The organism is Stenotrophomonas sp. FSL W7-1447, from assembly GCF_037966425.1.
Taxonomy (GTDB): domain Bacteria; phylum Pseudomonadota; class Gammaproteobacteria; order Xanthomonadales; family Xanthomonadaceae; genus Stenotrophomonas; species Stenotrophomonas pavanii.
Window position 1 is genome coordinate 4,086,341 of sequence record NZ_CP150199.1, and the last position, 57,443, is coordinate 4,143,783.

Here is a 57,443-nt window from a genome sequence, read left to right on the forward strand (position 1 = left end):
AAGTGCTGCATCGCCGCCACCACGAAGGCGAACGCGCCGCTGGTGTACGACAGCCAGGGCACCACGATGCCGCCCGGTCGCGCGAACAGCGTCAGCACGCCCACAATGCCGATCACCGTGCGCTGCACCCGGCAGTAGGGGCAGACATAGGCCATCCCGCTCCATTCCACCGCCCAGGCGAGCAGACTGACCAGCACGGCCGCGGCTGCGGCGGTGTACAGGGCCCTGGGCGCGATCGTCATGCCTGCATCATCTGCCATGCCGCGGTTCAGTCCTTCTTGAAGACCGTGCGCTTGCCGATGGGGCTGCTCTTGCGCGCCGTCGGCCGGGCCAGGCCGGGAATGAGGAAGTCGGTGACCTTGTGACCCTTCTGCACCTTGGACGCCAGCCATCGCGGCATGCGGCCACGTCCGGACCAGGTGAGCCGCTTGTACTCCGGATCGCGGTACTTGGCCGCCACCTTGCCGGTCCTGCGCCGCGCGGGCTTGGCGCCGGGTGCGGGCGCGTCGACCGCCTCTGCGCCGAACAGTTCTTCCAGGGTATAGCCGGCTTCGGCAGCGGCGGCCTTCAGCATCCGCCGCACCGCAGCGGCCGGACGGCGACGGGAAACAAGCTGTTTCCGCTGTTCGGCGGCAACCACCAGGGCACCCAGCTCGCGAAGGCTGAGCGATTCGATATCGATCATCATGCAGGAAAGGTCCACCGGGGGTGTGGTGGCTGTCAAGACACGGCGACGGCCCCGCCTGCACACAGGCTTCACCGGACGTGGGCTCCGATCGCCTTCGCCAGCCATCCTCAGAGGACCTCGACGTGAGCCACGCATCGCATTCGCTTGCCTATCTGCTTGCGCGCATCCTGCTGATGGCGCTGTTCCTCGTCTCCGGGCTCGGCAAGCTGGGCGATCTCAGTGGCACCCAGGGCTACATGGAAGCCATGGGTGTGCCCGGCATCCTGCTATGGCCGACCATTGCCTTCGAGATCGGCAGTGGCCTGTGCATCCTGCTCGGCTTCCAGACCCGGCTGGTGTCGATCGTGCTGGCAGGTTTCAGCCTGGTCACCGCCGCCATCTTCCACCACAACCTCGCCGACCCGACCCAGCAGATCATGTTCCTGAAGAACCTGGGCCTGGCCGGTGGATTCCTGCTGCTGGCCTGCACCGGTGCAGGGCGCTACAGCGTGGATGGGCGCGGTCGGCGCGCGCAGCGGTAACAGCAGCGGCACGCCAGGTGTTGCGCACAGGGCGCCGCGCAGCGCTGCCTGCAATGGACTCGGTCGCGGTGATGGCCGCTACGCCGGACGCTCCCAACTCCCAACTCCCAACTCCCAACAGCGAGGAACCTGAAATGGCTACGGTTACCACCCGAGACGGTGTCGAGATCTTCTACAAGGATTGGGGTCCGCGTGACGCCAAGGTCATTCATTTCCATCACGGCTGGCCGCTTACCTCCGACGACTGGGACGCGCAGATGCTGTTCTTCGTCAACAAGGGATACCGCGTGGTCGCGCACGACCGCCGCGGGCATGGGCGCTCCAGCCAGGTGTCGGATGGCCATGACATGGATCACTACGCCGACGATGTTGCGGCCGTGGTCGAGACACTGGGCACCCAGGGAGCGATGCATGTCGGCCATTCCACCGGCGGTGGCCAGGTGGTCCGCTACATCGCACGCCACGGCGAGAAGAATGTGTCCAAGGCCGTGCTGATCAGCTCGGTGCCACCGTTGATGGTCAAGACTGCAGCAAATCCGCAAGGCACGCCCAAGGCCGTCTTCGACGATTTCCAGGCGCAACTGGCGGCCAACCGTGCGCAGTTCTACCACGATGTGCCGGCAGGCCCGTTCTATGGTTACAACCGCCCGGGCGCGAAGCCCTCGGACGCGGTGATCTGGAACTGGTGGCGACAGGGCATGCAGGGCTCGGCGAAGGCGCACTACGACGGCATCGTTGCCTTCTCGCAGACCGATTTCACCGAAGACCTGAAAGGCATTTCCATTCCCGTCCTGGTGATCCATGGCGACGATGACCAGGTGGTGCCATACGCCGACTCCGGCGTTCTTTCCGCAAAGCTGGTAAAGAACGGCAAGCTGATCACCTACGAAGGTGCACCGCACGGCATTCCGACCACGCACGCGGACCGGATCAACGCCGACCTGCTGGCCTTCCTGGAAAGCTGATCGAAGATGTCCGGGAAGGGCGTCGGCCTTTCCCGGACGCCGGCGGCGCGCACCTCTCCGATCTGCGGAGCCTGCAGCAGGATTCTTAATTCTTCAGCATTGGATCGCGCGCGCTTCGTGCCATGCGAGCGGCAAAGCAGCATGATGGGCGGCCATACAAACCCAGGGCGATCGTTCATCTTCATGCGTGACATCGGACAGTTCTACGTAATCAGCGTCGAGGGAGTGACGCGGGCAGACGGCACACTCCTGCAGGTCACCCGGATCGATTGCTCCTGCATCAGGTGTTCCCGGCAGTTCAGGGCCATCCCCAACCATGGTCTTGTCGATCTCGACGGTGCGGCCGCGCTCAGCTGCCCCACCTGCGGCAATCACCAGTCTGTCAGCCGCGCACGGCTCGAAGAACTCAGCCAACGCAACGGCGAATAGCCCGCGCTTCATGCACTCCGCGGCGTCGACACGCCCGATATCCGTTGGACCCGTGCAGGGTTCGCGGGTTCGGCCGCGGCAGATCATCGCCCCATGCAACGGGAATTCACTCGCTTTTTACAACGCGCCGCCTTTTCCTGCGGATCCGCATCCAGAGCGCTCTGCCTGCATCCAGCGACCTCGCCCACGCGTATGTAGGATGCCCGCGCCTTGCGGGCATCCCATAGAGGAACGCGCCGTGAAAGCTCTTCAGCGGATAGCCGCCACCGTAAGCTTCGCCGTACTCGTTTCAGCCACGTCCACGAGCTTCGCCGCCAATACCGTGATGGTCGGCGGCGCCGAGATGTATCCCACCAAGACCATTGTCCAGAACGCCATCAACTCCAAGGACCACACGACCCTGGTCGCTGCGGTCAAGGCGGCCGGCCTGGTCGACACGCTCAATGGAGCCGGCCCCTTCACCGTTTTCGCGCCGACCAATGCAGCCTTCGACAAGCTTCCCGCAGGTACCGTTGATACGCTGGTGAAGCCCGAAAACAAGGCACAACTGACCAAGATCCTGACCTACCATGTTGTACCGGGCAACTACAGCGCTGCGCAGCTGCTGGCCGACGCCCGGAAGCACGGCGGCAAGGCCACGCTGAAGACCGTTGAAGGTGAACCGCTCACGGTCGCCCTGCATGACGGCAAGCTGTGGGTCATCGATGCCAAGGGTGGCAAGGCCGGCATCAGCATTGCCGATGTTGGCCAGTCCAATGGCGTGATCCATGTGATCGATACGGTGTTGATGCCGAAGTAGGTGCAGGCAGCGGGAAGACGGCATGGCGGCAGTCGCGCTGCGGCTGCCGCTGCTGCCGTGCAGGCATGCCGTTGGCCGTCAGAAGAAGAGGCCCGCTTGTTCGACAGTTGCGAGTGGATTGGCCTTCCGCACCGCCTCCAGGAACAACAGGAAATCGCGGTTGAACAGTGTCAGGTTGGTGGTGAAGCGCACACTGCGCCTGCCCGACGCGCTGCTGAAATCCACCTGCCAGACATAGCGTCCGTAGATGACGTCGGAGGTTCGCCTGACCGCAATGATCTGCGTGAGAGGAACCGCCGTGGGCACCGCGCCCCGCTGCAGATAGAACGCCTCTGCATCAAAGAGGTAGTGCTCACGATCCTCTTTCCCGTCGATCATGACCAGGGTCATGGAGCGCTTGGAGATTCGGCGCGGAGCGCTCACCTCCAACCCTGATGCCAATGCGGCACGGGCGTGCCGTGCGCCGCGTCGATGGAGAAACACGATCGCCGCCAGCGGAAGCGCCGCGAGGACACTGAAACCTGCCGTCTTCAGAACAACGTCCAGTGTATGCGGCACATGAACCTCCCGGATGATCTTCGGCGCGCGCGCCCTGGCCGGCGTCGTGCACACGCACCGGCAGCCGCTGCAGGCTGTGGCTGTCACGACGTGCCAGTGAAACCACCATGCAAGCGCTGACGTTTACGGGCGGCGCGAAAAAAGCGCCGGGGTGGAGCCTGAGTGCCAATTTCTTGGTGGCCCACCAGCAACCACATACAAGCTACAACTATTTGTAATGTATGGATTTTCAAGCACAGCGAAGCATCAAAGACTCACTAATTGACTCACTTTCCACTGGCTCGTACCAGACGACTCTGGACAGCGCCAGACAGCGCTCAGCAGAAATGATGGGAGGTAGTAGTATTACTAACAACCATCTGATCAAGACCCAGCCCTCGGCTGCGGCCTACAAAGCTCATGCCTCTCGTCACTCCGATAGTCATATCTCTCCAGAACTCGCTGCCATCCCTGCCATTGCCGGTGCTTGCCTCCACTGCCGCCTGCGGCTTTCCCAGCCCTGCTGAAGACTTCTTCCGAGAAGAGGATCGCCTGGATCTCAATGCCAAGCTGGTACCCAACCCACCAGCAACGTTCCTGGTACAGGCCGACTGCGGCGGATCGATGGCCGATTTCGGGATCCACGACGGCGATCTCTTGGTTGTCGATCGTTCGATCAGCCCACGGCCTGGGCACACTGTCGTGGCTCTGTGGGAGGGCGGCTTCGTCTGCAAGAAGCTCTACATACGTAACAACTGCATGGTCCTGGCCAGCGGTAGCGGATATCCATCCATCGTCGTGCCAGAGGATGTCGAGCTGGAAATCTGGGGGGTGGTGCGCTGTTCCATCACCCAGCACCTCTGATCTCAGCTCCTGATACATGAGCCCCGTACCGTGCCCGCATGCGCTACGGACTTATCGACGGCAACACCTTCTATGTCTCATGCGAGCGGGTCTTCGACCCCAAGCTGCGAGGCAAGCCCACTGTTGTGCTTGGCAATGGCGATGGATGCTGTATCGCCCTGTCGCCAGAGGCCAAGGCCTTGGGATTGAAGATGGGTATGCCCATCTTCCAGGTCCCCAAGGACATCAGAAAACAGGTCCTCGTCAGGTCAGCCAACTTCGCCCTGTACGGGGATCTGTCAGCCAGGATTGTGACGATCCTGCAGGATCTCTTCCCCAGGGTGGAGATCTATTCAATCGATGAAAATTTCGTCGACCTGGAAGGCCTCAAAGACCCTGTTGCGGCCTGCATTGAGGCACGCGAACGTATCCTGCAATGGGTGGGCATTCCCTGCTGCGCTGGCCTGGGTGCCACACGCACCCTGGCCAAGGCAGGCAACAAGCTCGCCAAGGACCAGTCCAAGCGTGCCGTCCATGCGGGCTCCTTGGCCGTCTTCCATGCCACCGCACAGAACGTCAACGCTCTGGCCGTCGAGGATGTGTGGGGAGTGGGCAGGCGCTACGCCGAACGCCTGGCAGCCGAAGGGGTAAGAACTGCTGCAGATTTGGCCGCACTCCCCACCGACCATGTTCGTGCGCACTATGGGGTAGTTCTGGCCCGCACCCAAATGGAGCTGCGGGGAATTCCCTGCAGCGATCTGGAACTAGAAGAACCCGAACGCCAGCAACTGGTGGTCAGCCGTACTTTTGGTCGTGACGTGACCGACCCGATGGAGGCCCTGGCCACGTTCTGCAGCGTGGCCTGCGAGAAGTTACGCAAGCGAGGCCAAGCGGCAGGTGGACCGGCCAGCCTTTCGTAGACATCCGGTTGCCATAATTGATGGCAATGACCGAGGTGTTTATGGGCAACAGCAAGCAGTACACGGATGAGTTCCGGGCAGAGGCGGTGAAGCAGGTGATCGAGCGTGGCTTCACGGTGGTGGACGTCGCCTCCCGGATCGGTATTCCCAAGCACACGCTCTATGGATGGGTGCAGGCCGCCAGGAAGGCGACACCGGCATCCGGTGCTGCAGCAGCGCCGACCGACTCAGCCGAGATCCGCCGGCTCAAGGCCGAGCTGCGGCGGGTGACCGAGGAGCGCGACATCCTAAAAAAAGCCGCGGTGAGTTCAACCCGTCGACGCAACGGCTTGGCTCAGCTTAGCGGCTGGCGTCTGGAAGCCCAAGGTCTTACGAGGTCTTTCGTTGAGACGTCTGGCGATCTTGTTCAAGAATGCCTGCGAATGGCGGGATAGATCCGTGCCGTCGGGGAAGTACTGCCGCAGAAGGCCATTGGTGTTTTCGTTCGAACCGCGCTGCCAAGGGCTTTGCGGATCGCAGAAGTAGACCTGCGTGTCGGTCGCCACGGTGAAGTTCTTGTGGCTGGCCATCTCACCGCCTCGATCCCACGTCAGCGATTTTCGCAGCGCGGTTGGCAGTGTTTTCACTTGCCGGCTCAGCGCCGAGACGACGCTGCTGGTGTCCTTACCCTTCACTTTCACCAGCATCACGAAGCGCGAGTGCCGTTCCACAAGCGTCGCGATGTGGGAATTGTTGCTGCCCGTGATCAGATCACCCTCCCAATGCCCTGGCACGGCGCGATCTTCGACTTCCGCCGGACGCTCCCGAATCGATACCGCGTCGATGATCCCGCCGCGAGGCATCGCGGTGGCCAGCTTTGAGTGGCGCATACGGCGACGCGTGCGCAGGTGCGCCAGGAGTTCCTTCTTGAGCAGGCCGCGCGCCTGGATGAACAAGCTCCGGTAGATCGTTTCGTGCGACACCTGCAGTGCCTGGTTGAGCGGGAACCTCAGCTTAAGCCAGCCGGCGATCTGTTCCGGCGACCACTGCTGGCCCAGCTTGCAAGCCACCAACCAGCGCAGACGAGGGTTATCGGCCAACCGGCAAGACTGTGGCCTCCGGGCTGCCTCCCAAGCGGCCTCATCGGCATGTGCGGCCCGATATCGGTCACGGCCACCATGCCGTGCCACTTCCCGGCTAATCGTCGAGGTAGGCCGCCCTAGGCTGAGCGCAATCTGGCGAAACGACTGGCCAGAAGCTAGGCATCGAGATATCTCTTCGCGATCCATTAAGCTCAGCGACCGGGCGGATCGGCGACGTTCCCTCGGCGCGATCCCGCCTTGCGCGGCCAGAACCCCGAAAATCGAACCCGGATTCTTGTCAAAGAAGCGGGCAATGTCGCTGAGCGACTGGCCGCCCTTCCATCGTCGCCATAGATCTCGCTTCTGGGCTCGAGACATGCCGGGCCGCCCCATCCTTGCCATATCGTTCGCTCCTATCAGTGCAACTGTTGATCATGTTGCATTGACGGGTTGAACTCACCGCGGCTTTTTTTAGGATGTCGCGCTCCTCGGTCACCCGCCGCAGCTCAGCCTTGAGCCGCTTGGCATCGGACACGCTCATGCCGCCGAACTTGCTGCGCCACAGGTAGTACGAGGCTTCGCTGAAGCCATGTCGGCGGCATAAGTCCTTGACCGCCATGCCGGCGTCGGCTTCACGCAGGAAACCGATGATCTGTTCTTCGGAAAAGCGTTTCTTCACGTCCAATCTCCTGGTCAGGTGGGATTGGACTCCAATTCGCCGTGCTACTCAAAACCGGGGGGACGTCGGGTCCAGGCCGCCGCCGCCTCGGCCAACACCACCCGCAGCTATGCCAGTGCCCTGCGCTACTGGGCTGGCTGGTTCCAGGGACGCTACGGGGAGTCGTTGGCACTGCCGGTGCCGGAGGCGGCGGTGATCCAGTTCATCGTCGACCATCTGCCCCGCCGCACTCACACTGGTCAGGCCTGGGAACTGCCAGCGGAGCTGGATGCGCTGCTGGTGACCAGTGGCCTCAAGAAACGTCCGGGACCGTGGTCGCTGGCTACCGTGGTGCACCGCGTCGCCGTGCTATCCACGGCGCACCGGTTGCGTCAGGTCGTCTCCAACCCAGCCGAATCCCCCGCCGTGCGCCACCTTTTGGCTCGTAGCCGGCGCGCGGCGGTCAAACAAGGCGTGCGGCCTCGCAAGAAGACCGCACTGTCCCGCGCCGAGCTCGAGGCCCTGCTCGCGACCTGCGACCAGTCGCTGGAAGGCCTACGCGATCGTGCCCTGCTCTGCTTTGGCTTTGCTTCCGGCGGGCGCCGGCGCAGCGAGATCGCTGCCGCCGACTTGGCTGATCTCAGGGCGCTGCCTGAGGGTGGTTACGTCTACTGGTTGGGCCACAGTAAGACGCAGCAGGCCGGCCCGACCGCCGGCTCGAGCCCGGACAAGCCTGTGCTGGGGGCGGCCGCGCAGGCACTGTCTGCCTGGTTGCATGCCGCGGCCTTTACCGAGGGGCCGATCTTCCGCCGCCTCTGGGGCCCGCGCGTGGGGCCGGGGCTCAGCGACAAGGCCGTGGCGACGATCATTCAGCGGCGTGCACGCATGGCCGGGCTGGAGGGAGATTTCGGCGGCCATAGTCTGCGCTCGGGGTTCGTCACCGAAGGCGCTCGCCAAGGCATTGCCCTGCCCGCTCTGATGGCCATGACTGAACACCGGGCCGTGTCCAGTGTGATCGGGTACTACCAAGCCGGCGAGGCAAGCCAGAATCCCGCCGCCCGGCTATTAGATGTTCTATAGCCTTTGCATCTCTACCCGCACAGTCAGACTGTATGCCCTTGGCTTAACTGCGATCCCGCATGTTGGTAAGAAAGTAGGGTCTTGATCAAAAACTCGACCTGAGTCGTAACGCGCGCATCGACTTTCATCACCGGCATTCGGAACCCACCGGCGTTAAGTGCGTCACGGAATGTAGTGAGTTGGAAGCTTGGCGCCAAATCACTTTTCGTCACGCCCACAACGAAACTCGCCTCCGGGGCGAGCACGCCGAAATCCTTCAACAGCTCTGATGTGCTGTCAACGGCATCACCTTGACATGCATTAACCAGAACGATGATTCCGATTGCACCCGTACAAACCATTGGCCACATAAAATTCAGATACTTCTGACCAGGAACTCCGTAGACATGCAGGAGTTCGCCATCGTCCAAGTCCACGCTGCTGTAGTCCAACGCCACCGTGGTCAAAGACTTCTCTTCTGTGGCATCGATACTTAACGGCATGTCAGTGCTGACCGGTTCAATGTCCGATATCGCACGGATGGCCGTGGTCTTGCCTGCTCCCATGCCGCCAACAAAGACGAGTTTGTTGCCGTAGTTATCCATGAGCTTTCCCAAAAAGTTTCAGACCAAAACGCTTTGCCATTCGCAACAAAGTTTCGGCGTGGCGCGAGGCAACGGCGCGCACACTTGCTCCCGGATCAGATAGAGATGCTTCCAAGCCGCTTAGGCGAACGAGCGCCATGATCCTCTGCACTTCGTCAACGCTCTCGTTCGCCACCGAAGCCAGAGAACCGGCGCGCCAAGATTGGCCATCGAGGTAAGCGAGCGCCAAGGCCCATGAGGCCGGCGTGGCGCCGACGTCCAGGTCTGGCCACGTCCGCAAGCGAAGCTCATCAGTGACGAGAGGCAGGTCTTCGTTTGAAAGATAAGGCAATAGGCGCCACCACAAGGTCTCTGTCTCGTAGCTGCGCGTGACATCAGGCAGGTAGACGGACTTCCATTCGTCTTCTGTTAGTTCCCTCACACGCCAATCGGACTTTACGGCACACCCTAGGAGCTCATTCAACGGCATCCGTCGCAGCATATGCACTTGTCCATTGCGGGTATCGCTGACCAGTCGAAAAAGGCCAAGTTCTAGTAGCGTGCGCTTCTCTCTACGGCGATCAAGACGCATGTGCTCCAGCATAGGCTGAACAAGTGGCACATCCCATGCCGATGGCTGACTCATCGCCCTGGATGGACTGCTCTTAAGACTGGACTTCAGTACATCCACGAACTCTCGAACTGTCGCCAGCCTCGGTAGAGCCTGCGTGGTGCCAGAGGCAACCGGCGCCCCATGCAAGCGAATTGAAGGCACGTTGTCCTGCCTTGCGGATTGGATCGCATGGCGGCCAGCATGGCTTGTCTCGTCTGCTACCAACAGTGCGGCGGGCTCTGCACCCCACTCAACTAGGCGTACGGTGAGGCGCTCGGCCGCGAGCAACGAACACGCCAACTTAAGGCGTGTGGCTGGCAATAACTCCAAACCGGCCATCGCGACGGTGAAATCGTAAGATGTGGGGGAGAACATGGACTTGAAGGTGATGAGGGGTGCCGATCAAGGCGTTGCGCACCACCGGCCGCAAGTTCAGCCGGTGGTGCCTCGGAATCAGCTGAAATCCAGCTTTTTCTCGAAGCTTTTCAGCTCGTGACGCGCCATGGCCAGGTTTGCCCGCGCACGGTCAAGCACCACGTAGAGGAACAATGTCGGATTGCTCTCCAGCGGGCGAATAATGTGGTACTGCTTGCTCAGCGAGATCAGGATATCTTCGATGGTATCGTCCAGTGCCAACTGCTCGGCAACACGACGCTTGCTGCGCACAACATCGCTGTTACCAGCAGCTGCTACTTCCAGATTCAGGTTGCCACCGCCGAGCGTGGCCATCGCCATCCCGCTATCGCTGTCAACAAGGGCAACGCCCACAAAGCCTGTGATCTGGCCGAGACCGTCAAGGTTCAACTTCGACATCTTCTTCTTTCCTTAGGGTTGGTGAATCGACCTCCCTGATGCAGGGAGGAACATGTGAGTGCATCGGGACTACTTCGGCATCAGAGCCGAAATTCGAGTAGCGCATTCGCGAGCGGCAAACAGGAGCACCGCCACATTGATATCGAATGTGCCTAGTGCAGCTAATGTCATAGGCTTGGCGTGATCCATTCGAATCAGCACCATGTTTCCTTGACGTGTCGCGATGGTTGCGTAGTCTGCCGCAGCCAAACCAAGCTCTTTGACTACCGTCTCTCCCAAGGTAAGGAAAGAGTTGGTCATTGCAGCTAGCCGTCGTGGATCACTGCCGTGCTCATCAAGCGCAGCCAAAGCACGCCCGTCTGCAGTGGTTAGCAGCAGCATTGAAACGCCGGGAGTCCGCTGCTTCGCGCGCCGAAACTCCTGCAGCAAAACTTCCTTGTCGACTTGCGGGACTTCATGGCTTTTGTCTCCCATGACGCTAAGAACCTTCTCAATGGTGGCTGTATGCAAGGCGTACTCTCCTGTACGGATCCTGTTGAGCAGGAACCATGCCAAGTAGTGGGTTGTGATAAATGGCACTGCTAGCGGCGCAATCAGTGATACGCGGCGCGCGAGAATGACGCTGTGCGTCACAAATGTTAGTGAAATTCACATTTCACGACAACCACCGTCACATTCATAAATGGTGGAGCGCCTTCCCGTAGGACAAACCAAAGCGGTTGCCAAGCCTCACAAACCATAGCGGAGGCCGAGAGAACTGGAGGGGGTGGGCGCTCTTTACTAGCGAGCGTCTAGTTCTGGACTGGCCATCTTGGCCACATACGCCAATTGGTACCAAATTGGCATCTACCGCTAGAGGTCAGTCAGCGAAGAGGTCAGAGCCGGCAGCTATGAACCTCTCACTGAAGTGCTAAGGGCACTGATACCACTCAGCCCTTTGAGCGAACGTTTGCAAACAGATGCGTTAGTTGATTCGGCTCTAGGGGGCGCGACAATAAGTAACCTTGATACACATCGCAGCCCAGCTGTTTGAGATGTTCGCGCTGCCCTTGGGTTTCTACACCCTCTGCAACAACACGTAGATTCAGCGCTCGCCCCAACGCAACTATTGAGGCAACGATGGCAGCATCTTCAGAGTTCGATTCCAGATCGGTGATGAAGGCGCGATCGATTTTTAGCTCTGTTGCAGGCAATCGCTTCAGATACAGGAGGCTTGAATAGCCGGTACCGAAATCATCGATAGCAATCTGTACACCCATTGCCGTAAGTTCGTCCAAGACCCTCAAAGTTGCGTCGGCATCGCGCATGGCCGTCGTCTCTGTAATCTCGAGCGTAAGCAAACCAGGGCCAAGATTATTGCTTTCTAATGCCATCCTTACCGTATCGATAAGGGCGGCTGAAGAGAACTGAAGCGGCGATAGATTGATCGCCACACTCGGAACCTGGTATCCATCGTTCTTCCATTCCCTTGTTTGCCGACAAGCCTCATTCAGGACCCAGTCGCCCAGTGCCAGAATCAACCCGCTGCGCTCCGCGACTGGAATAAATTCACTTGGCTGCAAGAGACCATGCTCTGGATGACACCAACGGACAAGTGCTTCCAAGCCAACCAACGAGCAATCTGGGCCGGCGAATTTTGGCTGGTAATGTAGAACAAGTTCTTTACGATCTATGGCCCTTCGTAGGTCGCTCAAAAGCTCAAGCTGTTGATGAGCGCTGACGTTCATGGAAGGCGAATAGAACGTATATCCGTTCCTGCCATTGTTCTTAGTGTGGTACATCGCTGCGTCGGCATGTGCCACTAGCTCTCGCTCAGTGGCTCCGTCGGAAGGATACATAGCCACGCCAATGCTAGCTGTGACATGCACTTCAGCAGACTCGATACTAATAGAGAGGGCTACTGTGTCGATTATCCTCTGAGCTACAACAGCAGCATCCTGAGAATCACTGGTGGGCACGATCAAGACGAACTCATCGCCGCCCATGCGCGAAAAAGTGTCTTGGCTTCGAAGCAATTCGCGGATCCGTTCAGCGACGCTCAGGAGAAGGGCATCGCCGGCTTGGTGACCATAGGCGTCGTTTATGCTCTTGAATCCGTCCAAATCAAGAAACATGACAGCAAACTGTTCGCGTTTTCGCTGTGCCTTCTCAATAGACTGTTTAAGTCGATCCTGAAGGAGAACGCGATTGGGAAGCCTTGTCAGCGGATCATGTAGAGCGGCCTGCACGAGTTGATCGTGTGCACGCGCCAACGACCTGGAAAGATGGCGCGTTCTTAGATGCATTTGGCGATCCAGCACCGATACGATCAATGCAACTCCCATAATCGCGACCGTAGTGACAACTACCAAGACTGCCAGCCAATGTGCTGGCACACCACCATCACGCGCTGCACCGCACCAGCTGCCCGGCAAGAACCGCGCAGCAGCCATGCCAGTGTAGTGCATGCCTACGATCGCAAGCCCCATGATCACGGCCGCAACAAAGCGCCAACGGTATTGTCCGCGCGCACCTGCTCTAAGACGAAAGGCAATCCATAGCGCGGTGCCTGACGCTGCGATTGCGATCAAAATGGACAAGACGAACCAAGTGGGGTCGTACTCTATTCCGGGCTGCATCTGAAGCGCAGCCGTGCCCAGGTAGTGCATCATCGCGATGCCGAGCCCCATAAGGATCGCGCCAAGCATCAGCCTGCTAACCGGGAGCTTGGGCCTGGAGACCAGCCAGAGCGCGAAAACCGACGCGCCGATCGCGGCAATCATCGAATAAAGTGTAATGGCAAGGTCGTAACCGAGCGGTATCGGTAAGTCGAACGCCAACATCCCGACGAAATGCATCGACCAAATGCCTAGGCCCATCGCAAGGGAGCCGCCGATCAACCACCAGCGCGACGCGACGCCCTTAGTTGCAGCCACCCGGCCTGCCATGTCCAATGCAGTGTAGGAAGCGAGAATTGCTACAAGAAGCGAAAGTAGAACCAGAATATCATTGTAAGTTCCAGACATAGCGTATCCATACAGTCCAGCGGCATTAGTTCTTAGCGAAGATCAGCGATCTAACTCAGTTACTAAATTTCTAGGCAGCAGAAGAAGCGATGTTAGAAGAGTCACTGTTCGATGCCCCTCCACTGCTCGCGACCATACTGAAAAGCGCCTCAGCCTGCGCCTCTAATGCCCGGGCAGAGCAAGAAATCCCATCGATCAGACGCGTGTCCTGTTGAACGCGCTTGTTGATTGCTTGCAATGCTTGGTTGGCGCTCTGAACGCCTTCACTCTGCTGCTGACTCGCGCCCGCAATCTGTTCGACGGTTGCCGTTACTTTGAGAACAGCGCCGAGAACTTCTTGCATGACATTGCCGGCTTGCATGATCAAGCGCGTTCCATCAGTCACTTGATCTCTAGCGCTTCCAATCAGGTCGCGTATTTCCTTAGCAGAAACGCTGCAGCGTTGCGCCAGGCTTCTGACTTCCTGCGCCACCACGGCAAATCCTCGCCCTTGCTCTCCTGCGCGAGCCGCTTCCACGGCTGCATTTAACGCAAGAATATTGGTTTGGAACGAGATGCCGTCAATGACTCCGATTATTTGCGCCATGCGCTCGTTGGCTGCCCTAATCTCTTCTGAAGTCGTAACGACTTCCGAGATCACTGCGACTCCACGCTTAGCGGCATCCGCAGAGCTCTTGGCTACCTGGCGGGCATCGTCAGCATGTTGGGAGTTGGCGCGCACATTGTGGGCTAATCCTTCAATCGACTCTGAAGTCTGGCGGACAAACTCAGATTGAGACATAGAGCGTCCTGCCAGATCATGGTTGCTAGCAGCGATGCCACGAGCAGCGGTACGCACGTTCTGTGCGATATCCGTGGCTTGAATCACCAGTTGACGCATTTCGTGGGCGGAGCGGACTTGCTCTGTCACGTCCGTTGCATACTTAACTACCTTAAATGGATGTCCGGAAGCGTCAAAAATCGGATTGTAGGAAGCTTGGATCCATATTTCCTGACCGAGCTTTCCGAGGCGCCTGTACCGACCAACATCGTATTCACCACGCCCTAGCTTTCCCCAGAAATTTCGATATTCTTCCGAGCGCCCATAGTCTGCATCCACAAAAATGCTGTGATGCTTTCCGCGAACCTCGTCTAGCCGATAGCCCATCGCAGCCAAGAAGTTCTCGTTGGCATCGAGTATCAGTCCGCTCATCGAGAATTCGATGACTGACATGACTTTTCCGATTGCCTTTATGCGCCCCTCTGCATCCGCAGAGATCGTCACCTGTTCTGTAATGTCGGTAGCGTACTTAATCACCTTGTACGGCAAGCCTGAAGAATCTAGTACAGGATTGTACGAAGCCTGTATCCAGACATCCCGATTCCCTTTTGCCACTCGTTTGTAGCGACCGGCATCAAACCTTCCTTGACTGAGTTTCCGCCAGAATTCAGCGTACCCCTCAGAATTCTTGGTGTTGAGATCGACAAAGATGCTGTGATGCCTGCCCTGGATCTCATCCAATCGATAACCCATCGTATTTAGAAAATTCTGATTGGCGCTCAGGATAGTCCCCTCCAGCGAGAACTCAATTGAAGCCATAACTTTGTCGATAGCATCAATGCGCCCTTCGTACTCACTCGTTCGATGCATCTGATCGGTGATGTCAGTCGCGTACTTGACGACTTTGTATGGCTTTCCAGCTTTGTCCAGAAGCGGGTTATATGAAGCGTTTAACCACACTTCTCGTCCGCCTTTTCCAACGCGGCGAAAACGACGAGCTTCGAAGTTCCCGGCTCGGAGACTGTCCCAGAATGTCCGGTAGTCGCCATCGATACGTTCTGATGGCGGCACAAACATGCTGTGATGCTGTCCTTTGAGCTCATCAAGACTGTAGCCCATGATGTTCAAGAAGTTCTGGTTGGCGTGCAGGACTCTGCCCTCCAGATCAAACTCGATGACGGCCATCACGCGATTGACGGCAGTAATTTGAGAACGCTCATCCTGGCACCCGACAAGAAAACGGCTTCGGGCCCGTGCCTGCTTTAAGAATGAGCGCATCTCGCAATCCTGTAGAATTTTTATCGATATTCCTCCCCTTAGCGGCCCCGCTTGGCTGAACTTTAAGGGTCCGATCCGACAGCAAGTGACCGAAAGTTATCGCGAGGGCCTTTTCTGCCCAACGGGCGCAGCTGCGGATGGACCCAAGCCGTCGTAGAGAGGGTCGGCCTCGGCAATGAACTGCCATCGCCCACTACTGGTATCGCCGCTCTCTAGTGCAAAGATTGGCTTGCCGCGCACACGCGCACCCTATGGCAATACCGTAAGGATGGCGCATGTACCCTATGTTGCATACTAAGATATTCTTAGTTTTCAAGCAACCATCCGGTGAGTTCAACCCGTCGACGCAACGGCTTGGCTCAGCTTAGCGGCTGGCGTCTGGAAGCCCAAGGTCTTACGAGGTCTTTCGTTGAGACGTCTGGCGATCTTGTTCAAGAATGCCTGCGAATGGCGGGATAGATCCGTGCCGTCGGGGAAGTACTGCCGCAGAAGGCCATTGGTGTTTTCGTTCGAACCGCGCTGCCAAGGGCTTTGCGGATCGCAGAAGTAGACCTGCGTGTCGGTCGCCACGGTGAAGTTCTTGTGGCTGGCCATCTCACCGCCTCGATCCCACGTCAGCGATTTTCGCAGCGCGGTTGGCAGTGTTTTCACTTGCCGGCTCAGCGCCGAGACGACGCTGCTGGTGTCCTTACCCTTCACTTTCACCAGCATCACGAAGCGCGAGTGCCGTTCCACAAGCGTCGCGATGTGGGAATTGTTGCTGCCCGTGATCAGATCACCCTCCCAATGCCCTGGCACGGCGCGATCTTCGACTTCCGCCGGACGCTCCCGAATCGATACCGCGTCGATGATCCCGCCGCGAGGCATCGCGGTGGCCAGCTTTGAGTGGCGCATACGGCGACGCGTGCGCAGGTGCGCCAGGAGTTCCTTCTTGAGCAGGCCGCGCGCCTGGATGAACAAGCTCCGGTAGATCGTTTCGTGCGACACCTGCAGTGCCTGGTTGAGCGGGAACCTCAGCTTAAGCCAGCCGGCGATCTGTTCCGGCGACCACTGCTGGCCCAGCTTGCAAGCCACCAACCAGCGCAGACGAGGGTTATCGGCCAACCGGCAAGACTGTGGCCTCCGGGCTGCCTCCCAAGCGGCCTCATCGGCATGTGCGGCCCGATATCGGTCACGGCCACCATGCCGTGCCACTTCCCGGCTAATCGTCGAGGTAGGCCGCCCTAGGCTGAGCGCAATCTGGCGAAACGACTGGCCAGAAGCTAGGCATCGAGATATCTCTTCGCGATCCATTAAGCTCAGCGACCGGGCGGATCGGCGACGTTCCCTCGGCGCGATCCCGCCTTGCGCGGCCAGAACCCCGAAAATCGAACCCGGATTCTTGTCAAAGAAGCGGGCAATGTCGCTGAGCGACTGGCCGCCCTTCCATCGTCGCCATAGATCTCGCTTCTGGGCTCGAGACATGCCGGGCCGCCCCATCCTTGCCATATCGTTCGCTCCTATCAGTGCAACTGTTGATCATGTTGCATTGACGGGTTGAACTCACCGCCGCGTACTTTGCCAAGGGGTAAGGGCGAAGTACGCGTTCATGCGTGCGCACGTCCGCGAGTTCCGTCTGGTGGCGATGTGCCGGGTGCTTGGCGTGCAGCGCAGCGGCTACTACGCCTGGCTGCGCCATGGCGCCAGCGCTCGCGAGCGCGAGGATCAGCGTCTGCTGGGACTGATCAAGCATCACTGGCTGGCCAGCGGCACGGTGTACGGCTACCGCAAGATCACCCTGGACCTGCGCGAGGCCGGCGAGCGCTGCAGCCGGCACCGCGTCCTTAGGCTGATGAAGGCAGAAGGCCTGCGTGCGCAGGTCGGGTATGGCCGCAAGCCGCGCCATCGCGGCGGCCCCGTGGGCCTGGTGACCAATGTGCTCAACCGGGACTTCACGCCAGAGGCCCCGAACAAGGTCTGGGTCACGGACATCACCTACATCCGCACTTACGAAGGTTGGCTGTTCCTGGCGGCAGTGATGGACCTGTATTCGCGCCAGATCGTGGGCTGGGCGACGGCGCCGACGATGACCAGCGATCTGGTGCTGCAGGCGCTGGTGGCGGCGGCTTGGCGGCGCAAGCCGGGCCCAGGCGTGCTGGTGCATTCGGATCAGGGCTGTCAGTTCACCAGCAGCGATTGGCAGTCGTTCCTGAAAGCGCACCGGATGGTGCCGAGCATGAGTCGTCGCGGGAACTGCCACGACAATGCCGTTGCAGAGAGTTTCTTCAGCGTCTTGAAGAAGGAGCGGATCAAGCGACGGATCTACCCGACACGCGCCATGGCAGCATCGGACGTGTTCGACTACATCGAGATGTTCTACAACCCGATCCGCCGGCATGGTTCCGCTGGCGGCGTGTCACCGGTAGAGTTTGAAAGGCGCTACGCGCAGAGCGGCAACTGAGTGTCTACAGAACTCTGGCCGGTCCAAGGTGCACTGTGGGTCTGGCTGGACGGCAACCCCTTCAAGGGCGATTCGTTCCATGCCAGCAGAGCCGCACCTTTCCCCTTTCCTACGCAGGACACAGGGGAAGTCCTACGGACAGTGCGACGCCTGGCCAAGTCGATAATGGATCAGGCAGACCGTGGCCAAGGCATCCAGGCCTATAAACGTGGAGGTGTGGGTCTGACCAACTTGGTACAGGCTGAAGCCCGTCAGGCAGACCTCTTCGTTGGCCCTAACGAGAAAGCCGAACGCACCATGGCCGTGCTGGACCAGATCAATGCGAAGTTCGGCAGAGGCACTGTGGGAGTAGGCAACGTGGGCTGGCGGGTTGGTGGAGCCAGACTTGGAGAGCAGTCCAACGTGACTATCAACGCTCAATGGCGACCCATATTGCATTCGTTGTCGCCCAGCTATACAACGAAGTGGGGCGACCTTCTGCAGGTGCGCTGACAAGGATCGGCGAAATAGCGATCATCAAACACTAGACACAACCAAAAGGATGGTGGTTGAAAATGGAAAACAGCAACATCGAATCAGGGAAGTACAAGCCGCGCTTTGACTTCGAAAAAGATCAAAAAACACATCCGCCTGAGACTGGAAGTATCAGCGAGCTTTTGGAAGAGCTCAACTATGAGATAGCGCATGCATCAGATGGCAGCAAAGCCAAACACTCTAATGCTTCAGGGAAAACAATAACCCGCAAGGAGCTTAAAGGAGTCATTGACTTCATAAACTCCACATTGGGACAAGAGATTCCTACTGGGAACTGTACACTTCCACTCTCCACCCTAAAAACAATCAAGCTCCTCTACAGCAAGAACGACTCCAGCGACACCCAGCTGCTTCAAAGAATCTCGAAACCAGGTACCATTAAGGCCACCTTCGAGCACTGGACAGAACGCAACTCTCCAAGAAACGAAAAAACCATCAAAGCAGCATCGCATCTCATGTCCACACTTGAGCTTGAGATAGACGAGGAAAGACGAAAGCACATACACACCAACAGGCTCACGCCTTCGAAACTTCTTGAATACTACGCCAGGCAAATAAAGGAACTTATTGACCCCATCTACACAGCTTTCGCCGGCGATGATGAAGCCATAGCAAGCGCTTTTATGTTTGGCGCACATCAAATAGAAAGCTATCAACCCTCATCACTCCTGACCAGCAAAGAAGCCGCCCCCATCTACGAAAGACTATACATCTATTTGATAACCCTTCCATTCTTGCACTTCGTTGGCGAGTATCAACGAATTATCGAATCAGAAAACGAAGCGTTAAGTAAATACAAGATAGAGCCACTCTTCGCTCACGCCCTCTCCTCACCGTCAGAGAGCGATGACCTATTGCGACCTGTCACATCACTCGCAACTATTCACTCTTTCCTGAAAACCCATGCAAAGGAGCTGGCACGTCTGGTTCACCAAGCCACTGGTGAAGAATTTAGATCCAGCGAAATCCCAAACATAGCTGACGAAACGCAGAAGGTTCTGCATGCCTATGTCTTCCACGAATGGCACAGAACAGATCCCGAGGCCGTCAATATCTCAATGGCAGACTGCATCGCAGCCATATCAGCCATAAAGATACAAAAGAAGATAAAAACGAAGTACACGCCCTACTGGAAAGGGCAGATCTCTAGTGAAAAAACGGTATCTCGTCTACTGAGCCACCTGGATCCATCAAGAGACATCGGAGAGCTGTATGAAGAGGATTACATTCCGCAAGGCGCAATGATTACTCTCTATCATCGATACTGCATCGTCTTCTCATTACTATTCGGACGCAACAACCGAATGGAAGCATTCATGAAATTTCAGCTCGCCTACCTGAAACACATGACCATAGCTCATTCTCACTTCGATCTCGTAGCAGGCAACGAATACGAGACAAAGATCAACATGTTTTGCGAAGACTTGATTCAGTACATTGAAGATCAAGCCACTTCGCATGCAATGTAATTTTTAACTTGCATCACCCTTATACATATGTAGAAACTCACTCACGTCCTTCGAAGTAACAACACGAAGAACGAAAGGCATCGAAGGGAATAGAATCAAATAGAACTTACGATAGATTACAGGCAGGGTATGGTACGCGCACTTACCCTTTCTATCTAATCACAACAATCTTCGATCATGAGTATCTACCGGTAGCCGACAAGAATCACTCTTGTCGGCTTTTTTATTCTCCTTAGAGAAAGGGTGATACAGCAATGGCAAGCTTCCATTACAGCATCAAAAGTGGAAAGAAAGGCAGCGCACGCAGGCACGCCAACTATATCGATCGTAAAGGATCTCATAGTGACAAGGAGGACCTTATCCAAACAGGACATGGGAACATGCCCGAATGGGCAGGAGATGATCCGAAACGGTTCTGGAGCGTTGCTGACAAGCATGAGCGTGCCAACGGAGCAGTGTACCGAGAACATGAAATCACTCTTCCGAGTGAGCTCAGTACTGAACAGCAGGTCGAACTTGCCGACCGGCTTGCAAAGAATCTCGCAGGGATCAAACCCTACCAATACGCGCTTCATGCTCCTGAAGGAAAACTCGGTGGCGATCCGAACCCGCACATCCATCTGATGTGCTCGGACAGACTGCCTGATGGCATCCCACGTACACCTGAACAGACCTTCGCCCGCTACAACGCCAAGAGTCCTTCCGCAGGCGGATGCCGCAAGGATAGTGGCGGAAAGAGCCCAATGGAGTTGAAGCAGCAGGTGACTGCACAGCGAAAACTTGTAGCGGACACCCAGAATCAGTTCCTTGAAGAAAACGGTTATTCAACCCGCGTAGACCACCGCAGCTTGCGTGATCAAGGCATTGCCAGGTCCCCTGAGCGCCACCTCGGCCAACGCTTCGTCAAGGAGATGGCAGACGCCGAGAAGTCGCAGTATGCTCAATGTCGTAAAGCCGTGAAGGCAGCTTCAGCAGTTAAAAATCTGGGAGAGGTAAGTGCCTAACCCATCGATTCTGCGACAAAGTCGCAGAATCGCAATGGCACCTACTAAACACAGCAGAAAAGCCCCGGCCTATCGCCGGGGCCCTCTTGGCATCAAGGCCGCTTACAGCGTCCTCCGGTCAAAGTAGTGATTCATCAAGCGCAGATACGCCCTCTTGTCCCGGTACCCACTGCAGATCTGGATTGCCCCCTGGGCTTGAAGAAGCGAGATAGCTGCATTCAGCCTTGCTCGGTCACGTACAGGCCCACAGCGCAGAACTTGGTTCTTGGGTGCGCATGTATCGGAATAACGCCCCTGCCACCACCTTGTGGCGAGATAGCTCTCCAATGCTTGAGCATCAATCTGATCTTGAGCCAGCGCAAACGCGGGCGAGAACAGATGCTTGTACTCCTCAACATGCCACCGAACGATGTCGAAGGCACGATTGATCGTATCGAGGGTGATGTCACCACCCTCTCCACTGAAGTACTGCATCGACGCTGCGAGTCGAGCAACGATCTCCATGATCTTTGCCGCGAAGTCATTGATATCACTCAAGTACTCCCCGTCGCGCAGCAAAGACTCAGTTTCTGATGCCAGTGCTACCCAGCGTGCCCTGGCATCGATGGAGAAGGACACCACTTCACGAGTAATGACTCCCGAAGCTGACAGCTCCTTGTACTTGTACAACAGCTCAGAGATCCGATCATGGAATGCCGGCAAATGCTCCCAAACCGGCTCCACGTCTTCGATCCGCCGATAACCCATCATGGAGCGAGGCCACGCAACCAGGTAGCGTGCCCAGTGTCCACTCCCCTTTGCGACAGAGCCTCGCCTATTGAGGAACTGCCTGAGTGGTTCGTACTGGGTCATGATGCTCACCGACACTCGCGGATTCATCGCAATCAGATGCTCGTTATCCGCACGGTCTAACGGCATCATTCCTGGCGAATCCCAGAGACGATTGAGCAGGCCCACATTCGCCATTGCCTCGCTCTTGAACAGCATATGACCTTCGTCAGTCGTGATGGCGATGGACTCACCATCACCCTGAACGGCCTCCATGATGGCCTTGGCCGTGATGTCCTGCCTCAGGAAGCAACGCAGGCGGGGCTGCAGAGGTTTCTTTTCTGAAAACCCCTTCAGCTGTGCCTCGAGTGCTTCGACAGACTTACCAGCAGCAACTGCTTTACTGATCGCGCTCCTCAGCCCCTTCATCTTGGCCGTCCAGAGTCCATAGTCGATCTCATAAGCCTCAGTCTGCTGCTTGAACGCAGCCATCGCCTTCGTGTCTGCATCGCGGAAAGGCGCCTGCAGCAGCTCGAACACCGTGGACTTGCGCTCACCAGACTCAGCCACAAGCATCAAGTTCTGGGTTACAGGCTTGATCTGTCCGGTCGGCAACTTGACATCAATCAGACCTTGGCACGCCATCGAAATGGCATTGATAAGACCCATGCCAACCATGGCGTCGGGAACTTGAACGTTGCGAAGGAGCTCAAGGCCTGCCTCACGAGCAACATGGTGAAAGGTTTCCAGGGGATATTTGGGGGCATAACGCTGCCAATTGGTTGTCATCATGCATCCTCCTCTGTCGAGCCAACCGCGGTCTGTTCTTCAACCTCAACCAACAGATGGCCACAGCTCTGGCACCGAGCAGCATCGCCCTCCGCATGGCGACGAAAACGCTCCTCCTTGAGCAGCTTGCGGAACTGAATCAGGTTCAGATCATGCTTGTACGCAGCATTGAACTGCTCTACCAAGATCTTCTTGCGCATCTTCTTTGCGATGTGCTGTTCCAGGATCGGATAGGCCTGCCTGAAGTCCTGCTCCAGCTTGCCCCTCCCCTTGGTCGACTGTTCACTCAAAGCGTGCGTGAGCGCGTCAAGCGGCGAAGAGTGGACTGCAAAATTAGCCATCATCACTTCTCCTCCTTCGCACGACGGAACTTCACTGCACGGCCTTCTACCCATGCCATTGCCTCATGCGTCCAGTAGAACTTCGGGGACAGTTCGCTGTCATAGAGCGGAATGCCCTTCGGGAAGTCCGGATCGGTCTTCATCAGCTCGTATGCCTTGCTCCTGCTGACGCGGAGCAGCTTGATCAGCTCCTTCAGACGCAGCGTCGGACTATCCGGCCAACCTGCTTTCCCAGCACTGTTGTTCTCTTCGGCCAAAGTCATGCTTTTGTCTACGCCCTGGCGCAGACTGGACGTCATGTGCTTCATTTGTTGATTCCTTCGTTGTGTTGAACGTTTCAGGAAGGAATCCGGCCGGTTTCCTATCGAAGGTGATTGGCCTCCGACGTGATCAGTGTCGATATGCTGCTGTTGGGGGTACAGGGAAAAAAAATCCAGGTTTTTTCCAGGGACGCGCACAACCGACCAGATCAAAGAAAAATCAAACACTTACATACCAGGGAGCTTTCGCTCCCTGGCATGTCTCGTCCTCTGCGCCCACAAACCGGTCCGTTCCATCCGATGTCCGCTCAGGACCTGAACTGCCTCTTGTCCGTACCTGATACAGATCCGTACCGGTACTGCTCCCCTACGACACCAACCGAGACGCTTGCGCTTCCAGCCTATCCTTGAGACTTTCCTTCGCAGGAGCCTGTGCAACCTCGCCATGCCCTGACGGATAAAACTCCTCGACCACAGCCGGCACGTCCTCATCCAAGTCCTCGAAGGCCCCGTTAGCGAAGCCCTGTCTCGCCGCCTCATCCAGGGCCGCTTGGTCGATGCCCGCTGCAGCTCTTGTTGCGTGTCGCTCAACCGCCTCTGCGACAGCCTGTTCGAGCGTCAGCCCGCTCCGAACCACCAGATCGACGTAGTAGATCGCTGATCGGTAGCTCATCGTCGTGGACTTGCCCCGCAGTTTCAGCTCGAGCGGCAGACAAGACAGCCTTCCGCCGGACACTGCACTGAGATAGTGCAGCCGTGCTGCCAGTGTGCGGATGGTGTTGTAGGAGGTGGTGCGCAGAACAAAGCTGCCCATCGCATCCCCCTCCCCGTCCCCAATGACCACATTCAAGCGGGCATAGGCTTTGCAGCCCCCACTGGCAAACTGGCACGCATCCGGACCAGGACAAGGCAACGTCTCCATGCCTTCTGGCCCAGCACGTCGACAGGTGTCTCCGTTGCCTACGCACAGCGGCCTTCCGTTCTCTCGATTGAACAGCGAGTAGTCCGCTCGCAGGTTCAGTGTTGGGTCGTCGAAGAGCAGCCGTACCGGGATGGATCGCAGCTTGTTACCCTCCGATGTCTTCCGTAGCTCCTCATCCAGTGGATGCAGTACCCAGCCCTCCCGGTTCTGCACCTGGCTGGTAAGGGTGAACTGATCGTCCTTTTCGGGTAGTCGCTTGCCATTGCGCTCCACTACCCGGCCAATGGAAATACGCCCAATCACGGGCGGTGTTATAGCCAGTCCCTTCAGCATGATTTGACCTCTTTGATCGTGGTGTTGATCCGGAAACGGCGCGAACCCGGACGGACGACCGTGCAGGCGGCAGCGATCTCCGGGTACTCGGCTGCAAGCCGCTTGGTGTCCAGGGACGTGCCATCCTTGCTGCGGCGGTAAATCACCTCCCCCAGCGAGCCAAACCTGGCAACGGAAGCGTCGCCCATGGCTTGCTGCAGCGTTTGTTTCAGCAGTTCTGCCTGCTGTTCTTGCCCTGCTACTGCCTCGTTGAGAGACACCAGGTTGGAGAACGTCTCGACCAGCGCCTCGTCCTGGCTGAAGTCGACAACCGTGTCTTTGCCCGGATACAGGCTCCGAAGCGCCCGAGCCGCCGATTCCGAGCCATCAGCCGGAGGTTCGATGTCATTGATGACGTGCTCCCAGAACCGGGCCTCCAATACCACCAAGCGGCTGATGATCTCTTCGTCTCGCTCAATACGGTGGATCCTTAGCGCCTGGCCACACAGCAGCACTGCCACATCTGCCGCCTGCTTCCCCGTCACTGCCAACTGATGCTGTACCTGCAGCTGCACGTACTCGGGAACCCCGTCTTTCCACAGCCGAGAGCCGAACTCCCCTGCTGTCTTGCACTCAAGAATTTGGACCGCCGGGGAACCAATTACCTCTCGATCGAGGTTGGCCAGCATGTGCGGAAAGGTCGGGTGCTGCAGAACGGCGTTGACCCGGCGTACCCGGTTCCCCGTGCGCTCCTGGTAGGCCGTGGCCACCATGGGTTCGAGCAGGGTTCCCCAGTAGCGGGGATCCTCTTGTCCAGGGGGGATCTCTTCCATCGGCTTGCGCCCCGTCTTCTCCTGCCACAGCTCCAGCTGGCTCTTGTAGGGGTTCAACCCGACGGCGGTGGCAGCATCCGAACTACCGATGCCGCCATTGCGGACCTCCAGCCACTGCTGGCGATCCAGTGAACGCGTATCAACCAAACGCAACGCGGTGTGCTTGCTCATTGGCAATCTCCGGAATAGAAAAGGCCGCCTTGATGGGCGGCCTTGGTCAGATCTTTCATTTCAAGCTATCGATGTGGGCAAGATGGATGGACGAAGCGACAGCACTGCTCGCTGCAGGTCTGTCAGACCATGCCTTGAGAGGCCATCGAGACCACCTCATGGCTGGTGACAACGAAATGGTCCAACAGCCTCACGTCCACGGTGTCCAAGGCAGCCTTCAGCCGCGCCGTGACTGCCCGATCTGACGCAGAGGGCTGCAAGCTACCGCTTGGATGGTTGTGAGCCATGAGTACCGCCGATGCATTGTGGGCAAGTGCCCTCTGAACCACGATCCGAGGATGGACCTCGGCTGCATCGATCGTCCCTGAGAAAAGCCGCTCAACTGCGATGAGCTGGAACCGCGTGTTGAGAAAGGCAACCTCGAAATGCTCGCGGTCTTCGCCTCCCAGACGTAGCCGGAAGAACAATGCACCCTGGGTTGCTCCTCCCAGCACCTCCCCTGGCAACGATGCCCGTTTCTGCAGGATCTGCAGCGCCCTCGCAATCGTCCTGTCCTCACGTACCCGGATCCTGCTCTCCTCCTCATCGGATCCGGCCCTTGATGTGGTCATGTGATAGGCCTGCGCTTCCATCAGGCCACCAACTTCATCACTTCATCCCACGCGCGCTGCTTGAGCTGAGCTCCAGCACCGAACCATGCCGCATCACGGCGGTGATCATCGCTACGGGCTCGTCGATGGTGGTCAACGTACTCCGTGACGCTGTTGAGTACGCCCCAGGCCGTTGCACGGCTGGAAGGCAAAAACGCGCCTTTACCGCCGCCCTCATACAGGGCACGGACACTGGCCAGCGCCTGTTCGTTGACGACCTCAGCGGTGCTGCCCTGGCCTTGGTAGGTAAGCACCCGTCGCAACAGACCATCGACCGTATCGGGGTCAACTGGACGGTCGCAGAGGGCTTTCATGCGAGCCACGAAGCTGTCCCATGTCGAGACGGTGATCCCCAACTGCCGCTTCACGGCATCCGGGTCGAACTGACTGCGGTGCGGGACCTTGATGGCTCCGCTGCTGTCTCCCAGAGCGATCTGTAAGGTGTTGTTGCACACCACCCGCACCGAGGTGAACTGCGCCGTCGTGGCCAACGTGCCGTCACAAGCGGTGGCCAACAAAAGATAGCCATCCACCCTGTCACGCCCCTTCAGCGAAGTGCTCTGGCCCGTCCGAGCCATGGCCCAGAACTTCTTGCCGCCCTTGAGCACACCCGCCGTCTCCAGTTCAAAGCCACTGTGCTGCGTCAGATCACGGTAGAACTCCAGGATCTCTCCCGGCTGGACCACCTTGAACCGCTTGGAGACGACTGCCAACGGCTCCCTGGTATCGGAGCGATAGAGCACTTTCTGCTCCGGGAAGGAGTGGATGGCACCGATGGCATTGCTACCCGTGATGAAGCGGACCTCGGAGTCCTCGATCTGCCAATCCATGCCTGCCTGACGCTTCCAGACCTCAATGGGCTGTTGCTGTTCAAGCTTATTGCCCAGACCGTGCCACGGCTTAGCACCGGCATAGGCCATTGTTTCAACCAGATGCATCGTATTTTCCTCGCTTCTTACGGCACAAACGCACAAGGCCCGGACGATGCCGGGCCTTGTGCGTATGCCAATGCAGAATCAATTAAAAGGGTCGATGTCTTCACTGCCCGAAGACAGAGCACATCGAGCAACCGCAGCGATGATGGATGCTGCGACGACCAAAACACAGTACAGACAATCGGATCTTTCTTTCATACAGCCATATCCAAAGCAGATGCATCATCGCGGAGCATCTACACGCGAAGCCAGCAACCGCCAGCCTCATCAAAATGATATGTGCTTGAAATTTTTTACAATCATATTAATAAAATTAAACTGAATTTCCTTTATGGAAAATTAGGTTAAATATTTATTCCAGTCCTGAATATATCAACCTTGGTCTCAAGACATTTACGCAAACTGAGATCATTTACGCCTACCTCGAACCACCCTCCGGGCTTTTGGAAGAAGTCCAACCCCCGGCCAATCTTGATCACCCAGCCGTTGTCGATACGAATCTCTCGGTCGTGCATGTTCGGGTTCAACTTCACTTCCAGCTCGACATCCAATTCCAGCAGGCTCTGCTTCAACTCATCGAGCTTCTCAGCGATGTCGGCCAACTGGGTCTTATCGTCGTAGCCGGTGATCAGGCTGATCTTCTTGACGGTTCCAGCCTTCAGCACCGTTTCGCAGAAGCGCACGAAATTCTGAATCTGGTGTTGCAGGCGAATGTACGGATCTTCGATCACGACAGACTTCGCGCCCTGCAGGTAGGGGCCGAGAATCGACTCATAGCTGTACCCGGTGTCGCCATAGAGGATGGTGAAGTGCCGTTCCTTGAGCTCGATCGGTGACGGCCCAACCGCAATCGAAGCGGGGGCCGGTGATACCGGGGTCGGGCCCACTGGAGTCTCCTGTGCAGCAGGTGCCGCTTGTGCGGCGGGTTGCACTTCGACTGCCTCAGTCGGCTGCCCATCCGCCTGATTCAAACGACGGCGCGCAGGCTCTTGAGTTGCGGGCGCATCCTTCGATTCCGGGCAGAAAACCACCACTTCCTCGCCACTGGCCTTGAAGTAGGACAGGTTGATGCGCGCGAACTCGTCGTCCGGCTTGCGCTTGTTCATCTGCTCCTTGACGCGGCGGCGGCACTCGGTGGCATAGGCTACGTATTCCTCAAACTCCTCGTCCGTGGGTGGCCCATTTGGATGCAGCACCTTCAAGAATGCACAGACGGTCTTCTTGATACCTTTCTCGTCGCGCCCCTCGATTGATTTACCGAGCCGAATGCGCTTGCTCACTTCCTCATACCGATTCGTGTGCTTGAACTGGTAGTGGAAGGCCTCGGCCAAATAATCGGTGATGAATCCGTAGTTGCTCGTCAGGAACTCGCTACTGTTCTTCGGCATTTCCCAGCCTGGTATGTACGCGGCGAAGCGGTCCATCACAGCCAAGTCGAGCTCTGGCGGCAACGGCTGGAAAAGATCGTGCTCGTTGGAGTTCACCACCTGCTGCACGGACACGTCGATGTTGCCAACGAAGCTCAAACTGGCATCAGCAATAACCTCAGCCCCGCGCGAAAAGCGCCCGTTGGCCATGAAGTCCTTCATGATCTGGATGGTGTCCGGATCGCGCACTTTGATCCCGCCAACCTCGTCAAAGGCAACCGTGTCCCAGAAGCCAACCAAGCCCACCTTGCGGCGCGCGTTGTTGTAGAACAGCGTTGCCTTGGTCGCTTGGCCGCCCGAGATCAAGGTAGCGTAGGGCGAGAATTCACTGAAGAAATAGGACTTGCCGGTGCCGCGTGGTCCCAGCTCGATGTAGTTGTAGTTGGGCTCAACCAGCGCAGCCAACCTGGCGATGAAGTGCATCTGCACGCGCTTCGAGAGCTTGCTGGGTTCCAGTCCCACAGAGCGTAACACCGCCGCGAGCCACTCATCACGCGTGAATGCCCCGCGCCCCTCTGCATAACGGTCGAAGTCAAAACGAGTCAGCTGGATCGGGCGCAGATCCTCAATGGAAAACGCATAGTCGTCTTCATCTATGTCGTTGTGCGCCAGGGTCACCTCCGCCCAAATGCCACCTTCCAGCAACCTGTCGTTGTCGCGGTAGAATTTTTCACCAATCGCGATGCGTTGCGAGTTGAAGTTCTCCAGCGATGCCCAGTGGCGCTTTTCTTTTTCGACGTAACGGACATGGACCTTGTCGAGGAAGCGATGCTTGCCCTTGGTGGCGACCTTGGACTGCGCGGCGTTGGCCTCGTCCGGCCTAACGTAGTTCTCCTGCAGTGACGACAGCACGGCCTCCATGCCAGCATCCATCTCTGCCTGGTCATTGCTGGCGCAATACTTGGCAAGGAGGAACTCCAGGACGAACGTCGGGACGTTGGTGCCTTTTTTGATTCGATGCAGCAGGTCTTTGCGAAGCACCTTGCCGTCGAATGTGGCGTTTAGTTTTTGGTCGAGTTCGTCCATAGGGCTCATTCCGTATAGTCGGTTTCAAGCGCCAGATTGCTGTAGGCAGCCAGAGTCGTTGGGTTCAGCGCTTTGACCGAGAACTTGCCTCTGAACTCATCATCCATTCGCAGCGCAATCTGCTTGCGCTGGCCTGGCATCAGGGTCACAGTTCTGGTCGCGGGGTTCACATCGCCACCTGGGCGCGGCTCTCCCACCACATTGCCCTTGCTGTCTTGCGCTTCCAGCAAGATCTCCACGCTCATGTCTTGCGAGAACATGTCGTCGGCCACCAGTATCACTTCGATGACCGGCAATCGCGTAGTTATTCGTTTGGCGCCGTTCTTGTAGCTCAACTCCACCACCGCCTTGCGCAGTTCCGCATGAGCAGCGGTATCCAACCTGGCCACCAACACCGGCACAACGGCCTCGGCCAGGGATGCTCCGCCGTGAAAATACAGGTGCCCTGAGCGATAAGGCGCCATGCTGCGCGGTAGTGCCACTTGGGTGAAATCACCGCGAATGCCGACCTTCTCTGCACTGACAACCAAGCTGTGACCATCCGCTGTGCCGTCGCCCAGCATCATGCGGTCATGGGCATTCACCGGCCACTTGCCTTGCGGTTTCACGCATACATCGCCAGCTTCTGCTTGCGCGTTCAGGAAGAAGCCGTGGTCGGTGACGATGACCGCCTCTTTGAAGCCCATGCCACGCAGCTTATGCAGTGCCACGCGGATCAGCTTCAGCGTGCCAGGGATCAGCCCGAGCGTTGTCTCGGGGTTGCTTTCCAGTTGGCTGTCGATTTCCGTGGAGCGCAGCACCAGCAGGTCGACGGTTTCGGCAATCTTTGGCTTACCGCGAACAAAGTCGTTCAGCGGCATTTCCGCGAAGCGGTCGCCATACAGCTTGGCCAGCACACCCATGCGTTGCGGGACATTGCTCACCGGCGCGCCCGCCAGCTTGGGCACCAGGGAATCGTTCTCCAGTGATAGGGTCAGCCCCGTGCGTGCGCCAGGCAGCAAGCTCGCCATGCCCACCAGGGTGATGGTCGGAAGCTGCGCATAGGCCGCTTGCAGTTCGACGGGACCGTCTTCCGCCAGCAGCTTTTCGAGGGCCACGCCCAACTCGTAACGCAGGGCGTCCACCATCAGGTAGGCCACTTTGCGTCCGCTTTCCTTGAGTCGATCAGCCACCAGCCGATCAAAGGCATCGGCATTGGCCAGGCGCCCAGTGGGTGGCCAACCGGCGGACTCAACGTGCTTCACAAACACGCCCTGAACCTTCTCTGCCAAACGGCGATAACGCGCCCGAGCTTGGCTGATCACTTCATGCATCAAGCCATGCGGGTCGAGGAAGTCGCCCGCCGCTTGTTCGAACTCGCGCTGCAGACGATCTGCTTCACGCAGGCTGCCCAGGTAGAAGTCGATCAGCTCCGCTTGCGAGCGGGCGTGATCCGGTAGCTGGCGCTCAAAATCGTCGCAGGCCTCAACCAGGCTCAAGCCAGACCGCACCAGCTCCCACTGGGCCTGGCTTTCGCCCTTGCCGAGCCATACCGAACTCTTGTGGCGGGTCAGCACACGGCGCGTGGCATCGGTGTCACCGCTGATAATGCCCTTGATCGCAGTGCGCAGGAAGGTCCGCTCTTCGAAGGGGAAGGTGTCGCGCTCGCCCAGGTCTTCAATCGCACCGCACAGATCGGTCAGGTTGAGCTCCGCCTCGGTGGTCTCGGCGCGCTCGATGTATATCGCGCGTGACTTCGGGTCGCTGCGCAGACGGTCGCACACATCCTCGACGATGGGTTTGGCTTCCATCGGTGCGTGCGGCACCCCCTTCAAGGTGTCCGGCAATGCCACCGGCAAATCAAACACGAACTCGCTGAACAGCACGTAGCGCCACAGCTCATCCGCCAGGGCGGACCAGGTCTTGCCGCGCGTTTTCACGCTCAGGCCCAGAGTGGCTCGGAGGAAATCACGCGCCTCTTGCACCCAGCCTTCCTGCCCCTTGAGCGCCTCGGATTGACTGGCACTCGGGGCCAGCAATGCGGCCAGAATCTCGCGGCCGGACTCCACCCGCAGAGTGGCTCGCAACTGGGGCCAACTCACACCGCCGCCAATGGCGTCAATCACCGCATACTGCGGTCGTGGTTCGCGCACAAATAGGCTTCGAATTTCTGTCGCGTAATCTGGCTTAGCACGCAGGCACAGGCTCAGGTACTCGTCGCCATCGTCTTGCGGGAACACCGCGCCGCATTCTGCGTACAGCGCGAATGGATCAGCTTGCTTTTGCTCGTCTGTCTCTGGCCGCTTGGAGGGAACATAGATCAACACACCTTCCAAGGGCGCCTTGGGCTGTCCTACATCGCGCAGCGCCAGCAGCGCTGCCTCGCGGCTTTCGATGCTGCTTTCAGACGCATCTACCACCCGCACCTTGTCAGCCGCCAAGTCGAAACACAGCTCGCGGTAGCGCTTGTCGGCGTCATACACCACCAAGGCGCCAGCTTGCTTCAGACGCGGCCGCAGTACGCTTTCTCGAATGAATTCTGCAATCGTCATTTGTCACCCCGCAGGCTCAGGATGGACATCACCTCCTTGAGCATCTTGTCTGTTCGCGCCGTAATGGCGGCCTCGTTCCAATCATCTCGGCTGGCCAAGTCGGCATTCAGGTACAAGCCGTTGCGGTAGCCAATGAAATCACCCTGATCGTTCTTGCGATCGCGCTTCTTCAAGAATTCCATCGTGCCGAGCTTGGAGTTGTAGCCACTCAGGGTCAGGTTGCCGAGCTGGTGCGCACAGCGCTCGCGAATGGCAGCCGCAGTGCCTTTCTGGTTCCCTTCGAGCATCGTCACCCAGCCCGGCCCCAAGTTTTCGGTCTTCGGCAGGATGTGTTCGACGGTAAAAACGGGGCGATCATTGGCGTCATGCACCCACAGGTCGCGTTTGTTTTCACGGGTTTGGTGTGTCTCTTCCAGCTTGCAGAGCATGAACCGCGTGGCGTCGTAATTCTCCAGGTACACATCGCCCTTGAGGCGCGACTCGCAAACATCCTGCGGGGCTGCCCGTCCCAGCAACCAATTACTGCTCTGCTGGATGAAGCCGTCCAGCGCCGTGATCTCGCAACTGCGAATCTGCGTCAGCAGGTGGCTGACCAGTTCCATGAACATCGGGTCGAGTTCACGGGTCGGCGGCATATCGGTGAGGTTCCGCCAAAAGAACCACTTGGTGAGCAAAGCGGCCAAGCGGCTCAATGCGTCGCCCTCATTCCACTTCTGGCTCTGCGCGACCTGGCTGGCCCACAACAAGAATGCGTAAGCCGGCGCGGCTCCTAGGCGCTGCAGGTCTTGCAAGGCCGCTGCGGCAGCGTCGCCCCATTCCGCGCGTGCAACCATGGGATTGAGCAGCGCCGAGTAGGTTTTGCCCTTGGCCTGAAGCGCACCGAACAGCCAGACCGGTCGCTTGCGCAGCAGGGTGTCGTAGATGGTGATCAGGTTCGAGCGCGTGGCGCGGGTACAACCTTTGACCTCGACCCGCTTGAGGTACTTGAACATGTTGTAAAGCTGGCGCAGGAAGCGCTCCTGCACCGCCGGGTCGGGCAACAGGTCGATCAGGTCTTTCCACTCGTCAAATGCCCGGTCGATGCCATAGTCCGGACGCTTGTCCAACTCGGCCAGCAGGTTGTTCTTGATGATGTCGATGGCCGAGAGCGGGATACCCCGGTTGTTAATCGACTCGAACAACATGAATGCGTCGGAATGGCTGCGCACCTCGATCTTGACCAGCATGGCCGCTTTGAGCTTTTCCAGCAGGGCCAGTGCGCTGTCCTGGCTCAGCCCTTCCAGTCGCTCACAGAAGTAGCGGTAGGCGCGCGCAATGCGGCGGTTTCCGAAATTGCTCAAGCCCTTCGGCGCTTTCACCTGCTTGGGAAACAGATCGCTCAGCACCTTCTGGAAATCTGTCTTGTTCTGCGCTTGCTCGCTGGGCTCCAGACGCCACTGGCCAGAAGTGCGGACGAAGATGCGGCTTTCCAGGTTGTCCAGCTCCACCAGCAGACGGCGATCCGGATTCGGAATGGCATTCAGCTTGTCGTAGAACGCACAGAACAACAGGCTGATGGTGGTAAACCGCTGCTGGCCGTCGATCAGCTCAAGTCGGCCACCGGCCATGCCATCTTGCTGGGTGTTCACGCAGATGATGGAGCCCAGAAAGTGCCCACTTGGCGACTCCTCCAGGTCGTTGAACAGCGCGTCCCAGTTCTTGCCGCCCCATACATACTCGCGTTGGTACTTGGGAATGAAGAACGACGTGGTCCCATCGGGGCTGAAGTAGAAGCTGACCGGCAGCGCTTTGACGTCCTGAATCATTCATCGCCTCCGGTCTTCTTTCTGCCGCGCGTCTTCTTCGGCGCTACCTCGGGCTCGATGTACAAATCCTCCAGGCCATGCGCGATGGCGAGCGACTTGTCGGTCTTGCACTTCTCGCGAACGCGCTCGGGCCAGTAGTTCATGGCGAGCATCGCCCAGTCGTAGTCGCCTTTTTCCAGCTTGGCCCAGGTGTCTTTGAGCACCTTCTGCCAGGGCTTGTGGCGGAACAGCGGCCACAGCGGCGCGGCGCTGATCTGCACGCCATCATCGTGATTGGGCTTGTAGGTTGGCGCGAGCTTGAGCAGGGTGTCACGTAGCTCGATCAACTCCAGCTCGAAAGCTTGCAACGTCTCGAACTGCTTTTCGTCGTCACGGGTCCGAGCAGAACCCTTGTTGCGCAGAGCCGTCACGTCAGCGCCGACTTGTTTGAGCTTGGGTTCGACGAAGTCGTTGATCGCCGTATACAGTGTCTGGCTGCTGAGGCTGGGGTAATAAACCCACAGCGTGTAGCTGCCAGATGCGGTGGACAGCGGCCAGTAGATAGGCGCTTTGCGGCGGCTCTTGGTGTAGCGCTGCAGGTGGAAAGCAAAGAAATCCCGTTGCAGCCAGCGACGCACGTCTTCCGGCACCGCGATATCCACGCGAGCCAATACCTCCTCCACCAGACGCGCGAGGTCATGCGGGTGCCCTTGGTCGTCCACCAGGATGCCTTCGTGCACATGGAAGGGCGCGGCCCCGCCCGGCAGCATGCCTGGGCTCTTGGCAGGCAGTGGCTCGAAGGGTTCCGGCTCGGCAGGTGCGGCGCGCTCGCCGATGGCCAAGCGCCAGTCGAAACGGCCAAATGCCACGCCGACAGTCCAACTTAACAGGCCCGCCGTGTGGTCGCCCGGCGCTACGCGGTCTTCGTCGTCGGCCTCCTCGTCGAGGAGTTCGTCCGCTGCGCTCGCCGCCCCCTGGCTGGCCTGTACGGCGGTGCGGTCGGTATCGGAAAAGCCATAGAGGTCGAAGGCGATGGCGTCGATCTCAGCCTGAATGCGGGCAAGCTCTGCTTCAATAGCGGGAGGGTCGTAATCGCCCAGGCGAGAGCGCAGCGCGGCAGGCAGCGCAAACGCATGAGAGGTCTCTTCGATGGTGTCCAATGTGCGCTTGAGGGACCAGGCGCGGCACGACAATCTTGCCAGCTGAGATGATTGTGCATCTCCAATCGAGGGCCAGGGAAGCAACTGCAAAATACCGACGATAAACTCGGGGAACCCAAAGCGACCTAGAGCAACCTTAAAGAGATAATCAAAGGCTTGACTATTAAATAACGCCAGCGCTATCAATTCATCTCCCTCTGGGAAGAATGCGCAGTATCCACGGGCTGAAAAGCTACTTGCGCTCGCCAGTGCTTGAGGTGAAAAGCTTCGCGATCGCAGCGGCCACGTCAACCCCTTGCGACCGAAATACTCATTACCGTCAAGCCGTGTGCCAGCGATCGCCTTTGTTTGATAGCCAGCCCGCAACTCGCCCCCTTCATCCACCCATTTCAGGAGGAGCTGTTGGTCCGCATAGTAAGGTGAATGACTGCCGCCTTTTGCAAACGGCAACCACCCATCAGGGTTCATAGATTCCCACCATGCCCGCAGGAAACGATCGTCGTTTCCAGTCGTAAGCCCGTGTTTTACAAACCGGCCATCACACTCAAATCTGTCAAATTGGCTGAACTTTTCACGTACCTCTCCGCTCACCCAATAAGCGAATGGCGAGCCCGGTACTGCCCGGAACGATTCCGGCGCCACCTGAAATGACCGCGCATCACTCTGTCCTGTACGCAAGGCGCTGCAACTGGCCAGCAAATTAGTGGCTTTATCTTTATCCGCTAGCAGGCGTAGAAAGATTGTCATGCCTGTTTCTCCAATACATAGGCAGCAGCCTCGACCATTGCATCGTCCATTACTCCAAGCCCAAGGTCGGCCATCACTTCGGGGCGGGCAACGCCCAGCACCACATCCTCCCGCCACTTCTGAAAACTAGAGAGGAAGAAGCAAGTGCGCGATGTAATGGCGCCAATGCGCCCTCCAGAGCGCAGCAGTTCCAGGCCACGCTCGACCATGATGGCCAGCAGGTCGTTCTTGCTGCGCGGGTAGGCTTTGGCGAGCTGGTTCTTTGTGTTGGCAGCCAGTGCGCCAAAAGGCGGATTCATCACCACGACATCGAACACTTCACGGCATAGATCGATGAGCCGGAGACCTTGCAATGCGTCCTGTGCAAAAAGCCGCCCTTGGTAGGTGGATTTCGCCGCCTGGGCAAACTCGGTCAGCGCCTCACGCAGGCGCGCCTCCGCTTGCTGCCAGTTCTCTTGCTCCTGCGCAGCAAACAGGCCGGTGCCTTTGCCGACATAGACCTGGCGAATCAAGTTCGGCAGTTCGCGCTCGACCTGGAGCAGCACACCCAGCTCCGGCAGGCCCTTGAGCAGTTGCAGCGTCTTCTCGAATAGCTCGGCGTCGCGCTGATCGAGGTTGGCCGCAAACTGCTGGCGCAACTCACGCTCTGCCGGCGGCGCAATGGCGGCCACCACATGGCCCCGCCCGATCAGCGGGCGGTCTTTGGCCTTCACTCCTGCGTCGTGCCAAGCACGTTGCGCCCGCAGCCACAGCGCCAGCGAGGCGATCTGCGCGGCGCGCGGGTCGATGTCCACGCCATAGATATTGTGCTCGATGATCAGGCGCGGCACGTCGCACAGGAATGCCGCTTCGTCCTCATAGGTCTGGCTCAGTGGTTTGAGCGCAGCCTGGGGCTGGGTCGAGACTTCCAGCGAGCCCGGCCCGTGCTGTTGTTCCCAGGCCCAGGCCTCGCGATAGATCTCGGCAAAGAGATCGAAGGCATACAGGCCGAAGTGCATGGAGCCGCAGGCCGGGTCCAGCAGTTTGAGGGTGCGCGGGTCGCGCAGCTTGGTGGCTGCTTGAAGCGTTTCGTCGGGCTTGACCAGCAGGTACTGGCAGCGCTCCCGAAGGCCGGTGACCCCACCGGTCGCGTTGAACCAGAGACGCCCGAGGGTGTTGTCCACCAGAAACTCCACCACGTAGCGCGGAGTAAAGAACTGGTTGCGCACGGCCAATTCGCGGCTGTTGCGCGGCGCCTGGCTGGCATCGCGCATGGCTTTGCGCTCTTCTTTGGAGTTGAAGTACTGGTAGATCCAGCCGATGGTTTCGTCCTCGCTCCACAGTGGGGCGATGTCGGCATCGTTGATCAGGTTCAGCACTTGCAGCAGTGCCGCCTCGCGCGGGAACAGGCGGCCCTGCGGTGAGTAGCGGTCGAACAGGCCCGGCAGGTCTTGCGCGAGTTCATCAAACACACTGAACAGGTACACACGGTAGGCATCGCCGGTTTCACCCAGGCCGGTGCCGGCCAGTCGCGCATAGAGCTGAAAGCCCTTGGCCTGGAAGCCGTTGCCCACCGACTCGATCAGCAGCCCCCGCGCTTCCGCCATGCGCAGCGCTGCCAGGCGGTTGAGCACGGTAAAGGCCTGCTCGCGCACGATGCGATCCAGCCCCTGCATGGCGTTCATGTCGCCGCTGGCTGTGTAGTGCGCCAGGGTGTCGCGCAGGATGCGGGCAGTTTCGCGCTGCGCGTCGTTGATATGGCGCAGGCTGGCTAGCTCCGCCACGGTGCCCGCGTTGGGGTCCATGCCGTAGTCGTTCTGCAGCTGGCGGGTGAATTCCTCTTCCAGCACGCGGCGCGCGTCGTTGACGAAGCGCTGGAGGCGGTTTCTTGTTGTTTGGTCGAAGGCCATGGATTAGCGCGCTCCAGTATCGTAGGCGGCGAGATCTCGATCCAGCGACCAAATCAACACACGCGACATGGCATGGCGGTCGCGAGTTTGCTCCCATTCTTTGATGATGGAGAGGTCACTGAGGCTGACGCCTTCACGAGTTTGACGGTCTGACTTATTGCGTTGCGCATAGCCAGGGAAATCGCCAAGCCAGCGTAGAAAGACTTCGCTATCGGGAAAATAAGTTGTTCTAAAGGGCGCCTTGTTATTGAACGCCTGTGTAACTTGCTCGACGAGTGACTGAGCAAACTGGCGACGCAGACGGCCATCGGCCAGGTCGGCAATATGATCACCAGTCTCCCAAATGGTAGCCATTGGCAAAAGGAAATAATCGCCTTGCTCAACCCGGACTACAAATTCGTCCAAGATGTTGCCTCGATCTTGATTGAAGCCTGGCACGTCCAAAACATTCAGATACACCGACGTATCCAGCAAGACGATGTCACTCATTGCTGGCTCCCGAACGCATCTTGGCCAGCCAATCCAGCGCACGCTGTTTGCGTGCATCACCCGTTGGGTGATACTTGACGAAGCGCTCCAACGCACCAGAGGTCATCAGGTGGCCCAGGGTGCCTTGAGCTATCAGTTCTGGATAGTCAGGAACATCGGCCAGGCGCACCAGGCGGCTGGCGCCGTCTTCAGGGTGGCGATAGCAAAAAACCACATCAGGTACAGCACTGTCCGGCAACGCATCCAGCATGGCTGGATTGTGGGTAGAGAGCAGTACGCGCAGGTTGCGCTGGCTAGCGATGTTTTGAATTTGTTGCAGCAGGTGGTGAGCCCGGCTGGGGTGTACGCCATTGTCGATTTCTTCGATCACCACCAGACTGCCTTCCGGGGCTGACAACATCGCAGCGGCAATAGCCAGAACGCGCAAGGTGCCATCGGAGAGCAAAGAAGCATCTCGCTGATCTGTCCTGCCACCAAAGGTCTCGGTGAGCTGAACCATCACGCCACCGCGCGGCTCCTCTAGGAAGGACAGGCCGGCGATATCTTGCTCGGGCAAGCTCTGAATGAAACTTAGAATGGCGACACGGTTGCTGGCATGAGGCTCATTCTGAGCTTGTTCCTCACGCCCCCACAGATTGAATAACACCGCCGAGACGTTGCGGCCGTTGCCTTGCAAGTCTTTGTCAGAGGGAAACGCATACTCACGCATTTGTGCTGGCACGGGATCGAGAAAAAGAATGGCAGCAAGCAATTGCTCCAAGTCTTTAGTAATCGGAGGAATTCGCTCTCGCGATGTTTTGTGCGCCGCGTCGAAAGTAGCTGGGCTCGTTAGCTGCGTGAATATTGCCGCTTGGTCAGTGCACGTCACACGTGGCTTTTTGCCGCCTTTTGCGAAGTTGTTGTACGCCACTCTGGCGTCAGTGCCCTGGCCATTTGAGGGTTGATCCATTGTGTACAGCGGCACAGAAGCACCTGTGTGAGTCAGGGTTTCCTCTGTGATATGCAGACCATCCGTGCGGCGGCCAATTCGCATACTGAGCTGATTCCACTCGGTGGCATTCGTATACGCGCCCAAACCAAAGGACTCGCCACGGTGATAAGCCAAATCCTCAAGCTTACCGCGCACGACTTGATCACCGCTTTGCACAGCAAACCGGATAGCCGAAAGTTTTTGCCCTTGAGCCAGCCAGGACAAGAGTCGCAAGCATTCGATGACATTGCTCTTACCTGAGGCATTAGCACCGATCAGTACCGTCAGTGCAGACAGCGGTAATGTTGCCTGTCGGTAGCTTTTGAAGTCTTCCAAAGTGATGGCCGTGAGCATGGTCACTCTCCTTTGAGCGCAAATGACACTTCGATCTCGGCATACAGCGCGAGCTGAGCCTTGATCTCGTGGAGCTGTTGAATCAGCGCGTCGATGTCTGCCGCAGAGGTCATCTTCACCGGCACGGCAATTGACTTGGTGAGCTTGACCGGTCCTTTTCCGCCGGTCTTGGCGCGCTCTTCTTCCATGCGCTGGCGAAGCCGTTCCTGACCCTGGCGTTGAATGAAGCGCTTAAGGTCTTCGAGAGTGCTGTTGATGTCGTAGTCGCGGGCCAGTAGCTTCTTGAGTCCGGCCAGATCCTGTGTAGCAGCCAGGGCGAGTCCGTCCAGCCGGTTCACGGCGTTGCCGCGCTCCTCCTGGGTGAGCTCTTCCCACTCGGGGATGCGCTGCAGATCCTCGACACCTTCCTTCAAACGCAGTTTTTGCTGGTCGGAGAGCGTGATGACCGCATCGCGCACGCGGCCCTTCAGATGGGTGAGCTGCGAATTGAAGTCGGCGGTGTGTTTGTAGAAGTCTTCTTTGCCCAGGCGCTCTGACAGGGTTCCCAGATCTTCGGCAAGTTCGCGGCGCAGCTCCCCTGGCACACCGGTATCCGGCAATGCCTCGATGTCGCGGCGATGAGCTTGCAAATCACGTAGGGTGGCGTCGAGCCCGTTGTCGAGCACCCGCTTCACTTCGAGGGCCCACTTGAGATTGTCGTAAATGGCGGAGGTTTCGGCACCCAGGCGCTGCGGGGCGTCGGAGGCATCGGTGAACAGGACATCGGCAATGTCCTGGTTCAAAGTACGGATGCGTTCGCTACCCGCCAGCCCAAGGCCGCTGAGCTTTTCAGCCAAGGAGCCGTAATCGTGCTGGAAGCGCGGGAAGTGCTTGGCCGCCGCCTTGCTGATCTCTTGCTCAAGCGGGATCACCATGTCACCGACCAGTTCAGTGAGCCGCTCTGCCGCCCGACCGAGCATTTCGATGGACGGGCGCTCGTCGCGCAGGGCCACGCCGATCTGCTTGAAGGAGTTGTTGGTCTTCAGGGCATCGATGGCCTGTTGCCCAGCGGCCGTGACTTCGCGTCCCGAGACCTTGAGCTTGATCTCTCCAGCCATAAGCATGGCCGCGACTATGTACCGCGTGGTGTCCGGCGACCACCCGAACGGGGCGCTGCTGAAGTCGTCGAGCAGGCGCTTGCCATCGACCGTGCCGCGCTTGTCGATGTAGTCGCGGATGCTGATCATCGCTTTATGGTCGGTTTTGAACGAGGCACGACCGGCCACGGTTTGCACCAAACCGAGCGGGTCCAGTGCACTGCTGATGGCTGCGGGGTTGGCGACTTTCAGGAACTTCTCGGCGGTGTCGGTTCCGGCGCGTACTGGGGCTTCGACATAGCGGTCGAAGACTTGGTCGGCCACATCGGAGAGCAGCTTCTTGGCGGCCTCCAACAGATCAGCATCCAGCGCCGATACCGCCGTAGCCTGGCCCCGGAAGACAAACGAGCCCGCTTGCAGGGTTTGCTTGATCTTGCTCTGCAGTTGGGTCGCTAGCTTGGCGGCGCGGTCGAGCTGGCCGGTGCAGTAGTCCTTGACCTCTTGGTCGGGCTCGTTGCGGTGCAGTTCGGCGATGCGCTGGCAGCGATAGATTTCGTTTGCCAGATCGTCGAGTTCGGAATTGGCGCGAGCCAAGAGCCCGATGACATTCCGGCCCGCGCGGCTGCGGGAGTCATCCAGCATCCGGTTCTTGGCGGTCTCGTAGTCGCTGGCAGGCACCAACTCGACAACGGTCTGGATGGTGCTCTGATCACCGGCCAGACTGGTGATGGCGCTGCCGGCCTGGACCTTCAGGCCCGTTGCGACGGCCATCGTGCCGTGGAGGGTGACACGGGGCAGCGGATCGAAGGTCTCACGCAGTGCATCGTTGAAGATGCGTTTCACGTCGACAGTGCGCAGTGCAATGGCGCCGCGCTCCTGTTCGATATCTCGCAGCTTCTCGCTGAGGAATACCAGGCTGCCATCCTTTTCGCCCAGCGGCACATGCACGTCGCCCAGCATTTCTTCAACGGCCTTCTTGACCGTGTCGAGCTGCGAAGCTGCTGTGACGGAGGGATGCATCAGGCTGGCGACGTTCTGCACTGACACCGGCAGGTTGCCCAGAATCTGCAGCACGGCGACGGACTTGGCGATGTCCTGATGGAGCTGCGAATCCGGGAAGCGAATCTGGACCTTGCCAACCGCTTGATGAATAGACGTGAAGGCGCGGCGGATATCCTTTTCCAGCTCGTCGTACAGGGTGACCGTGGTGGCGAGCCAGCCCACGGGCTGATCGGCCATGGCCTTGGAGCCGCCTTCACCCTTGAGGACATCCTGGATCACCTTGATCGCAGAGCGCAGGCCGATACCGCCAGTGGACTTGGCCAGTGCACCCAGCAGGTGCAGCAGGATGTCGAAGTGAGCCGGCAGGAATGGGTAGAGATTGGTGAAGCTCTCTTTGCTGAAGTCCGCGTCGTAATACTTGGCGTCTTGCAGCTTGGTGTTGTGCCGCAGCGCCTGGCCGTGGGCTTCGAACAGCTTGCCCAGCTCAGTCTCGCCAGCCGGTGATTTGCCGAGCAGACGTCGGTAGCAGATCTCTTTGATGTCGCTCGATTCCAGGTCGATCTGAATCGGAAAGCGGTCTTTCAGCTTATAGAGCTTGTCCGAGTTCAGCGCTGCGCGAGGATCGTCCTCAGTAAGGGTCTGCTGCGCAGTGGAGATGATCCAGGCCTTGCCATCGCCGAGCCTCTTGAGGTTCTTGGCCAGACCATCGAGGTTTAGGATCAGGTTGTCGCGCGAGGCTACGTACTGCCCAACTTCGTCGACGATGAAGATGATGTTCTGCTTGCCGCTCTTCTCGCGGACGATGTCGATCATCTCTTGCACGCGCTGGTCTTCGAACTGGAAGAAGCCTTCGGTGCTGGACGAGAATGACTTGGCCTCCGGGAAGAGTGCCGGGTACATCTCATGGGCGATCTTCGGGATCAAGCCATCGATGGCCAGTGGGTTGTTCTGCACGCGAGCCCAGGTGGCACCTGGTAGCGCCTGGGCGATGCGCTCATGGAGTTCGGGCGTGCGGCCGTCCTTCTCGACCATACGCTCAAAAGCGGCAACCTTCAGGTTGCGCGAGTAGCCGGCCCACTGCAGCACCTTGAAGTAGAGGACGGTGGAGACGTCTTCCATGGTGGCGCCGGCGAGCATTTCACTGGCCAGGTCCAGCATGACCACGGCGGCCGGGAAGCGCTGCGCCACGGTGCTGAGGAGAGCCTTGGTCTGCGGCTTGTGCAGGCGGTCCTGCAGGTATTTGATGAACGGAGTGCCGTCGATGGTGCGCTGATCATCAAACGCCAAGCCGAGGTACTTGGTAAACGAGCTCTTACCGGAGCCGTAAAAGCCCGAGACCCAAACGCCCACCTCATTCTCGCCACCGGACTCCATCGCGAGCTGCATGCGATCGAGGAGCTTGCGAAACTGCTCCTCAATGCTCTCGGTGACCACGTACTCGGAGATCTCAGCCTTGAGGCGGCCTTCTTGCGAGGCGCCATAGGTGATGACCTTCTCGATGGTCCGGTAGATGTCCTTGCTTGGGTCGAAGAGTGAGCGAATGGTCATATGGTTTGTCCCAGGGTTCTTTTGTCTGTTCAGCCGCCGACGTGAACGGAGCGGTAATTGCCGTCTTCCGGGTAGAAGCCGAGAAACTTCAGGCGTGTCTTGCCGGTTCGCACGCCGGGGTACAGAAAAATCGTCGGCACGTGAAACTTGCCCTGGAGCTGGCTTTCGATGGCGCCGATGCGCATAAACGGATGCAGTGCCTCAAGATCCGTTACCAACAGCAGCGCGTTCTGCTGGCCTTCGAGCGGCTGCAGGGCATCCTCCAGCCGCTTCAGCAGGCCGTTATCCGCCGTCAGGATGTCCGCCAGCGCCTTGTTGGTACGTGGCCAATCCAAGGGCGCTGACTTGTCCTCCATCACGCACAGCGACCAGAACGGGTCGTCTTTCAGTAGGGCCCAGATCTGTTCAGCGATGGAGAACGTGTGCACATCCCAGCCTTCCTGGTGCAGCTTGGCCACCCAAGCGGGCGTTTGCCGCTTCACCTCGAGGATTTGTTCTGGCGGGAAGACGAGGTAATAGATCGGTTCGAAGCTCGCATGACCGAGCTCACGCCCGTGGCGGATGCGCTCGCGCAACTCGTCGAAATCAGCTTTGAGTGAGGACATCGCAGAGCGCCTCCATGTCTTGTTGTTTCCAGCTGATGCGAATCACGTCGCCAGCAGCCTGGACGATGAGCAACCCCTTCAGCGAGAGCCGTTTGATTTCCTCCAGCACGTCTTCGCGCGCCAGGCCAAACAGCTGCCAGTCTTCGTGGGTCAGCAGAGCGTTGTCACCGACGCCGGAAAAGTGCAGTTCGTAGGCCAAGTAAGCGGCCACGGCTGGCGAAATACGGAACGGCAGGATGCGACGGCTTGAGCGCAGTCCACGTTCGAGCATTCCGTAGTCGGCGCAGCATCCGGTCAGATAGGCGGAGACACGCCGCACAGTGGTTTCCGACCAGCGTTTGATGGTCTTGCCGTCATCGATGCCGCGCTCGACAAAGGTCCGCGCGTCGTCATTGGTGATCAGGGTATATCCACCGGCGTACCGAGCCCAGTAAACGTGGCGCACGAAGTCGCCAAGGATCGGGTTGGCCCGACTCGTAAAAACGAGCATGAGCTGCGTCAGGTCAGCCGTGGATATCGTTGCGGACAGCCGCCTGAGATGTGCTGCTGGTGCACCACCTGCCACGAGATAGCGTGGAGCGAAGCATTCGACGACGATGTTGCGAAGTCGGCGCGCGGTAACGGTGGGGAATCGACCCGATTCCAGTGCGACCTGATGCAACTGGTTCGCCGACATGCCAGGCGACCACAGGTCGAGCAGCGTCTTGGTTTCGTTGACGAGCCCAAGGCCTGCTTGCAACTGAGTCGTGTAGGGCGTGTTGTCGGCCACGATCACCCCACCAGATACGGATAAGTTCTGGCGTTCTGTGTGAACGCCGATAGATAGGCCGCAGCGATAGCCTTCAGTGTGTCGGTGGAATCGAGATCCTTGATGCCCCCGACCGCCGTTGGACCCACGCTGGAAGTGCCGCCCGTGGCAGCCAATCGCTTCAACGCATCAAGCGCAGCCTCTTTGCTTTGTGGCGCCTGGCTGGCGAGTTCTTCTCCCACGCTACTTTGCACGGTCGCGTGCAGGTCTTGCTCGACCTCTTCGGGCAACCTGAACAGGTGGTAGCTACCCACGCTCAAATGCTCGTCGTGCAATCGTCTGGCTGCTTCCAGCACACCGTGGTACTGAGCGAGGCGAGACGTTTTCGAGAAGACCGGCTCCAGGAAGAGCTTGCTTGATGCCTCATAGAACGCCGTTGGCCACCAGGCGTACTGAGCACGCTCGCCAAGGAAGCCGACAAGCATCCTCATCTGCAGCAATGTCGGTAAGTAGGATTCTTTCATCTCAATTCTCGTCATTCGTTTGTTCTACCGACGCGACCGGCGCCGGCAGTGGTAGCCATTGTTCAGTCACATTCCGCTCCTGCTCGGGCCGCATCCAAGGGCGCATACCCTGGTGCCAGCACGGCGTTCTTGACGCCGTACAAGGCCAAGTGGTCCTTCAGCCATAGTCTGTACTCCGGCCCACGAAGGCTGTGGTCTGCGGAGCAGTCGACGCTCCACTTGCGCAGGATGTAGCCGGCAGTCGCTGCCCGAAGCTTCATCTTCACCATGCCGCCAGTCATGCCGTAATCCATCTCCGCGATCTCGGGACGCGGTTGATTGGGGTGCGGCACCAACTCCAGTTCCACGATCCTGGTCCACTGGATGTCCTGATCACTCATCTCGTGGGGCGCCACTAGCTGCGCCTTAAGCGCCACGGGGCACTTGATCCGGTTAATGACGAAATCCCGGAATTCCTGCGATTTGCGGTCGAAGGCGCGGACGAGCCAGCGCAAGCCGTTGTCGATCAACGCGAACGGGACGATCTCCCGCTCGGTGCGACCACTGGAGATGGAGTGGTACTCGATGCCGAGCGGACACGCCTGGTGAATCGCCCGAGTCACGCTCGCCAGCACATCCAGATCCATATGCGTGAGCCGTGACGGGCTCTCGCTGGCCACCCACGCCTTGAGCCGCATCGGCTCGCCATCGCCAAAACTCCGGGTCAGCCACGACAGGACCCGCTCCGGAGGGAAGTCGAAGATGGGGTGAAAGTCCGGCCCCAGGACGTAGGATTTACCCCGAGTGTCGTAGTCGATGTTGCCCGGGGCCAACTCCTTGTACAGCGCCAGATCCCTGGATGCGGCGGCGGACTGGATGCCAAACCGCGTGACCAAGTCCTGACGACGTATCTCCCCGATGAAGCGCACGCGCAACTCCACGAACGCGAGCCGGTCGCGTTGTGGCTGGGTTAGATCTGCAAGCTGTTCGTTCGACATCCGTGCGTTACCGGGAAAGATCACTCATCCGGGTCAGTAATTCCTTGTACGAGTTCTAGGGGAAAGCCTGCGGTCTGCCGGCAACCACCCAAACACTACCATCATGATCACACAAGGGCTGCATTTTGATAACCACCCCAGTTCGAGGCAGCCCATCCACCTGCAGATCTCTGCAGAGCGGCCATCAGGATGCTACGGCACCAAGATCAACACCATAGCCAGCTGCTGCCGATGGCCCTGATCGCAACTGGGAGTCGCAAGCCTGTCTGAAAACCAATGCGCTGATTCAAGACGCTTTGCGGCACCGATCCAGCGCACTCGTATGCCGTCGACATATGTGCCGAGAGGGCCATGCCCTGCCCGTCTACTCCCATCGCATGCACTGCTCTAACCAGAGGGGCCGATGCGCGCCACTTGCAGGCGCCCCGATGTCCAAAATGGTCCAGCCGCAGCCAGCTGCCTGCGGCATACCGGATGGCATACCAGTCAGCCCAGATATGAAAAAAGCCATTGATATCAATGGCTTTTTTCAAGCACCTGACGAACTAGCGGTTATGCGCGCTTAGCGAGAAACGGGGAAACCTTGGGCTGTTCTTCGCGCAGGCGATCCAGATAGTCCGACCAAGCCTGCATCATCTTCCGACGCTCGGGCAGATGGGTGGCACGGTTGTAGGCCCGACCGAGGGGATCCTTTACGGCATGCGCCAACTGATGCTCGATGTAGTCAGGGCGATACCCAAGCACCTCATCCAGTACGGTTCGCGCCATCGCACGAAATCCATGCCCAACCATGGTGTCCGAATCAAAGCCCAGGTTGCGCAAGGCCGCATTGAGCGTGTTCTCACTCATTGGCTTATGGGCAGTACGGACACTAGGGAAGACGAACTCACTGCGCTTGGTGTAGGGGTAGAGGCCCTGCAAGACATCCACCGCCTGTCTGGAAAGCGGGACGATGTGCGAAGTCTTTGTCTTACTGGTCACATACCGCCACTCGGCAGCCACAAGATCGATGTCAGCCCATTTGGCCTGCCGCAGCTCTCCTGGGCGCACGAACAGCATTGGAGCCAGCTTGAGGGCAGCCTGCGTCACAAAGGCCCCCTGGTAGCCCCAGAGAGCGCGCAAGAGCTCACCGATTGCAGCAGGCTCGGTCACACTGGCGAAGTGCTTGGTCTTTGGTTGCTCCAACGCACCTGTGAGGTCCTGTGCGGGATTTCGATCAGCTCGCCCCGTGGCAATGGCATAGCGGAAGATCCTGCCGGCATGCGCCCTTGCCCTGTGTGCCGTCTCAACGACCCCTCGCTGTTCAAGCTTCCTAAGCGCCGCCAAAAGGATGGGCGCACTAACGTCACCGATAGGCAAGTCAGCCAGACCTGCCAGGTCCTTCTCGATCAACCTTCGCTCCCGCAAGACAGATCCAGGAGACAGCCCTTCCTTCGTCCGCTTGGCCAATAGCTCAAGGCCAATGGCACTGAAAGTGTTGGCAGACCGCTCCCCCTGCACTGCTCTCTCGATCCTGGCCATCTGTGCGGGGTTTGCACCGCTGCGCAACTGAGTACGTAGACGATCCCGCTCGGCTCGGGCAGCCTGCAGGGGCATCGAAGGGTACTCACCTAGAGTGACGATGCTTGCCTTGCCCAGGTGGCGGTAGCGGTAACGCCAGACCTTAGCGCCTGATGGACGAACTTCGATGCACAAGCCATTGGCGTCAGCCACCCTGAAGGGACTTTCCCTGGGCTTGAGTGCGCGCAACTTGGTGTCAGTCAGCATGTGAGTCAAGATCCTGTGAGTCAGCCAGGGCCACACAGCCCGATGACACACACACTGACTCACTTTTTTAGTGGATGCAACCGGATGACGACAGACACAGGCGGACATCCTACCGTCGTGAAAGCCAAGATATACGTGGATAAATAGACTCTTTCGGACACTCGCGGATGTCTATGTGGTGGGCCCATCAGGATTCGAACCTGAAACCAAGGGATTATGAGTCCCCTGCTCTAACCGTTGAGCTATAGGCCCCGCGCAGCGTCACAGTGTAGTGGAGCCTGCGCTCGATCGGCTACCCGGCAGCAGCAAGAACCTCGGCAACGCGCCCCAACCGCCTCTCCGCCACTTCCGCAAACCACGCCTGCCGCCGCAGGTGTGCCTGAAACAATGCCACCGTCCTTCTGGCCTCTTCAAGCGCCTTCTGGTTGTCGCCCCTGAATCCGGCAAGCAATCCAGCACTCGGCTGCGTCAGCAACGCCAGTGTTGCTCGGCGGGCGAATCCGAGGGGGTCATCGCGCTCATCACGCATTACATCGTCCCAGTCCAACAACGGCGGGAAGTTGCAGTCACGTGCATCCGATCCATCCCTGCCGCATGCATCGACAACCATCTTCAGTTCCATACGCACTCTCCTACGATTTGTCGAACCTGTTGCGCCTCCTGTTGAGAGAGGCGACCGGGTGCTTCAACACGGTCGTAGGGCCGCCCGCAGCTTTCCCCCATGCAGGGTCTTGTATGGCTGCGCGCCACCCGGCCAGAAACGCTTGGACTCACCGGGATGACGAGTGATGCGGTTTGACCTTGGATTGCCTGCTGTTGCGGCAGACAGTCCGCCTACGAAGGTGTGTTGAGCACCTGAAGGGGACTGTGTGGAAGCGAAGGTAGTGGCTTCAATTGGCGAATGCGACATGGTCCATACCAATCACACACAGCAGGAAGCTCACAGCATTGAGCCACTTGGGATTTGCGCTGGATGGTCTCCTCCTTTGCAGCACAGTCCTCAACAATCCTCAGGCCAGTTGCGTCACAAGGTGCGGCAAGCAACCGTCACTCGTTGAGAAGATCTTCCGGATACGTCATCGCGAACAGCAGCCGAGCATGGCTCGGCTCTACAGAAAGCGCAGGCATCCGGAAAAGAAAAACCCCGCACCAGGCGGGGTTTCTCAACGCTGCAACAACCGCTGGAAATCAATCGATATCCAGGAAGCTGCGCAGCTGCTCCGAGCGGCTCGGGTGACGCAGCTTGCGCAGCGCCTTCGCTTCGATCTGGCGGATGCGCTCGCGGGTCACGTCGAACTGCTTGCCGACCTCTTCCAGCGTGTGGTCGGTATTCATGTCGATGCCGAAGCGCATGCGCAGCACCTTGGCTTCCCTCGGGGTGAGGCCGGCCAGCACGTCGCGCACGGTTTCAGACAGGTTGATGTTGGTGGTGTTCTCGATCGGGGACTCCACGTTGGTGTCCTCGATGAAGTCGCCCAGATGGGAATCCTCGTCGTCGCCGATCGGGGTTTCCATCGAGATCGGCTCCTTGGCGATCTTCATCACCTTGCGGATCTTGTCTTCCGGCATGTCCATTTCCTTGGCCAGCTCCTCCGGCGTAGCCTCGCGGCCGTACTGCTGGAGCATCTGGCGGGAAATGCGGTTCAACTTGTTGATCGTCTCGATCATGTGCACCGGAATACGGATGGTGCGCGCCTGGTCGGCGATCGAGCGGGTGATCGCCTGGCGGATCCACCAGGTGGCGTAGGTCGAGAACTTGTAACCGCGGCGGTATTCGAACTTGTCCACCGCCTTCATCAGGCCGATGTTGCCTTCCTGGATCAGGTCAAGGAACTGCAGGCCACGGTTGGTGTACTTCTTGGCGATCGAGATCACCAGGCGCAGGTTGGCCTCGACCATTTCCTTCTTGGCCTTGCGCGCCTTGGCTTCACCATAGGCCATGGCACGGCTGATTTCCTTCAGCTCTTCCAGGTCCAGCTGGGTCAGCTTCTCGATGTCGATCGTCGCCTGCTGTTCGGCAATGATCTGGTCCTTCACGTCGCGCAGGGCCGACGACCACTTCTGCTTGCGCTTCAGTGCATCTTCCACCCATTCCAGGTTGGTCTGGTTGCCTTCCCAGGAACGGATGAAGTCCTTGCGCGGCATGCGGGCGGTGACGGTGGCCAGGTTCAGCACGCGGCGCTCATGGGCCTTGATCGAAGCCATGGTGTCGCGCAGCTGCTTGGTCAGCACGTCGGTCAGCGGCAGCGGCAGCTTCAGGGTGACGAACACCGCCGACATCTCTTCGCGCAGGCGCGGCAGGTTCTTCTTGTCGCCCTTGGTCGCCGCCTTCTTGAAGGCGTTGAAGGCGTCGCTCAGCGCCTGCATGCGCGCAGCGACTTCCTCCGGATCCGGACCGGTCGGTGCGGCTTCTTCCTCGCCACCCTCGACATCATCGTCCTCGTCTTCGTCGGCTTCGGCATCGGCATCGCTGCTGTCATCGGCAGCGGCCACCGGCGGCGCCGGCTCTTCGTCGACCAGATCGTTGAAGCCGACGATCACTTCGGCCAAGCGCTTCTTGCCTTCCTTGTGGGCTTCGTAGTCGTTCAGCAGCGACTCGACCGAAACCGGGAACTGGCCGAGGGCGGCCTGGACCTGCGAAAGGCCTTCCTCGATGCGCTTGGCGATGGCGATTTCGCCTTCGCGGGTCAGCAGCTCGACGGTGCCCATTTCGCGCATGTACATGCGCACCGGGTCGGTGGTGCGGCCACCTTCGGTGTCGAGCGCGCTCAGCGCAGCGGCGGCTTCTTCGGCCGCGGTGTCATCGACTTCGCGGTTGCCGGTGTTGCCGTCGTTGAGAAGCAGGGTCTCCACATCCGGCGCAACTTCATGGACATCGATGCCCATGCCGTTGATCATGCCGATGATGTCTTCGATCTGTTCCGGGTCGACCATGTCGTCCGGCAGATGGTCATTGACTTCGGCGTAGGTCAGGTAGCCCTGTTCCAGGCCCTTGCTGATCAGTTGCTTGATTTCGGATTGGGCAGGACGTTCGTTGGCCATGTAGTGCTCGCGCCACCGGCTGGGTAGGAAATAGGGAACGTAGCATTATACCAGCCCGGGGCCCCGCCTGCCGGGCGGTGGTCCCGCAGGCTCAGGGCCGGAGAAGGAAGGTCACAGGACCGTCATTGACCAGGCTGACGACCATATGGGCACCAAACCGGCCCGTTTCCACCCCTGGCGCGTGATTTTCACGACAGATCCCGACAAATCGATTGAACCCGCGTTCAGCCTCGTCCGGCGGCGCGGCGGTGGTGAAGCTGGGCCGCATGCCCGATCGGGTGTCGGCGGCCAGGGTGAACTGGCTGACCAGCAGCAGGCCGCCGCCGGTATCACGTAGCGAGCGGTTCATCTTCCCGGCCTCGTCGGCGAACACCCGGTAGCCCAGCAGGCGCTCGGCCATGCGCTGCAGTTGGGCCTCGCTGTCACCCGGCTCCATGCCGACCAGGGCCAGCAGGCCGGGCCCGATCTGCCCCACCACCTCCTGCTCGACATGGACGGCGGCCTGGCTGACGCGCTGGATCAGGATGAGCATGGTGTTCTCCGGATGAACAGGGCCGGCCACGATAGCAGCGCCCTTGGCTAAACTGGCGCCGATGAATCCGCACCGCAAAGCCCGGCTGGTCTACCGCGCCACCACCCTGTTCGCCCGCCTGCCCTGGCCGCTGCTGCGGGCGTTCGCGCACGCCCTGGCATGGACATGGGTCCGTCTCAATGCCCGGGAGAGCCGCGTTACCCGGCGCAACCTCGAACTGGCCTACCCGGAGCTGGACGGTCCCGCGCGCGACCGCCTGCACCGCGAGCTGCTGCGCTCGACCGCCCTGCAGGCGATCGAGACCCTGCGCCTGTGGAGCCGGAAGCCGGCCGACAACCTGCGCCTGCACCTGCAGCAGCGCCACGGCGAAGCCCTGTACGACGCGGCCCTGGCCAGCGGCAAGGGCGTGATCGTGGCCGCCCCGCACTTCGGCAACTGGGAGCTGCTGAACCAGTGGCTGGCCTCGCGCGGGCAGATCGCCATCGTCTACAAGCCGCCGGAGGACGAAGCCAGCGACGCCTTCCTGCAGCTGGTGCGCGGCGGCCAGAACGTGCAGCAGGTGCGCGCCGAGGGCCCGGCCGTGCGCCAGTTGTTCAAGGTACTCAAGGAGGGCGGCGCCACCGGCATCCTGCCCGACCAGCAGCCCAAGGCCGGCGATGGCGTATTCGTGCCGTTCTTCGGCGTGCAGGCGCTGACCATGACCCTGGTCAACCGCCTGGCCGAGCGCACCGGCGCCACCGTGCTGTATGGCTGGTGCGAGCGCGTCGGGCCGGACATGGAATTCGCCCTGCACATCGAGCCGACCGACCCGGCCGTGGCCGACCCGGACCCGCAGGTGGCCGCCACCGCGCTCAATGCCGGCATCGAGCGCATCGCCCGTCGCGACCCGGCGCAGTACCAGTGGACCTACAAGCGCTACACGCTGCGGCCCCCGGGCAGCGGCGAGGAAGACCCGTACGCGACCGAAGAACATCCGCATTGACGGCTATCCGGTCGCCTGCGACCGGCGGCCGCACCACGTTGAATACGACGCCGCTGCCCCCATAGAGACTGCGATGTCCGCCTCCCCGGTCCTGCCATGACTGCTGCCTCTTCCCTGTTCGGCGATCCCGCCGCGATCCGCTGCGAACGCGCGGTGGCCGAACTGCGTGCCGGTCGCCCGGTGCTGCTCCACGACGGCCAGGACCAGCGCCTGGCCGTGATCGCGCTGGACAGCGCCACGGCCAGCAGCTTCGCCGCGTTCGCCAGTGCTGCACGCCAACGCCATTACCTGTTCCTGACCGCTACCCGCGCCCGCGTGCTCGGCGTGGAGGCTCCGCAAGGCGCACGCCTGCCCCTGGCCGGCGTCGCCTTCGATGCCCTGCCCTCGCTGGGCTACCTGCGCGAACCCGGCCCGATGCCCGAAGACTGGAGTGCCGGCGACGCCTTCGATGCCGGCGCGGTGGAGCTGGCCCGCCTGGGCCTGCTGCTGCCGGCGATGGTGGCGGTGCGCCTGGATGCGGAGGACACGACCTTTGCGGGTGCGGCCGAAGTGGCGTTGTGCGACCTGGCCGAGGGCGCGGCACACGCCGCCCACGATTACGAACTGGTCGCCCGTTCGCCGGTGCCGCTGCGCGACGTCGGCATGACCACCTTCGCGGTGTTCCGCGGGGGCGTGGCCCAGCGCGACCAGGTCGCGATCATCGTCGGCGAACCGGACCTGTCGGCAGTGGTGCCGGTACGCGTGCACTCCTCGTGCCTGACCGGCGACCTGTTCGGTTCACTCAAGTGCGACTGCGGCGACCAGCTGCGGCGTGGCCTGCGCAAGCTGAAGGAACTGGGCGGCGGCGTGCTGCTGTACCTGGACCAGGAAGGCCGCGGCACCGGCATCGCGGCCAAGATGCGCGCCTACGGCTACCAGCACGACGGCCTGGACACCATCGATGCCGATGCGCAGCTGGGCTTCGGCGCCGACGAGCGCCGCTACGGCAGTGCGGTGGCGATGCTGCACGGCCTGGGCATTTCGCGCGTGGCCCTGCTCAGCAACAATCCGACCAAGGCACAGCGCCTGCGCAACGCCGGCATCGAGGTGCTGGACTGCATTCCGGTCACCGGCGAGATCACTGCCGAGAACGAGCACTACCTGCGTACCAAGGCTGATCGTGCAGGCCATCTGCTGGATGTTGACGCGCTGATCCAGGCTGCCCAGTAACGCAGCCGACCTGCTACCGTCTGCGCGGTGCGGCCAGCGCCGCCACCGCCCGCCCTGCCGCCTGACGGAGCCTGCGTGACCGACGTCGCCCCTACCGCCCCACCCACCGATGCCTGGCAGTCGCTGCCGCAACGCGCCGCGCGCCTGGCCGCACTGGAAGGCGCATTCGGCGGCGCGTTCGTGCCGGGCCTGCCACTGGCCGCAGCTGGCTGGTTCTTCGATCTGCCAGGCGGCCTGTGGACCGCCGTGATCGGTCTGCTGGCGGGCATCGCCTTCGGCGCATGGCTCGGCCGCCGGCGACTGACCCGCACCCGCTGGCGGCTGGATGCCCAGGGCCTGGGCCTGCGCCGCGACCTGATGTGGCAGCTGGAAACCCGCATTCCCATTTCGCGCGTACAGCACCTGGACCTGCGCAGGGGCCCGTTGGAACGCCGCGCCGGCCTGGCCACGCTGATCGTGCACACCGCCGGTACCCGCATGAGCGCGGTGACTGTCAGCGGCCTGGATGAAGTCGATGCCGAACGCCTGCGCGACACGCTTTCGCACCAGCTGGACCAGGACGCCGACGCCCTGTGAGCCTGCCACCGCCCCTGCCCGCATCGCTGCCTGACGGTGGCGAAGACCATCGCCTGCACCCGTGGTCGTGGCTGTTCGTGCTGCTGATGCAACTGCGCCACTACTTCCTGCCACTGGTGGCACTGCTGGTGTTCGGCCAGCGCGGCGACCGCGACCCGATGTGGGCGCAGCTGATCCCGTTGTCGGCGATTGCCGCGCTGGTGCTGGTCTCGGTGCTGCAGTACCTCAGCTACCGCTACCGCATCGGCAGCGACGCGATCACCGTGCGCAGCGGGCTGCTGGCGCGCAACCGCCGCGAGATCCCGTTTGCCCGCATCCACAACGTGGAAGTGCGGCAGAACCCGCTGCACCGCCTGTTCGGCGTGGCCGAGCTGCGCCTGGAGTCGGCTGGCGGCGTGCGCCCGGAAGCGGAAATGCGGGTGCTGAAGCTGGACCAGGCGCTGGCGCTGGAACGTCTCGTGCGCCAGCGTGGGCAGGCACCGCAGGCCGCCGACGCTGTCGCCACGCCTGCGGACACCGCGGCCGGCACCGAACACGTCCTGCTGCGCCTGTCGGGCTGGGACGTGGTGCGCATGGGCCTGCTTTCCAACCGCGGCTGGGCGCTGGCGGTCGCCGCCTTCGGCGTGCTGTTCCAGACCGTGCCGCGCCCGGTGATGGACGCGGCCATCCAGCGTGGCGGCCGCGAGGCATTCGGTTATGCCAGCCACCTGCACCCCGGCGTGGCCGGCGCTTTCCTGCTGCTGGCAGCGGCCCTGCTGCTGGGCTGGCTGGGGCTGCGCCTGCTGTCGGTGGTGCTGACCCTGCTGCGCTATCACGGCTTCACCCTCAGCGAGCAGGATCGCCGGCTGACCGTCTCGGCCGGCCTGCTCAGCCGCACCCGCAGCAGTGTTGCGCGACGCCGCATCCAGGCCTGGACACTGCGCGAAACCACCCTGCATCGCTGGTTCGGACTGCGCCAGCTGCGCATCGACAGCGCCGCCGGCGGTCCCTCGCGCGACGAGGATCGCGCCCTGCGCGAGCTGGCGCCGTTGGCCCCCCGCGAGCACTGCACGCAGCTGGTGCGGCACCTGCTGCCCCGGCTGCAGTGGCCGCCCGCGCAGTGGCAGTCCATCCCGCAGCGTGGATGGTGGCGGCTGTGCCTGGGCGCGCTGGTGCTGGTCCCCCTGCTGGCTGTCGCCGGCTATTGGCGCTGGGGAACGTGGGGCCTGCTGGTGCTGGCCTGGTTGCCGGTGGCGCTGCTGGTCGCGCACCGGCAGATGGCGCGCATGGGCTGGTACCTGGATGACCACTACGTAGCCGTGCGCGGCGGCTGGTGGAAGCGCTGGTGGCGCTGGGCCGAGCTGGACAAGGTGCAGGGCCTGCGCCTGCGGCGCTCACCGCTGGACAAGCTGCTGGGTACCAGCAGCCTGCAACTGGATACCGCCGGCGCGCATGGCGATGTGGCGCTCACCCTGCACTACCTGCCGCGGGCGCAGGCGCACCAGGTGATGGAGCAGCTGGCCGCAGCGCTGGCGCGGCGCACGCTGCGCTGGTAAGCAATACAGGCAGTGCCGGCCGCTGGCCGGCAACCGCAGACATTGCCGAGGTTGCCGGCCAGCGGCCGGCCCTACCGCGAGCGGAGTCGTGCATCCACGCATGGCGTGGATCCGCATCAACCCATCAGCGCTGCGACGGCCCCCAATAGCCCAGGTCCTTGCGGATCTGCAGGTCGCGCACCCAGCTGCCGAACGGCTTGCGTCGCAACGCGCCCATTTCACCGGACAGGAAATCCTCGGTGGCCGCGATCACCCGTTCGCTGGACAGGCCGTCACGGTAGGGGTGGATGGCGTCGGCATAACGCACGATCTCCGCCTGCAGCGCCGCGTCCGGATGCAGCGCGCGCTGCAGCATCGCCGGCAGCTGCAGCGGGTCGTCGAAGTCGATCATGTGCGGCTTGGGCACGCGGTTGCGGAAGGTCACCACCGGCTTGTGCTGGACGATGAACTCCGAAACGATCGACGAGGTATCCGACACCAGCACATCGGCAGCGCGCTGTGCGGCCATCACCTGTTCCGGCTCGATGAAGCGCGCATGGGCACCGGCCAGCGCGCGGTAGCGTTCGAACAGGTCCGGTGGGCACTTCGGGTGCAGTGTCAGCAGCCAGTAGCGCTCACCGGCCGCGATGTCGGCCGCGATCTGCGCGTGCAGGTGCGGGGCGGCACTCAGGCGCTCGGTGAAGGTCGAACCGAACAGGATCACCGGGCGCCCGCCCGCTGCTGCGCGCAGCGCGGCGCTCTCGCCACCGTCGTCGCGGAACAGCGGATCCAGCTTCGGCCAGCCGGTCTCGGCCACGGCGAAGTGGCCCTGCTGGGCCGCGATCGCACGGAACGGCGCGGTGGTGGCCGGGCCCTGCGTGCAGTACAGGTCGAACATCCCGCGCACCCGGAAGTGGCCGCGCGCACTGTCGCGCTTCTCCACGTTGAAGCCATGGAACAGCTGCACCTTGGCCCCGGACAGGAAGGTCGGCACCCAGTTGGCGGCGCTGAACACCGCGCGCGGCCGCATCGCCAGCGCCTGTTTCAGGCCGATGCTGGGCACCCCTGGCAGCTGGCTGCCGGCCGCGCCGTCCTCGAACCAGGCCGCCACCTCCTGCCCGGAGGCGTGCAAGGCCTGCGCCAACGGGGCGAGAATAGGCAGCGCATAGCGCTCCGTCGCAAACAACAGGTACCCGGCCATCATGTCCTCCACGACCGCTCCCATCGAACGGCCTCGCATCTCGGCCTGCATTATCGCGTTCAACGAGGCGGGCCGCATCGGCGACTGCCTGGCCTCGCTGGCCTTCTGCGATGAGATCCTCGTCGTCGACTCGTACTCCACCGATGCCACCGTGGCCATCGCCGAGGCCGCGGGCGCCCGGGTGCTGCAGCGCCCGTTCGACGGCTTCCGCAGCCAGAAGGACTACTGCGTCGGGCAGGCCCGCCACAACTGGGTGTTGTGCCTGGACGCCGATGAGCGGATCAGCCCGGGGCTGCGTGCGGCCATCGAACAGGCCCGTGAAGGGGGCTTCGCCGGTCATGCCGGCTACCGCTTCGCGCGCCTGTCGGAGTACTTCGGCAGGTTCCTGCGCCATGGCAACGCCTACCCGGACCGGGTGATGCGCCTGTTCGACCGCCGCCGCGGCGGCTGGCGCGGCAAGCGCGAGATCCACGAGGCGGCCAGCGTCGATGGCAGCGTCGGCACCCTGCGCGGCGACCTGATCCACTATCCCTACCGCTCCTTGCAGCAGCAGCTGGCCAAGACCGAGAAGTACGCACGGATGATGGCCGAGCACGAATTCGCGCGCGGCAAACGGGCCACGCTGGGCAAGCTGGTGCTGGCGCCGGCCTGGCGGTTCTGGCGCGGCTTCCTGTTCCGTGGCGGCTTCCGCGACGGCTGGCACGGCCTGGTCTACGCCTATGTGCGCGCCAACTACGTGCGCCAGAAGACCATCATGCTGTGGATGCTGGGCAACGGCCAGGCCGTGGCAGACCCGCCGAAC

Annotated in this window: 49 protein-coding genes, 1 tRNA gene and 4 pseudogenes (2 of these 54 running past the window's edge); 16 read left to right on the forward strand and 38 right to left on the reverse strand. The window is 60.1% G+C overall.

Annotation, left to right across the window (positions count from 1 at the left end; all coding sequences use genetic code 11):
* A protein-coding gene (locus NSQ78_RS18955) for a hypothetical protein (RefSeq protein WP_049471007.1) crosses the window boundary here: on the reverse strand, positions 1-260 show its 5' portion. Its footprint begins 148 nt before the window's first position; 260 of the gene's 408 nt are visible here — the first part of the coding sequence; it begins with the start codon at positions 258-260; its stop codon lies off the left edge, out of view.
* An 8-nt stretch (positions 261-268) separates the two neighbouring features.
* The gene (locus NSQ78_RS18960) at positions 269-688 is read right to left on the reverse strand and encodes an H-NS histone family protein (protein ID WP_064239261.1); all 420 of its coding nucleotides are present in this window, start codon (positions 686-688) and stop codon (positions 269-271) included.
* A 122-nt stretch (positions 689-810) separates the two neighbouring features.
* On the opposite strand from NSQ78_RS18960, the gene NSQ78_RS18965 reads away from it, so the two are divergent.
* Together NSQ78_RS18965 and NSQ78_RS18970 are read left to right on the forward strand one after the other, a co-directional pair.
* A complete protein-coding gene (locus tag NSQ78_RS18965) occupies positions 811-1,209 on the forward strand; it encodes a DoxX family protein (RefSeq protein WP_049471003.1) in 399 nt (132 codons plus the stop codon).
* Between the two features lie 134 nt (positions 1,210-1,343).
* On the forward strand, positions 1,344-2,174 hold the full coding sequence (locus tag NSQ78_RS18970) for an alpha/beta hydrolase (RefSeq protein WP_049471000.1): 831 nt from the start codon (positions 1,344-1,346) through the stop codon (positions 2,172-2,174).
* A gap of 93 nt (positions 2,175-2,267) precedes the next feature.
* On the opposite strand, the gene NSQ78_RS18975 is transcribed toward NSQ78_RS18970, so the two are convergent.
* The gene (locus tag NSQ78_RS18975) at positions 2,268-2,615 is read right to left on the reverse strand and encodes a hypothetical protein (protein WP_154803407.1); all 348 of its coding nucleotides are present in this window, start codon (positions 2,613-2,615) and stop codon (positions 2,268-2,270) included.
* A 313-nt stretch (positions 2,616-2,928) separates the two neighbouring features.
* Here NSQ78_RS18975 and NSQ78_RS18980 point away from each other — a divergent pair, with 313 nt between their 5' ends.
* A complete protein-coding gene (locus NSQ78_RS18980; RefSeq protein ID WP_223224773.1) occupies positions 2,929-3,402 on the forward strand; it encodes a fasciclin domain-containing protein in 474 nt (157 codons plus the stop codon).
* 78 nt (positions 3,403-3,480) lie between these two features.
* On the opposite strand, the gene NSQ78_RS18985 is transcribed toward NSQ78_RS18980, so the two are convergent.
* Positions 3,481-3,960 (reverse strand): hypothetical protein, encoded by a 480-nt coding sequence (locus tag NSQ78_RS18985; RefSeq protein ID WP_223224765.1) that lies wholly within the window; start codon positions 3,958-3,960, stop codon positions 3,481-3,483.
* Positions 3,961-4,359: 399 nt separating this feature from the next.
* Between NSQ78_RS18985 and umuD the strand changes: the two genes are divergently transcribed.
* The 3 genes and pseudogenes from umuD to NSQ78_RS19000 all read left to right on the forward strand — a co-directional run.
* Positions 4,360-4,803, forward strand: a complete 444-nt coding sequence (gene umuD, locus NSQ78_RS18990; protein WP_164085272.1) for a translesion error-prone DNA polymerase V autoproteolytic subunit — start codon at positions 4,360-4,362, stop codon at positions 4,801-4,803.
* A gap of 38 nt (positions 4,804-4,841) precedes the next feature.
* Positions 4,842-5,702: a Y-family DNA polymerase gene (locus tag NSQ78_RS18995; RefSeq protein WP_216564144.1), complete on the forward strand. Its 861-nt coding sequence runs from the start codon at positions 4,842-4,844 to the stop codon at positions 5,700-5,702.
* 41 nt (positions 5,703-5,743) lie between these two features.
* Positions 5,744-5,998 (forward strand): annotated as a pseudogene (locus NSQ78_RS19000) (transposase); the annotation flags it as partial.
* 12 nt (positions 5,999-6,010) lie between these two features.
* On the opposite strand, the gene NSQ78_RS19005 reads toward NSQ78_RS19000, so the two are convergent.
* Both NSQ78_RS19005 and NSQ78_RS19010 read right to left on the reverse strand, forming a co-directional pair.
* Positions 6,011-7,156 (reverse strand): IS30 family transposase, encoded by a 1,146-nt coding sequence (locus tag NSQ78_RS19005; RefSeq protein ID WP_125899122.1) that lies wholly within the window; start codon positions 7,154-7,156, stop codon positions 6,011-6,013.
* A 118-nt stretch (positions 7,157-7,274) separates the two neighbouring features.
* Positions 7,275-7,382: pseudogene (locus NSQ78_RS19010) on the reverse strand (transposase); the annotation flags it as partial.
* A gap of 84 nt (positions 7,383-7,466) precedes the next feature.
* Here NSQ78_RS19010 and NSQ78_RS19015 point away from each other — a divergent pair.
* Entirely contained in the window at positions 7,467-8,501 is a 1,035-nt protein-coding gene (locus NSQ78_RS19015) for a site-specific integrase (protein WP_049439379.1), read from the forward strand.
* A gap of 23 nt (positions 8,502-8,524) precedes the next feature.
* Here NSQ78_RS19015 and NSQ78_RS19020 read toward each other — a convergent pair whose 3' ends face one another.
* The 7 genes and pseudogenes from NSQ78_RS19020 to NSQ78_RS19050 all read right to left on the reverse strand — a co-directional run bounded on the left by NSQ78_RS19020 (position 8,525) and on the right by NSQ78_RS19050 (position 17,012).
* Positions 8,525-9,085 carry an ATP/GTP-binding protein gene (locus NSQ78_RS19020; RefSeq protein WP_049439368.1) on the reverse strand — a complete coding sequence of 187 codons (561 nt, stop codon included), beginning with the start codon at positions 9,083-9,085 and terminating at the stop codon, positions 8,525-8,527.
* Complete coding sequence (locus tag NSQ78_RS19025; protein WP_153643736.1) at positions 9,078-9,656, reverse strand: hypothetical protein; 579 nt, start codon at positions 9,654-9,656, stop codon at positions 9,078-9,080. The genes NSQ78_RS19020 and NSQ78_RS19025 overlap by 8 nt, the downstream gene beginning before the upstream one ends.
* A gap of 474 nt (positions 9,657-10,130) precedes the next feature.
* Positions 10,131-10,490 carry a hypothetical protein gene (locus NSQ78_RS19030; protein ID WP_049439369.1) on the reverse strand — a complete coding sequence of 120 codons (360 nt, stop codon included), beginning with the start codon at positions 10,488-10,490 and terminating at the stop codon, positions 10,131-10,133.
* Between the two features lie 69 nt (positions 10,491-10,559).
* Entirely contained in the window at positions 10,560-11,000 is a 441-nt protein-coding gene (locus tag NSQ78_RS19035) for a roadblock/LC7 domain-containing protein (RefSeq protein WP_080355721.1), read from the reverse strand.
* Positions 11,001-11,419: 419 nt separating this feature from the next.
* Entirely contained in the window at positions 11,420-13,495 is a 2,076-nt protein-coding gene (locus tag NSQ78_RS19040; RefSeq protein WP_049439371.1) for a bifunctional diguanylate cyclase/phosphodiesterase, read from the reverse strand.
* Between the two features lie 70 nt (positions 13,496-13,565).
* Positions 13,566-15,455 (reverse strand): annotated as a pseudogene (locus NSQ78_RS19045) (methyl-accepting chemotaxis protein); the annotation flags it as partial.
* A gap of 411 nt (positions 15,456-15,866) precedes the next feature.
* Positions 15,867-17,012, reverse strand: a complete 1,146-nt coding sequence (locus NSQ78_RS19050; RefSeq protein WP_125899122.1) for an IS30 family transposase — start codon at positions 17,010-17,012, stop codon at positions 15,867-15,869.
* A gap of 67 nt (positions 17,013-17,079) precedes the next feature.
* Here NSQ78_RS19050 and NSQ78_RS19055 point away from each other — a divergent pair.
* From NSQ78_RS19055 to NSQ78_RS19070, 4 genes and pseudogenes are all read left to right on the forward strand, one after another.
* Positions 17,080-17,973: pseudogene (locus NSQ78_RS19055) on the forward strand (IS3 family transposase); the annotation flags it as partial.
* Positions 17,974-18,465, forward strand: a complete 492-nt coding sequence (locus NSQ78_RS19060) for a DUF4113 domain-containing protein (RefSeq protein WP_164146006.1) — start codon at positions 17,974-17,976, stop codon at positions 18,463-18,465.
* 62 nt (positions 18,466-18,527) lie between these two features.
* Positions 18,528-19,976, forward strand: coding sequence for a hypothetical protein (locus NSQ78_RS19065; protein ID WP_339207191.1), 1,449 nt, complete (start codon positions 18,528-18,530; stop codon positions 19,974-19,976).
* A 254-nt stretch (positions 19,977-20,230) separates the two neighbouring features.
* Positions 20,231-20,980 (forward strand): MobA/MobL family protein, encoded by a 750-nt coding sequence (locus NSQ78_RS19070; RefSeq protein ID WP_164145920.1) that lies wholly within the window; start codon positions 20,231-20,233, stop codon positions 20,978-20,980.
* Between the two features lie 102 nt (positions 20,981-21,082).
* On the opposite strand, the gene NSQ78_RS19075 is transcribed toward NSQ78_RS19070, so the two are convergent.
* The 24 genes from NSQ78_RS19075 to dtd all read right to left on the reverse strand — a co-directional run bounded on the left by NSQ78_RS19075 (position 21,083) and on the right by dtd (position 51,159).
* Positions 21,083-22,540 (reverse strand): YfjI family protein, encoded by a 1,458-nt coding sequence (locus tag NSQ78_RS19075; protein WP_164145919.1) that lies wholly within the window; start codon positions 22,538-22,540, stop codon positions 21,083-21,085.
* A complete protein-coding gene (locus NSQ78_RS19080; protein WP_143599422.1) occupies positions 22,537-22,878 on the reverse strand; it encodes a hypothetical protein in 342 nt (113 codons plus the stop codon). The genes NSQ78_RS19075 and NSQ78_RS19080 overlap by 4 nt, the downstream gene beginning before the upstream one ends.
* A gap of 2 nt (positions 22,879-22,880) precedes the next feature.
* Positions 22,881-23,366 carry an AlpA family phage regulatory protein gene (locus NSQ78_RS19085; protein ID WP_156785743.1) on the reverse strand — a complete coding sequence of 162 codons (486 nt, stop codon included), beginning with the start codon at positions 23,364-23,366 and terminating at the stop codon, positions 22,881-22,883.
* Between the two features lie 139 nt (positions 23,367-23,505).
* Positions 23,506-24,393, reverse strand: coding sequence for a hydrolase or metal-binding protein (locus tag NSQ78_RS19090; protein WP_164145918.1), 888 nt, complete (start codon positions 24,391-24,393; stop codon positions 23,506-23,508).
* Positions 24,387-25,376, reverse strand: coding sequence for a lambda-exonuclease family protein (locus NSQ78_RS19095; protein WP_164145917.1), 990 nt, complete (start codon positions 25,374-25,376; stop codon positions 24,387-24,389). Before NSQ78_RS19095 ends, NSQ78_RS19090 begins: the two co-directional genes overlap by 7 nt.
* A 122-nt stretch (positions 25,377-25,498) precedes the next feature.
* Positions 25,499-26,008, reverse strand: a complete 510-nt coding sequence (locus NSQ78_RS19100; RefSeq protein WP_235646961.1) for a JAB domain-containing protein — start codon at positions 26,006-26,008, stop codon at positions 25,499-25,501.
* The gene (locus tag NSQ78_RS19105) at positions 26,008-26,964 is read right to left on the reverse strand and encodes a DUF932 domain-containing protein (RefSeq protein WP_164145916.1); all 957 of its coding nucleotides are present in this window, start codon (positions 26,962-26,964) and stop codon (positions 26,008-26,010) included. Before NSQ78_RS19105 ends, NSQ78_RS19100 begins: the two co-directional genes overlap by 1 nt.
* Before the next feature lie 341 nt (positions 26,965-27,305).
* The gene (brxL, locus tag NSQ78_RS19110) at positions 27,306-29,414 is read right to left on the reverse strand and encodes a BREX system Lon protease-like protein BrxL (protein ID WP_164145915.1); all 2,109 of its coding nucleotides are present in this window, start codon (positions 29,412-29,414) and stop codon (positions 27,306-27,308) included.
* 5 nt (positions 29,415-29,419) lie between these two features.
* Positions 29,420-31,945, reverse strand: a complete 2,526-nt coding sequence (locus NSQ78_RS19115) for a PglZ domain-containing protein (protein WP_062607673.1) — start codon at positions 31,943-31,945, stop codon at positions 29,420-29,422.
* Positions 31,942-33,750, reverse strand: coding sequence for a DUF262 domain-containing protein (locus tag NSQ78_RS19120; protein ID WP_062607675.1), 1,809 nt, complete (start codon positions 33,748-33,750; stop codon positions 31,942-31,944). Before NSQ78_RS19120 ends, NSQ78_RS19115 begins: the two co-directional genes overlap by 4 nt.
* Positions 33,747-35,636, reverse strand: a complete 1,890-nt coding sequence (locus NSQ78_RS19125; RefSeq protein WP_032968946.1) for a hypothetical protein — start codon at positions 35,634-35,636, stop codon at positions 33,747-33,749. Before NSQ78_RS19125 ends, NSQ78_RS19120 begins: the two co-directional genes overlap by 4 nt.
* Positions 35,633-37,525 carry a hypothetical protein gene (locus NSQ78_RS19130; RefSeq protein WP_062607677.1) on the reverse strand — a complete coding sequence of 631 codons (1,893 nt, stop codon included), beginning with the start codon at positions 37,523-37,525 and terminating at the stop codon, positions 35,633-35,635. Before NSQ78_RS19130 ends, NSQ78_RS19125 begins: the two co-directional genes overlap by 4 nt.
* 3 nt (positions 37,526-37,528) lie before the next feature.
* On the reverse strand, positions 37,529-38,014 hold the full coding sequence (locus tag NSQ78_RS19135) for a hypothetical protein (RefSeq protein ID WP_062607680.1): 486 nt from the start codon (positions 38,012-38,014) through the stop codon (positions 37,529-37,531).
* Complete coding sequence (locus tag NSQ78_RS19140) at positions 38,007-39,338, reverse strand: ATP-binding protein (protein ID WP_062607682.1); 1,332 nt, start codon at positions 39,336-39,338, stop codon at positions 38,007-38,009. The genes NSQ78_RS19135 and NSQ78_RS19140 overlap by 8 nt, the downstream gene beginning before the upstream one ends.
* 2 nt (positions 39,339-39,340) lie before the next feature.
* Positions 39,341-42,964 carry a BREX system P-loop protein BrxC gene (gene brxC / locus NSQ78_RS19145; RefSeq protein WP_004146422.1) on the reverse strand — a complete coding sequence of 1,208 codons (3,624 nt, stop codon included), beginning with the start codon at positions 42,962-42,964 and terminating at the stop codon, positions 39,341-39,343.
* 29 nt (positions 42,965-42,993) lie between these two features.
* Entirely contained in the window at positions 42,994-43,569 is a 576-nt protein-coding gene (locus tag NSQ78_RS19150) for a BREX protein BrxB domain-containing protein (RefSeq protein WP_004146420.1), read from the reverse strand.
* Entirely contained in the window at positions 43,550-44,338 is a 789-nt protein-coding gene (locus tag NSQ78_RS19155; RefSeq protein ID WP_164145913.1) for a BrxA family protein, read from the reverse strand. Before NSQ78_RS19155 ends, NSQ78_RS19150 begins: the two co-directional genes overlap by 20 nt.
* 2 nt (positions 44,339-44,340) lie before the next feature.
* Entirely contained in the window at positions 44,341-44,841 is a 501-nt protein-coding gene (locus NSQ78_RS19160) for a BrxE family protein (RefSeq protein WP_231098242.1), read from the reverse strand.
* A gap of 62 nt (positions 44,842-44,903) precedes the next feature.
* The gene (locus tag NSQ78_RS19165) at positions 44,904-45,818 is read right to left on the reverse strand and encodes a WYL domain-containing protein (RefSeq protein ID WP_062607686.1); all 915 of its coding nucleotides are present in this window, start codon (positions 45,816-45,818) and stop codon (positions 44,904-44,906) included.
* A 552-nt stretch (positions 45,819-46,370) separates the two neighbouring features.
* Positions 46,371-47,585 (reverse strand): integrase arm-type DNA-binding domain-containing protein, encoded by a 1,215-nt coding sequence (locus NSQ78_RS19170; RefSeq protein WP_099490581.1) that lies wholly within the window; start codon positions 47,583-47,585, stop codon positions 46,371-46,373.
* A 176-nt stretch (positions 47,586-47,761) separates the two neighbouring features.
* A tRNA-Ile gene (locus NSQ78_RS19175) sits at positions 47,762-47,837 on the reverse strand.
* 40 nt (positions 47,838-47,877) lie between these two features.
* Positions 47,878-48,207: a hypothetical protein gene (locus tag NSQ78_RS19180; RefSeq protein ID WP_223224756.1), complete on the reverse strand. Its 330-nt coding sequence runs from the start codon at positions 48,205-48,207 to the stop codon at positions 47,878-47,880.
* 566 nt (positions 48,208-48,773) lie between these two features.
* A complete protein-coding gene (gene rpoD, locus NSQ78_RS19185; protein WP_049470997.1) occupies positions 48,774-50,627 on the reverse strand; it encodes an RNA polymerase sigma factor RpoD in 1,854 nt (617 codons plus the stop codon).
* A gap of 91 nt (positions 50,628-50,718) precedes the next feature.
* Complete coding sequence (gene dtd, locus NSQ78_RS19190; protein ID WP_064239343.1) at positions 50,719-51,159, reverse strand: D-aminoacyl-tRNA deacylase; 441 nt, start codon at positions 51,157-51,159, stop codon at positions 50,719-50,721.
* 61 nt (positions 51,160-51,220) lie between these two features.
* On the opposite strand from dtd, the gene NSQ78_RS19195 reads away from it, so the two are divergent.
* From NSQ78_RS19195 to NSQ78_RS19210, 4 genes are all read left to right on the forward strand, one after another.
* Positions 51,221-52,141 (forward strand): lauroyl acyltransferase, encoded by a 921-nt coding sequence (locus tag NSQ78_RS19195; RefSeq protein ID WP_064239344.1) that lies wholly within the window; start codon positions 51,221-51,223, stop codon positions 52,139-52,141.
* A gap of 96 nt (positions 52,142-52,237) precedes the next feature.
* On the forward strand, positions 52,238-53,350 hold the full coding sequence (gene ribA, locus NSQ78_RS19200; RefSeq protein ID WP_064239345.1) for a GTP cyclohydrolase II RibA: 1,113 nt from the start codon (positions 52,238-52,240) through the stop codon (positions 53,348-53,350).
* A 75-nt stretch (positions 53,351-53,425) separates the two neighbouring features.
* On the forward strand, positions 53,426-53,926 hold the full coding sequence (locus tag NSQ78_RS19205) for a PH domain-containing protein (RefSeq protein WP_057493874.1): 501 nt from the start codon (positions 53,426-53,428) through the stop codon (positions 53,924-53,926).
* Entirely contained in the window at positions 53,923-55,461 is a 1,539-nt protein-coding gene (locus NSQ78_RS19210) for a PH domain-containing protein (protein WP_053461509.1), read from the forward strand. Before NSQ78_RS19205 ends, NSQ78_RS19210 begins: the two co-directional genes overlap by 4 nt.
* Positions 55,462-55,585: 124 nt before the next feature.
* On the opposite strand, the gene NSQ78_RS19215 is transcribed toward NSQ78_RS19210, so the two are convergent.
* Positions 55,586-56,644 carry a CDP-glycerol glycerophosphotransferase family protein gene (locus tag NSQ78_RS19215; RefSeq protein WP_064239346.1) on the reverse strand — a complete coding sequence of 353 codons (1,059 nt, stop codon included), beginning with the start codon at positions 56,642-56,644 and terminating at the stop codon, positions 55,586-55,588.
* On the opposite strand from NSQ78_RS19215, the gene NSQ78_RS19220 reads away from it, so the two are divergent.
* Positions 56,643-57,443, forward strand: the 5' portion of a protein-coding gene (locus tag NSQ78_RS19220) for a glycosyltransferase family 2 protein (protein ID WP_064239347.1). 6 nt of this gene lie beyond the right edge of the window; 801 of the gene's 807 nt are visible here — the first part of the coding sequence; its start codon is at positions 56,643-56,645; its stop codon lies beyond the right edge, outside the window. The genes NSQ78_RS19215 and NSQ78_RS19220 overlap by 2 nt on opposite strands.

Excerpts from the sequence above, each read along its gene's own strand:
- NSQ78_RS18960 (WP_064239261.1), bottom strand. The coding sequence starts at position 688 with ATGATGATCGATATCGAATCGCTCAGCCTTCGCGAGCTGGGTGCCCTG.
- NSQ78_RS18970 (WP_049471000.1), top strand. The coding sequence starts at position 1,344 with ATGGCTACGGTTACCACCCGAGACGGTGTCGAGATCTTCTACAAGGAT.
- NSQ78_RS18975 (WP_154803407.1), bottom strand. The coding sequence starts at position 2,615 with ATGAAGCGCGGGCTATTCGCCGTTGCGTTGGCTGAGTTCTTCGAGCCG.
- NSQ78_RS18980 (WP_223224773.1), top strand. The coding sequence starts at position 2,929 with ATGGTCGGCGGCGCCGAGATGTATCCCACCAAGACCATTGTCCAGAAC.
- umuD (WP_164085272.1), top strand. The coding sequence starts at position 4,360 with ATGCCTCTCGTCACTCCGATAGTCATATCTCTCCAGAACTCGCTGCCA.
- NSQ78_RS18995 (WP_216564144.1), top strand. The coding sequence starts at position 4,842 with ATGCGCTACGGACTTATCGACGGCAACACCTTCTATGTCTCATGCGAG.
- NSQ78_RS19005 (WP_125899122.1), bottom strand. The coding sequence starts at position 7,156 with ATGGGGCGGCCCGGCATGTCTCGAGCCCAGAAGCGAGATCTATGGCGA.
- NSQ78_RS19020 (WP_049439368.1), bottom strand. The coding sequence starts at position 9,085 with ATGGATAACTACGGCAACAAACTCGTCTTTGTTGGCGGCATGGGAGCA.
- NSQ78_RS19025 (WP_153643736.1), bottom strand. The coding sequence starts at position 9,656 with ATGCGTCTTGATCGCCGTAGAGAGAAGCGCACGCTACTAGAACTTGGC.
- NSQ78_RS19030 (WP_049439369.1), bottom strand. The coding sequence starts at position 10,490 with ATGTCGAAGTTGAACCTTGACGGTCTCGGCCAGATCACAGGCTTTGTG.
- NSQ78_RS19040 (WP_049439371.1), bottom strand. The coding sequence starts at position 13,495 with ATGTCTGGAACTTACAATGATATTCTGGTTCTACTTTCGCTTCTTGTA.
- NSQ78_RS19050 (WP_125899122.1), bottom strand. The coding sequence starts at position 17,012 with ATGGGGCGGCCCGGCATGTCTCGAGCCCAGAAGCGAGATCTATGGCGA.
- NSQ78_RS19065 (WP_339207191.1), top strand. The coding sequence starts at position 18,528 with ATGGAAAACAGCAACATCGAATCAGGGAAGTACAAGCCGCGCTTTGAC.
- NSQ78_RS19070 (WP_164145920.1), top strand. The coding sequence starts at position 20,231 with ATGGCAAGCTTCCATTACAGCATCAAAAGTGGAAAGAAAGGCAGCGCA.
- NSQ78_RS19075 (WP_164145919.1), bottom strand. The coding sequence starts at position 22,540 with ATGATGACAACCAATTGGCAGCGTTATGCCCCCAAATATCCCCTGGAA.
- NSQ78_RS19080 (WP_143599422.1), bottom strand. The coding sequence starts at position 22,878 with ATGGCTAATTTTGCAGTCCACTCTTCGCCGCTTGACGCGCTCACGCAC.
- NSQ78_RS19090 (WP_164145918.1), bottom strand. The coding sequence starts at position 24,393 with ATGCTGAAGGGACTGGCTATAACACCGCCCGTGATTGGGCGTATTTCC.
- NSQ78_RS19095 (WP_164145917.1), bottom strand. The coding sequence starts at position 25,376 with ATGAGCAAGCACACCGCGTTGCGTTTGGTTGATACGCGTTCACTGGAT.
- NSQ78_RS19100 (WP_235646961.1), bottom strand. The coding sequence starts at position 26,008 with ATGGAAGCGCAGGCCTATCACATGACCACATCAAGGGCCGGATCCGAT.
- NSQ78_RS19105 (WP_164145916.1), bottom strand. The coding sequence starts at position 26,964 with ATGCATCTGGTTGAAACAATGGCCTATGCCGGTGCTAAGCCGTGGCAC.
- brxL (WP_164145915.1), bottom strand. The coding sequence starts at position 29,414 with ATGGACGAACTCGACCAAAAACTAAACGCCACATTCGACGGCAAGGTG.
- NSQ78_RS19115 (WP_062607673.1), bottom strand. The coding sequence starts at position 31,945 with ATGACGATTGCAGAATTCATTCGAGAAAGCGTACTGCGGCCGCGTCTG.
- NSQ78_RS19120 (WP_062607675.1), bottom strand. The coding sequence starts at position 33,750 with ATGATTCAGGACGTCAAAGCGCTGCCGGTCAGCTTCTACTTCAGCCCC.
- NSQ78_RS19125 (WP_032968946.1), bottom strand. The coding sequence starts at position 35,636 with ATGACAATCTTTCTACGCCTGCTAGCGGATAAAGATAAAGCCACTAAT.
- NSQ78_RS19130 (WP_062607677.1), bottom strand. The coding sequence starts at position 37,525 with ATGGCCTTCGACCAAACAACAAGAAACCGCCTCCAGCGCTTCGTCAAC.
- NSQ78_RS19135 (WP_062607680.1), bottom strand. The coding sequence starts at position 38,014 with ATGAGTGACATCGTCTTGCTGGATACGTCGGTGTATCTGAATGTTTTG.
- NSQ78_RS19140 (WP_062607682.1), bottom strand. The coding sequence starts at position 39,338 with ATGCTCACGGCCATCACTTTGGAAGACTTCAAAAGCTACCGACAGGCA.
- brxC (WP_004146422.1), bottom strand. The coding sequence starts at position 42,964 with ATGACCATTCGCTCACTCTTCGACCCAAGCAAGGACATCTACCGGACC.
- NSQ78_RS19150 (WP_004146420.1), bottom strand. The coding sequence starts at position 43,569 with ATGTCCTCACTCAAAGCTGATTTCGACGAGTTGCGCGAGCGCATCCGC.
- NSQ78_RS19160 (WP_231098242.1), bottom strand. The coding sequence starts at position 44,841 with ATGAAAGAATCCTACTTACCGACATTGCTGCAGATGAGGATGCTTGTC.
- NSQ78_RS19165 (WP_062607686.1), bottom strand. The coding sequence starts at position 45,818 with ATGTCGAACGAACAGCTTGCAGATCTAACCCAGCCACAACGCGACCGG.
- NSQ78_RS19170 (WP_099490581.1), bottom strand. The coding sequence starts at position 47,585 with ATGCTGACTGACACCAAGTTGCGCGCACTCAAGCCCAGGGAAAGTCCC.
- NSQ78_RS19180 (WP_223224756.1), bottom strand. The coding sequence starts at position 48,207 with ATGGAACTGAAGATGGTTGTCGATGCATGCGGCAGGGATGGATCGGAT.
- rpoD (WP_049470997.1), bottom strand. The coding sequence starts at position 50,627 with ATGGCCAACGAACGTCCTGCCCAATCCGAAATCAAGCAACTGATCAGC.
- dtd (WP_064239343.1), bottom strand. The coding sequence starts at position 51,159 with ATGCTCATCCTGATCCAGCGCGTCAGCCAGGCCGCCGTCCATGTCGAG.
- NSQ78_RS19195 (WP_064239344.1), top strand. The coding sequence starts at position 51,221 with ATGAATCCGCACCGCAAAGCCCGGCTGGTCTACCGCGCCACCACCCTG.
- ribA (WP_064239345.1), top strand. The coding sequence starts at position 52,238 with ATGACTGCTGCCTCTTCCCTGTTCGGCGATCCCGCCGCGATCCGCTGC.
- NSQ78_RS19215 (WP_064239346.1), bottom strand. The coding sequence starts at position 56,644 with ATGATGGCCGGGTACCTGTTGTTTGCGACGGAGCGCTATGCGCTGCCT.